Genomic DNA, 57,671 nt, shown 5'->3' on the forward strand with positions numbered 1-57,671 from the left:
CTTGAGATGATCGAAGAGGAGTCAAATATCGATCTTGCTTTCTCGCCACAACAGGTAACTTTGAGCACCTTATTAACCTATATTAGAAAAGGCGATATTGTTCAGGTATACTCTCTTAGATCAGGCGAATCAGAAGCGATGGAGATTATTGCCCACGGTAATGCTGAAACCTCAAAAATCGTCGGTAAATCTTTGGAAGGGATACGTTGGCCCGAAAATGTCGTTGTCGCGGGACTTATCCGAAGAGGGAAAGTGATGAAAATTGAGCCCTCCATGTCTATTGAGCAGAATGATCATCTCATCTTATTTATCACGGACAAAGAGAGTATTCCAGAAGTGGAAGATCTCTTTGAGTTAAGAAAATAGTCAAAAACCCCAAAAGTCGACAGGAGACTATAATGGAAAAAATTAATAAAGTGGTTCTCGCATATTCAGGCGGATTGGACACTTCCGTAATCCTCAAATGGTTACAAGATGAATATAATTGCGAAGTCGTAACATTTACGGCAGATATTGGTCAAGGCGAAGAAGTTGAGCCGGCACGCGATAAAGCTAAAGCGCTTGGCGTTAAAGAGATCTATATCGATGACCTCCGCGAAGAATTTGCTCGCGACTTTATTTTTCCAATGTTCCGTGCAAATGCGATCTATGAAGGCGAATACCTTCTTGGAACCTCGATTGCTCGCCCTTTAATTGCAAAGCGTTTAGTTGAAATTGCAAATGAGACCAATGCAGATGCAATCTCTCACGGAGCAACAGGTAAGGGGAATGACCAAGTTCGTTTCGAATTAGGTGCATATGCGCTTAAACCTGGTGTAAAAGTGATTGCGCCATGGCGTGAGTGGGATCTTATGTCACGTGAGAAATTACTCGACTATGCTGAAAAACACAATATTGAGATCGATCGCGGTGGTAAGAAATCACCCTACTCTATGGATGCAAACTTGCTCCATATCTCCTATGAAGGATTGATGTTAGAAGATCCATGGACAGAGCCAGAAGCTGATATGTGGCGCTGGACAGTCTCTCCTGAAGAAGCTCCTGATAAGCCAACCTATGTAGAGTTAACTTATCGTCACGGCGATATCGTTGCAATCGATGGTGTTGAAACTTCACCGGCAACAGTGATGGAGAAGCTCAACAAACTCGCAGGTGAAAATGGTATCGGTCGTGTTGATATTGTAGAGAACCGCTATGTTGGAATGAAAGCTCGAGGTTGTTATGAAACACCTGCGGGTACAGTGATGTTAAAAGCACATCGCGCGATTGAGTCTATTACTCTTGACCGTGAAGTTGCGCACCTTAAAGATGAGTTGATGCCTCGTTACGCAAGCCTGATCTATAACGGTTACTGGTGGAGTCCTGAGCGTGAACTCTTACAGACAATGATTGATGAGTCACAAAAGTTTGTAAATGGTGTAGTTCGTGTAAAACTCTACAAAGGGAATGTAATTATCGTCGGTCGTAAATCTGACGATTCACTCTTTGATGAGAATATTGCAACATTTGAAGATGATGGTGGTGCATACGATCAGAAAGATGCTGGTGGTTTTATCAAACTCAATGCACTTCGCCTTCGTATCGCAGCGAGCAAAAATCGCCGTTAATCATCTCCTTCATCGATCGTTACCTGCATGCAGAAGTTATGATTGATGATTTAAAATAGTAGATTAAAAGGATCCTATAGTGACTAATCACGCTATAGGATTTTTATTGTTTTGTTTATTACTATTGATTAAATAATGAGACAACAGAAGCTGATGGATTGCCGGATCTCACTATCATATCTTTCTATAAATCACGTGCCGGCAAATGACAATCACTTATCACCAAGGCACCAATCAATGCTAATAGAATCTGTTGAGTTGCCGGAGCTCACTATCATATCTTTCTATAAATTACGTACCGGCAAATGGTAATCGCTTATCATCAATGCATCAATCAATTCGAATAGAATCTCTTGAGTTGCCGGCGCTCTCTATCGTATCTTTCCATAAACCACGCGCCGACAGTTGATGATTCCCTATCGCCGGTAAGTCATTATCAATTTAAAAGTATGATCCCACCATCAGCAATATAACAGCCATCCCAATAGGCGGGCATGAAGTGGTTAAAAGAACAAAATGGTGGCTCTCGCCACTCTACAGATCTTCTTAGTGTTGAAATATAAAAAAACCACTACCGAAGTAGTGGCAAAGTTTTATAAAGGAAATACTTTATAAGATGGATTCTTAAGTGCAATTGACCTCAATATCGATCTTGCATACTATTTCGATTGATACTTATCTATCTAGTACTTATCAATCAATTACTGATCAATTGCTTCAGCAATATCATCAATCATCTGGTTAGTTGATTTGAAGCCACCGCCTGAAAGATACCAAACGTTAGGATCAAGGTAGACAATCTTGCCATTTTTATAAGCATTTGTGTTTTTCACTAGATCATTCTCAACAACCTCTTTAGCCCCAGTATTACCATTGCCGGCAATTACTGCGCTACGATCCACAATAAAGAGATAATCAGGATTAAGATCCATCACATATTCAAATGATGCTGTCTGACCATGACGTGATTGCTTAATTGTGCTATCAGCTGGTTTAATTCCTAAGACATCATGAATAATCCCGAAACGAGAACCTGGACCATATGCACTAATTTTGCCATCATTAACTAAGAGAATCAGACCTGTTTCATCCATCTGATCAGTCTTCTCACGCACTTTTGTGATCTTCTCATTAAGCAGTGCAATCTCTTTCTCTACATCCGCTTCACGACCATAGATTTCACCTAAAACACGAATATTACGCTCTGTAGAACCCATAATATCATTATCATCGACCGAGAGATTGATCGTCGGTGCAATCTCAGAGAACTGCTCATAAAGCGGTGCTTGACGGATTGCAATAATAATTAAATCTGGTTTTGCGGCATGAATTGCTTCAAAATTTGGCTCTTTTAGTGTTCCAAAGTTTTGATATTTATCAGCACTATAATCGTTAAGATAGCTAGGAAGATTCGCTTTTGGCAGACCGATGATATCAATATCTAAAGACTCTAATGTATCTAATGCCCCAAAATCGAAAGCAACCACCTTCTCAGGCGCAAAAGGAACAACCGTTTCACCTGAATCATGTTTAACAGTGATACGCTTCGACTCCGCTGCGGTACTATTTGTCTGCTCTTTAGCAGGAGCTTCTACTGTTTTTGCCGGCGCTGCTTTCTCTTCGCCACAAGCTGCTAACACTAAAGTTAGTGCCGATACTAAAACAACCTTCTTAAACGATTTGGACTTCATTTTTACTCCTTAAATTTGGACTTTTACTATTTCGATTAACTATTAACTGTTTCAATTAACTACTTCGATTGACTATTTCGGTCAATGATCGAATTCACTCAATAAAACTCGATAGAACTCGATAAAATTTAGCTACTATTTTCAAGATATTAGATGATCGTACTCATAAAACAGAAAATAAGATAACCTTCGTATCCTTTTACATTGTCATCTAGCAAAGATTCTTTAATAGGAGCGATTCAACAATATAATTGATAATCATTCACATCATCATACTTTAAAAAAAGAGAATTTGCTCTCTTTATTCTATAATCTCTTCTAAATATCCCGATTAACTCTCTCTTTTGATGATGCCGACAGCAAGATACCGGCCCGATTGATCCTCTTATGGTCCCTTGATAATCATTGTGATCGCTCTACATGTATTATGAGAAATAGACGCAGATGCGCTGATCATTGATCGTTTGAATTGGAATCTCCATATCATAGATCTCACGCAAAATATTGGTATCAATAATCTTCTCTGTGGCCCCTTCATGCACTAATGCCCCACCCTTAAGTGAGATGATGTAATCAGAGTAACAGGAGGCAAAATTGATATCATGAATCACTATCACAATTGTCTTATTTTTCTCTGCAACAAGCTTACGCAATACCTGCATAATCTCTACAGAGTGCTTCATATCAAGATTATTAAGCGGCTCATCTAAGAAGATGATATCGGTATTTTGCGCAATAACCATCGCTATAAATGCACATTGACGCTGCCCACCACTAAGCTCAGAGACATACTTGTTCTCTAGATCTGTTAATCCCATATAGGCAATCGCTTCATCGATCAATGCATCATCTTCTGCAGTCAAGCGCCCTTTGCTATGGGGAAAACGACCAAACGCAACGAGCTCGCGAACCGTGATTCGTAAATTAAGATGATTTGCCTGCTTAAGAATAGAGATCTTTTTCGCTAATTCATCACTCTTCCAATCACTAATAAGACGATCATCAATCTTGATAGAACCCGCATCAGGATCGATCAAGCGACTCATCATTCCAAGAAGTGTACTCTTCCCTGCTCCATTAGGCCCGATCAACGATGTCACCTTATTTTTAGGGATCGTAATAGAGACATCATCTACAACTTTACGCTGTCCAAATAATTTTGAAACACCTTCTACGACAACCATTTATTTGCTCCCCCTTAAAAGTAGATAGATAAAATAGAGCCCACCAATAAAATTGATAATCACACTCAACGTTGTTGAGAATGAGAAGACTCTCTCCACCAACATCTGCCCAAATGCCAGGGCGATAATACTGACTAACACTGTTCCTATCAATAAAACAGAATGACGATAGGTCTTAAAAATCTCATAACTAAGATTGGCAACGAGTAATCCTAAAAAGGTAATCGGGCCAATCAATGCTGTTGAAACAGCAGTCAAAATAGAGACAACAATCAATGTTATCATCACCACTTTGCGATAAGAGATCCCCAAATTAACCGATTGGTCACGCCCTAATGAGAGGACGTCGAGATATTTAATCATCGGCAGATAGAGAATCATCGTTATCCCAATAATTCCTAATGCCCACCAGATTAGCTTCACTTGAACATTATTAAAGCTGGCAAACATCTTATCTTGTACTAAGAAAAACTCATTCGGATCTATCAATACCTGCATAAAAGTGGAAAGACTCTGAAAGAGAGCACCTAAAACAATACCTATAAGGAGCAGGAAGAAGACAGAACGCCCATCTTTACCCAACAAAAGCTTAAATAGAAGCATCGAAAAGGTCACTAAAGCCAATACAGAGAGAAGAAAGAGCCACTCATTGCTAATCATGGCAAAATTTTTTCCCCCTAAGAAGTAGACCAAAACAGTCTGAACTAAAAGATAGAGAGAATCTAACCCCATAATGCTCGGCGTTAAGATGCGATTATGGGTCACTGTCTGAAAGATCACCGTTGAAAATGCAATAGCACTACCGGCGATCACCATTGCTAATAACTTATACCCTCTTCTTGGCAAAACATAGTCCCAATTGACTCCTAATTGATAGAAGAGAAAAAGGGCTGAACTAGCAGCGGCTAAGACCATCAGCAGTACCAATTTCACTCTGATACTCATCGCTTTCCCATTTATCAAACTTAGACTCATGCCTGCCCTACCTTTTTAAAGAGCAGCCAGATAAAGAGAAGGCTTCCTAAAATACCGATTGTGACACTGATTGGGATCTCATAGGGATAGATAACAATTCGCCCTAAAATATCGCAAGCTAATACAATAATAGCCCCTAAAAGGGCAGTGTATGGCAATGTTGCACGGATATTATCTCCTTTATAGAGGGAGATAATATTGGGAACGATCAGACCTAAAAAGGGAATCATTCCTACAGTTAAAATTACAGAAGCGGTTGTCATCGCAACAATCGCTAAGCCAATATTGACGACTTGCTGATACTTTAACCCCAAATTTTTGGAGAAATCTTCCCCTAAGCCGGCAATAGAAAATTGATGCGCATAAAGATAAGCAATAATCATCAACGGAATAGAGATATAGATCAATTCATAACGACCTGACATCACCATGGAGAAATCCCCAAGTAACCAAGAAGCTAGGTTTTGAATAAGGTCATGCTTATAAGCGATAAAGGTGGAGATCGAACCAATAATCCCCCCAAACATCAATCCTACAAGCGGAACAAAGACAACATCTTTATAGCGAATTCGATTGAGAATTTTCATAAAGAGAAAAGTCCCAAGTAACGCAAAAAGAAAGGCCAACCCCATCTTTACAAGAGGGGAAGCACCGGCAAAGAGCAAAATTGCTACCAAAATCCCTAAGCGTGCAGATTCCATTGTGCCGGCAGTTGTCGGAGAGACAAATGCATTCTGGCTCAATTTTTGCATGATAAGACCGCTGATTGAGAGGCTCGCCCCGGCAATCAAAATAGTTATAAGTCTCGGAATACGACTAATTAATATGGTCTGTTTCTGAGCATCTGTTAGATTAAATAGGTCATTCACCGATATATTTATCACCCCTACAAAGAGGGAGATCGCTGATAATACAATGAGAATGAGAACCCAATACTGTATTCTCATATATAAAACAACTTGTCCTTTTACAAATGAATTCTGTTAAACAAACTCTTTCAAATGAAATATGCACTCGAATGATAATGATTACTATTTTACAGTATATTTATACTTTTCATAGCTTCATTAAAGAATTTAAATAGGTTTGTCTAATAATTAGCTAGATCTAAGGACTCACATCAAGAGAGAAGATGAAAGCGAAAAGCTAAAAATGGTAACGATAGAAGATCCCTCCATATAAGAAGACCCTATCATTCATTGATAGGGTCTTCTCAATTGATTATTAGAGAGATTCTACTCTAATAAAGATTCTAACTTCAAAAGGCTTAGTCACAAAGGCTTAGTAGAAACCGGTCAACTTCTCATTAAAGCTGATGTAGATATTTTTCTTCTGTGTATAAGCATCTAAAATCATCTTATGAGTTTCTCGCCCGATACCTGACTTCTTATAACCTCCAAAGGGAGAGTGCGCCGGTAACTCATTATAGGTGTTAACCCACATACGCCCTGTTCGAACCGCTTTCGCAACACGGAAAGCTCTATTAATATCTCGAGTCCAAACGGCACCGCCTAATCCATACTCTGAGTCATTAGCGAGTTTAATCACCTCTTCTTCACTATCAAAAGGAAGAATCGCAACAACCGGACCAAAGACCTCTTCTTTCTCAATGCGCATATTGGGCTTAACATCTACAATCGCTGTTGGGCAGAGAAAAGCTCCCTGCTCAGAAGCACGTTGCCCACCAGTTAAAACACGAGCGCCCTCCTCTTTAGCGATCTCAACATAACCTAAAATCTGCTTGAGCTGCTTCTCATTAATCTGCGCACCCATCTGTGTATTAGGATCGAGAGGGTCGCCCACACGAACACTCTCAAACTTCTCTTTCAATTTCTCAAGGAATTGATCATAGATAGAACGCTGAATAAAGAGACGAGAACCGGCACAGCAGACTTGCCCTTGATTAAAAAGAATTCCCATCAATGCACCATCAATAGCTTTATCAATCTGTGCATCTTCGAAGATAATATTTGCCGACTTTCCGCCAAGCTCTAGTGTTGCCGGGATCAGTTTATCAGCAGCTGCCCGTGCAACGTTGTACCCAACACCTGTTGAACCAGTGAAGGCAAATTTACTAAAACCTTCATGCTCTAAAATATGATTCCCAGTTGTAGAACCGCCACCAGTTAAAATACTAACAACACCCTTAGGTAAGACTTCATTAAGAATACGTCCTAGTTCAAGCACGGTGATTGAAGTATCACTCGAAGGCTTAATAACAATACAGTTTCCGGCAGCTAATGCGGGTGCAATTTTCCACGCGCCCATCAAGAGCGGGAAGTTCCAAGGAATAATCTGCCCGACAACCCCGATCGGTTCACTCAGTACAATACTTAAACTATCTTGATTGATAAGGTTCGCTTCATCACTTTCTGCACGAATAACACCAGCAAAATAGCGGAAATGGTCGATCGCTAATGGGACATCCACATTTAATGTCTCCCGTATCGGCTTACCATTATCGAGCGTTTCTAATGTCGCAAAACGTTCTAACTCAGCCTCTAGACGATCCGCAATCTCTAATAGATATTTAGCTCGTTCTTGAGGCGAGGTTTGACTCCATGTATCAAATGCAGCCCATGCTGCCTTTACAGCACGATCAACATCCTCTTTCTCAGCGACAGCAATCTCTGTCAACTTCTCACCTGTTGCGGGATTGTGACTCTCTAAGGTTTTACCTTGCGCACCATCAACCCACTCACCATCAATTAAGAGCTGGTAAGCACTCTGTGGACGCAAATCACCATTAATATCAGATAACATTTTCATACACTAATCTCCTTAACGAATATTAAGAACGAGCACTACAAAGAGTAGCCTCACCTATCAACATACAATTTTTTGAGAAGATAATCTATTAAAAAGTATAACAAGTTGCGATAAAAATATTATATCTCTTCTCTACCTAAATACTCCGTCCGCAATATCGAAGCACAAAAGGTATAAAAGGTATAAAAAGAATAAGGAGCGTAAGAAGAGGAATGAGAAAAGGAAGGGAAGGAGGAGGAAGCATATAAGAAGTGCGAAAACAGAAAGATGGGATCAAGCAATAAAAAAGGATGCTCTTATAAACACCCTTCTCTTTTAAAGACCCTTTTTAATACGCTTTATACTTTATAACAAGGCATAAAGCATAAAGCATAAGACAACTTCAAATTTTCTTTAATGCAGGACCTAACCATAGACTTACTCATAACTTACTCATAACTTACTCATAAACTTGGTCATAGATTTTACCATGTTATGGAATGATCAAAATTGTCCCCGCAGGAACCCGAAGCTGATTATCAGGAAGACCGTTACGTTGTTTTAATGCTGACTCACTTACCTGATGAGCTCTGGCAATCTCTGCGATAGTATCCCCTCGTTGTACTTTATACTCTTTTAAAGGACGCTCTTTCGAAATTAACTCTATAGGTGGAGCTGATGGTTCCGGAAATTGCACGCCGATAGCAACGGGTGGCGGCTCGATCATTGAAACCTCTATTGGTGGCGCAACAGGTTGAATCGCCGGCTCTACCGATTTTGATTCTAAACGAATCGGAGGAATCGTAATCGATTGCTTTGGAGGTGCCACTACTTTCGCTTGATTTTGAGCAATCCCTTGCACACGACTATTATCTGATCGCTGTACAACCGTACTATAGACAAGCTCCGTTGCCGGGCGCTCCTTATAGTAAGCCTTAATTCCTGCTAAGATATCATTTGCCAAACGATCTTGATGCTTCTTGCTCCGAAGGTTTTGCTCCTCTTTAGGATTGGAGATAAATCCTGTCTCAATCAATACCGAGGGAATATCAGGCGCTTTTAAGACCGCAAATCCTGCACGCTCCACCTGCTTCTTATGAAGATTGGCATGACGACTAAGATTTTTTAAAAGATGATTACCTAAAGCATGAGAAGACTCAATTGTCGCTTCCTGCGATAGATCGAGCAACATTGAAGCGATGGCATCATCTTTATCGGAGATCTTAACACCACCGATCAGGTCAGATTGGTTCTCCGCTCTTGCTAGTAATCTGGCAGCTTCACTTGAAGCGCCACTAGTAGAGAGGATATAGACCGATGCACCATCTGCTTTTGATGATCCGGCATCAGCATGCAGTGAGATAAACATATCGGCTTTATTCCGTCTTGCAATTAAGACGCGCTCCCTAAGCGGGATAAAGGTATCATTACTGCGCGTTAAGATCGCTTTCATATTGGGTTCACGATTAATCTTCTGCTGCAAGACTTTGGCAATTTGTAATACAACATCCTTCTCCCTTGTTCCCGCTTTACCAACCGCTCCAGGATCCTTTCCACCATGACCTGGATCGATAATAATTAGAATATTTTTCTTAGGAACGCGTTTAGCAACCTGGATCTCCTGAGGTTGAGTTACCACCGTTTGCCCTGATGTTGCTAAATCTTCTTTAACACTTCCCACGGAGGCACCAACAGCAATTACCAACTCATACCCTAAGCGCCCTCTGACAACAGCAGCACTTGCCGGCACATTCCCCTGCTTTAGATCAACCACAATACGAAGGTCAGTCCCTTGCTGTGTTCCTAAACGAACCCCGGCAACATATGCAGAGCTGATAGGTAAGGAGCTCGCCTTATGTTGCAACTCTGCGTTAGGAATATCGATCACTAATCGATCTGGATTTTGTAAGCGGAAGCTATTGAACTTAATCTGTTGATTGAGCGGGAAGATAATTAACATCTCTCCTCCCCGATTCTCCATCTTTCCCGTACCAACGACTGTTGCACCCCAGAGAAGATTGCCTAACATAGCGACCATTAAAAACAAAAAGGCAAACTGGATCCGTTTACCTTTTCTAACTTGCTGACTCTCAACTATTCTCATTCGCTAATCCACTCAACATTTTCGATGAGTGCCTCTTTTGCATCTGAGTTTCCAAAGAAGAGATTAAAACGGTGATAGAGATCTTCCGCCTTTTCTCGCTTCCCTATCGCATCTAAGATCACAATATAGTGAGCGATAATTTCAGGATCTTTATTTTGATGATAAGCCTGTACGATATATTTATGAGCTCGCTCTAAATCACCCAACATATAGTAAGCCCAAGCAAGACTATCTTGAATAAAGTCGCGTCCTGGCAACATCAAATTTGCTTTTGAGATAAAAGGCAAGGCAACTTTCGCATTTTTAGGATCGATCTCAATCAAGGAGTAACCTAAAGCATTATAAGCGATAGGATCTTGTGGATTATTGCGGATCTCCTCTTGTAAAATAGCGACCATCTCACCATACTCTTGATGATAAAGCGCACTCATTGAACGTAGAAATGCTAAGTAGGAGCTCTCTACTTCAGGAAGAAGTGCCGCCTCTTCTACTAACACCTGATCAAGAAGATCATACTCATCCATCTCCTGAAGCATCAAAAGGCGCTTTAACAGAAGCGACGGTGCATCAAAGAGCTCTAAATCAGCAATCTTCTCAAAGTAGTGATTAAATTGATCATAATCACCCTCTGCTAATGCCACTTTCGCCTTAATGGTATAGAGCGCCTCGGCATATTCAGCAGTTGGATTCTCAATTTCAGGGAGCACTTTTAGGAGATTTTCACTATTGCCTAACACCTCAGAAAAATAGAAGAGATTTAAAATTGCGCGCGTCAAAATTTCTGGCTGATCGAGTCGAAGCTGTAGCATCTCTTTAATATTGTCATAGTTCCCCATAACATATGCCATGCCAATAAATTTCTCAAAAACAGCAGGATCTTCATTTGTTAAGATCATTAACGGAATAAGGCGCTGATAAGCCTCTTCATACTCAAAATTAGCAATTAATGCATTTGCTAATTCTAATCCTATCTCAGGATCTTGATATTTGTTATACGCCTCTTCCAATAAGAGAATCGACTTTTCCGGCTCCCCCTCATTCCAATAGATATAGGTATAGAGTGCGTAAATTTTAGGATTTGAGGAGTCGAGTTGTAAGGCTCGCTCAAGATAACCTTCTGCCTCATCAAAGCGTAAATTATCAATTAAGAATCCAGCTAATAGCACTAATGGGAAGGTATCATGCTCTTCTAATGCCGCCATCTTCTTAAAAAGCGCTAATTGCTCATCTAACGGAATTTCAAACTCATGGAGTTTCTTTAAAATAGCAAAATAGGGAGATGGCTCAACAACACCATTATTTGTAAGATAGATCATCTCCACTAAGTGGTTATAAGTTCTTGCCGCATACTCAATATCACCAGTTAAGAGATAAGCTTGCGCTAATAAATTGTAATTAGCTAAATTTTGTGGGTTTTGAATCACCAATTTTTGAATAAGAGGGAGTGCATCCGCAATACTTCCTGCCTCTAAATCAAGTCGAATTCTCCGCTCTAAAACTTTTGGATCGCTATTTCGCTCTAGCAGAGCATCATAGTGCTCTTTTGCACTCTCCCAATCTTCCCGCTTAGAGGCGATTTCGGCTGCCAAAAAATCATAAACTTCCGAGATTGCCTGATCTCTATAGAGCGTTGCGGCATCAATCTCATCTACTAAATCGAGTGACTCCCCCCTGCCTTCTCCCACAACTTCAGCGCTTTCAAACCGGGTAGAATCCTCTTCCACCTCTGTTTGAGCATCTGTTTGAGCATATGTGGGCATGTGTGCTACACACACAAAGAGTAACAACAGGTTGAACAATTTCTTCATACCGAGAGGCTCCTTATCGCTTGATCTATCCTTAGTGATATCGCCCACCATCGATGGATCGATATTATCTGTTATGATGAGAGAAGATTGATTCTTCGCCTATTTTAACGTAAAAATCGGGGAAGTGTTAATTATTACCCTCAAACTAAAAGGAGTAACCAAGGTATGAGTAAGAAACATTTTGCTTTAATTCTTTCAGGGTGTGGTCATTTAGATGGTGCAGAGATCACAGAGGCAACAACACTTAATATAGCGCTCTCTAAAGCAGGGATAGAGGTCTCCTTCTATGCACCGGATCGACTTCAAACAGATACTATTAATCACCTCAATGGTGAGATAGAGGGCGATGAGCGCAATATTATGCAAGAAGCAGCTCGCATTGCACGTGGAAAGATCGCTCCGATTGCAAAATTAGATCTTGATTCGGTCGATGGTATCGCTTTAGCCGGCGGCTTTGGTGTTATTAAAAACTTCACTAACTTTATCGATAAAGGAGAAGAAGCTACGCTCTCTGCTGATATTGGTGAAAAGCTAAAAAAAGCTATCGAGATGAGAAAACCAATCATTGCTATCTGTGCTGCACCAATGGCTATTGCAATCGCCCTTAAAGAGCTCGAAATTAAAGATGCATCTATCACTTTCGGGCAAGCTAAAAATGCAGGTGCATTCCTTCCTGCGCTTAAAGCTTGGGGAATTACACATATCGAGACGGCCACTACAGATGCTCATTGTGATAATAACTACCCAATTATCACAGGGGGCGCTTATATGGATGGAGAAGCAACACCTTATGAGATCTATCAAGGAGCATTAGCGACGGTGGATGCTTATCAAAAAGCAGGAGAATAACTCGTCTCAAACCCTAAATATCATCTTAAATACCATTCATTAAATACCATATTAAAAATCGTATTAAGATTCATATGAAGAGTTAATACTAAGAGTTATATTGAGAATCATATTAAGAGTCATATCGAAAACTGCTCTTAAAGCATCTATTAAAAGATTGCGATACCAATCTCTATTCAACTCTTAGAAGGAGCTGCAGTTGAGATCTTTGCTTATTTTATAAACAATTCATAAACAAGGATCTCAACTGTTTTCCACTTTTTAAAAAATCAGGTACACTCTCATTTATACGACTAATTTTAAGTCACAACTAAGGGGGCTATTCCCCAAAATTTCAATCCTTAATGATGAAATCAGAAATAGTAAGAATAGGTGTAGTATCTCTCTCAACAATTGGTTGAGTATTGAGACCTTATACTTCACCTAAAATTAGCAACATTAAAACTCACTCAAAGACTATTTCTGATCTCTCATTGTTATTATTACTCTTTAATCAATTGGAGAAATTTGATCTATCATGGAGCCTCTTAAAGTAGGATTAATTGGTCTTGGTACAGTCGCCTCGGGCGTTGCTGCAGTTTTAACAAAAAATAGTAGGGAGATTACACGCCGAATAACCCGCACCCCTATTATTGAAAAAGTCTTTGTTCGCTCGCTCGAAAGAGATAACCCCTATAATTTAGATCTTACAACCTCTATCGCCGATATTACCGATAATCCTGACATTGATGTTGTCATTGAGCTCATTGGTGGCATTGAGCCTGCATTAACCTATATCAAAACGGCATTAAACAATGGTAAATCTGTCATTACTGCTAATAAGGAGCTCATCGCGCTCCATGGTAATGAATTACTACAGCTTGCTCAAGAGAAAGGTGTTTTTCTCCGTTTTGAGGCCTCAGTGGCGGGCGGTCTCCCGATTCTTAAGCTCTTAAGAGAAGGCCTTGCCGCCAACGAGATCGATACTGTAATGGGCATTATTAACGGAACCTCTAATTACATTTTGACAGAGATGAGTCACAAAGGGGTCAATTTTGATCAATGCCTAAAAGAGGCTCAAGCACATGGGTATGCAGAAGCGGATCCAACCTTTGATATAAAAGGGATTGATGCCGCTCATAAATTGACAATTCTTGCAGCAACAGCCTTTGGTACCCCCCTCAACTTTGAGGATATGCATATTGAAGGAATTGATACTATCACTGCTGAAGATATCGCCATTACCCAAGCTGAAGGATATACCATTAAACATCTCGGTATTGCGCGCAAAAGTAAACAAGGAATTGAGCTTCGTGTTCACCCGACACTCTTAGCTAAAGAGCATCAATTAGCCCAAGTAGATGGTGTTTTAAATGGGGTCTATGTTGTTGGTAATGCGGTTGGAGAGCAATTCTACTCAGGCAGAGGGGCAGGAAGCGAAGCAACGGCATCTGCTGTCATAGCCGATCTTATCGAGATTATTCACAACAATGATTGTCGTCATAGCGCGCCAGCATTAGGCTTCTTAGAGGAGAATCTTCAAAGCATTCCAACGCTTCCAACAAAATCTTTCTCTTCTCGTTACTACCTTGCCTTTAACTATCTAAATGAAATAACTGGCGAATCGATCGCTGAGGCACTTAAAACCGTACTTCTAGAGGCAGGAGTTACAGCTGAAAAAATTAAAGTTTATGATCAATATCAACAAGTTATTCTGTTTTTAGAAAAAACAGTGCAAGAAAATGTAGAAAATATCATTAATAATGCTATGTTAATTAAAGGCATTGAAGATTCTAAGTTTATTCGAGTCGAATAAGTTTCTAAAATAATCCCCATCTAAGACAATATTTTAGATAAAAATATTGAGGTGAGAAGATATTTTAGGCGCGTCGATTAAGAAGATAGAAAAAAGAGAATAGCTCCTGCCACCATTTGACTTAAATAATAACGATACAACTATAAATCTAGATCACATTAATAATTATCTTCCTACTACGCTTACGTTGTGGGGATGAGAGGGTGCCAGTTTATAACCGGAACCCGACAATCAACCTGATAATTATATATTACTAGTGTTTATCCGTTATCTATCTGTTATTTGCAAAGTCTATCTGCAAAGTTATCTGTAAAAGGCGTATCTCGAAGCGGTATCTCTCTAGAGAGAAGAGCTACAAGGCATAAGAGTGCAGCATATTTTTAGGTCATGCGATCTTATACCTGATCTTTAAATACCGAAATTTAGAGTGCTGCTGGTCGTTATCAGATAAATGGAAAGGCAAATCTTATTTTCGCTGACGGTGCTATTGGCTAATTACTATTAACTAATTACTATTGACTAATTAGAGAATAGTCGCTAATAGCAGTGATTGATTAATCGATAGACGATTCAATAGACAGCCTATAAAAAAATGAACAATAAATATTGAAAAGAGAGGAGATCCTGTGAAATTAAGCGGTGCAGAAATCGTCATTCACTCCTTAATGAAGGAGAAGGTAGAGTGTATCTTTGGTTATCCTGGAGGTGCAGTTCTGCCACTTTATGATGAGATTTATAAACAAGACAAAATTGAACATGTCCTTGTCCGCCATGAGCAGGCTGCGACCCATGCTGCCGACGCTTATGCGCGTACAACAGGAAAGCCAGGTGTCGTTCTGGTCACTTCCGGTCCCGGGCTAACCAATGCTGTCACTGGTATTGCAACTGCTTATATGGATTCAATTCCCATGATTGTCTTTTCTGGACAAGTAGCTACAAGCTTAATTGGGAATGATGCGTTCCAAGAAGTAGATACTGTTGGAATTACCCTTCCTTGTGTCAAACATAACTTCTTAGTCAAAGATGTAAAAGATCTCGCAAGCATAATTAAAAAAGCATTTTATATTGCTACAACAGGCCGCCCTGGCCCAGTTGTCATCGACCTTCCAAAAGATATTACGGTCCATGAAGCAGAATTTGTATATCCTGAAAAAATTACAATGCGCTCCTACAACCCTACCGTTAAAGGGCACTCAAAGCAGATCGCACGCGCGTACGATCTCATTATGAAAGCAAAATGCCCCATGGTTTATACCGGCGGTGGTGTCATTATTGGCGAAGCACATAAAGAACTTCGCGAATTTGTAAAAGCGCTTAACCTTCCAATAACAAGTACCCTAATGGGCCTTGGCGCCTATGAAGGAACCGATAAACAGTTCCTTGGTATGTTAGGGATGCATGGGACTTATGAAGCAAACATGGCGATGCATCACTGTGATGTTCTTATTGCTTTAGGCGCTCGTTTTGATGACCGAATTACCGGCACCTTAGAGAGCTTCTGCCCCTATGCAAAAATTATCCATGTAGATGTTGACCCCTCATCGATTGCTAAAAATGTTCCCGTTGATCTTCCTATCGTAGGACAGCTTCAACCTGTTCTTAAGGAACTTAATGCGATCCATAAGGCTAAAAAAGGCAAATTAGATCAGGCCGCTCTTGCAAACTGGTGGGATCAGATCGGCGAGTGGCGAGCCATGGAGTCTTTAAAATATGAGCAATCTGATGTGGTTATTAAACCTCAGTTTGTTATTGAAAAACTTTTTGAGGTCACTGAAGGGAAAGCTATTATTACCTCTGATGTTGGACAGCATCAGATGTGGGCTGCACAATATTATCCTTTTGATGAACCTCGACAATGGCTCAACTCTGGTGGATTAGGAACGATGGGTTTTGGTCTTCCTGCCGCTATGGGCGCGAAAATTGCTCGCCCCGATAGAGAGGTCGCATGTATTACGGGAGATGGCAGTATTCAGATGATGCTTCAAGAGCTCTCTACAATGTTGCAATACTGCTCCCCTGTTAAAATTATTAACCTTAACAATGGTTATTTAGGGATGGTACGTCAATGGCAAGAATTCTTCTTCCAAAAACGTTACTGCATGAGCTATTTTGACTCTCTCCCTGATTTTGTAAAACTTGCCGAGGCATATGGCCATAGCGGTGTTCAAATTCACAAACCAAGTGACGTTGAACCAGCTCTCCGAGAAGCTTTCAAACAGAAAGATAAGACCATCTTCCTCGACTTTATCACCGATCCCAGCGAGAACGTTTACCCAATGATTCCCGCCGGAAAAGGTCATCACGAAATGATCTTAGCGGGTCGCGATAAGATGGAAAATACGCTCAAAGAAGGCTTAAGTCAGGTATAGGAGAGAAAAATGACACTTTTTAATACAGAAACTTCGCGTCATATTATTTCGATCTTAATGGAGAACGAAGCCGGCGCACTATCGAAGGTAGTGAATCTATTTTCCGCTCGTGGTTATAATATTGATAGTCTTTGTGTAGCAGCAACGGATGATCCATCCCTCTCTCGCTTAACACTTGTAACTATTGCCGATCATCATGTTGTTGAACAGATCATCAAACAGCTCAACAAGTTAATTGATGTTGTCAAACTTACAAATCTTTGCGATAGTGCTTATGTTGAGCGTGAAATGATGCTCATTAAGGTGCAAGCAGAAGGACAGAATCGGTCAGAACTCTTCCGCATCAATGAGATGTTTAGAGGTCGTGTTATCGATGTTACCCCACAATCTTACACAATAGAGATGACAGGCACACAAGAGAAGCTTGACGCCTTTATTGTGGCAGTTCAAGAGCTGGGGATTATCGAGATCGTTCGCTCAGGTGCGCTTGGATTAGTTCGAGGAGCAAAAGGGTTAACGCTCTAAACTCACAGCACCTAAAAATAGGTAACCACAAATTTCAGTAAACAGAAATTAAGATAAAAATATTAAATATATTAAAATATTAAGAAAAGAATCGTCTCTTTTACTCTGATCGATAAGATCAGACTAGCAAGATCAGATCGATAGAGTTTTTCTAAACTCATGAATAATGATAGAGGGAAGATAGCTCAGCTGCGCGCTACTATCATCACCCTACTAACAATTAAAGATCTTACAGCGCGTCGAAAAGAGTTTGAGAGATCATAAAACAAAGAAAGGATATTTAAAGATGAATGTTTTTTACGATAAAGATGCCGATATCTCCTTAATCAAAGGTACAACCGTTGCAATTATTGGTTATGGATCACAAGGTCATGCGCATGCACAAAACCTTAAAGATTCAGGTGTAAACGTTATTGTCGGCCTTCGTAAAGGTGGCGCTTCTTGGGACAAGGCTGTTAATGCCGGTCACAATGTTAAAGAGATCGCAGAAGCAACTAAAGAGGCTGATTTCGTGATGGTTCTCCTTCCTGATGAGAATCAACCCGCAGTCTATCGTGATGCGATTGAACCTAATCTTAAAGAGGGTGCGACACTCGCATTTGCTCATGGATTTAATATCCACTATAACCAGATCGTTCCACGTAAAGATCTTGACGTTGTCATGGTTGCCCCCAAAGGCCCGGGACACACCGTTCGCTCTGAATATGTGAAAGGTGGCGGCGTTCCAACCTTGATCGCTGTTTACCAAGATTCTTCAGGTAAAGCACGTGACTTAGCACTCTCCTATGCATCTGCAAATGGTGGTGGTAAAGCGGGTGTTATCGAAACTACTTTCGAAGAAGAGACAGAGACAGATCTCTTTGGTGAGCAAGCAGTTCTTTGTGGCGGTGCGGTAGAGCTTGTTAAAGCAGGTTTTGAAGTCTTAACAGAAGCAGGTTATGCTCCTGAAATGGCATATTTTGAGTGTCTTCATGAGTTAAAATTAATTGTAGACCTCATGTATGAAGGCGGTATCGCAAACATGAACTACTCTATCTCTAATAATGCTGAGTACGGCGAATATGTTACAGGCCCAGAAATTATTACTGAAGAGACAAAAGAAGCGATGCGTTATGCACTCTATCGTATTCAGTCAGGAGAATATGCGAAGATGTTTATTCAAGAAGGGATGACAAACTATCCTTCTATGACTGCCCTTCGCCGCTTAAATGCAGAACATCCTATTGAAAAAACAGGTGCTAAACTCCGCTCTATGATGCCGTGGATTACAGAGAATAGCCTTGTTGATCAATCAAAAAACTAAATTGAATACTCCTCTAACTGAACGGTTAATCTATGTTTAGCTAGAGGTTCCCAATGGGAAGAGAGATACTCTACAATAGTTATACAATGTTCAAAATGCCTTAAGCGGATCACTCTTAAGGCATTTTTTATTAATTGTTTTTTATTAATTGCTTCTTATTAATTGTTGCTAATTAATTTTATACTCGATCGTATGCTACTTTATAGAGTCTCTTTGAGATTATTTAACTATTTAAATTTAAACTATTTATCTATTTGTCTATTTATTCACCTATTTCATTAAAAATTCAAGAGAGGATTATAGGATTATTATGACTCAAATTTGGACGCCCTCGAGCTGGAGAAACTTCCCTGCGGCACAGATGCCCAACTACAAAGATAAAGCTGCCTTGAAAGCAGTTGAAGATCGTTTACGTAAATCACCTCCTCTTGTATTTGCCGGCGAAGCTCGCTCTCTTAAATCACACTTAGCGGAAGCCGTAGATGGAAAAGCATTTCTTCTTCAAGGTGGAGATTGCGCTGAGAGCTTTGCTGATTTTAGCTCCGATAATATCCGTGACACATTCCGTGTATTACTGCAGATGGCAGTTACCCTAACATTCGCAGCAAGTAGCCCTGTGATCAAAGTTGGTCGAATTGCCGGACAATTTGCTAAACCTCGCTCATCTGATACAGAAACCATTGATGGAGTAACTCTACCGAGCTATCGAGGTGATATTGTCAATGGCATTGAATTTACGCCCGAAGCAAGAGAGCCCGATCCTGAAAGATTATGGAAGGCTTATGCGCAATCAGGATTGACCCTCAACCTTCTTCGCGCCTTTGCAAAAGGAGGATATGCCGACCTTCACCGCGTACAACGTTGGACAATGAGCTTCGTTGATAAATCACCCCAAGCAGAGCGCTATATCGATCTCGCAATGCGTATCCAAGATGCTTTAAAATTTATGCAAGCTTGTGGCGTTGATCCCAATAATGCCATTATTCGTGAAACCGAGTACTTCACCTCCCATGAGATGCTTCTTCTAGGATATGAAGAGGCAATGACGCGAACAGACTCTACTACCGGAGATTGGTATAACACCTCTGCACATATGGTCTGGATTGGGGAGAGAACTCGTCAACTCGATGGCGCGCATATTGAATATGCTCGCGGAATTGCCAATCCAATTGGCGTGAAAGTTAGCCAAAAAATGAGCGATGATGAGCTGATTCGCCTTATCGACGCCCTTAATCCTCAAAATGAGCCTGGTCGCTTAACTCTAATTACACGCATGGGAGCTGATAATATTTTAGAGCACCTCCCTCGCCTTCTACGAGCTGTGAAGAGAGAAGGACGAAATGTCGTTTGGAGTTGTGACCCGATGCATGGAAATACGATCACTGAGAATCGCTATAAAACACGTCCTTTCGATCAGATCCTAGCCGAGGTCGTTAACTTCTTTGATGCTCATAATGCAGAAGGAACATATGCCGGTGGGGTTCATTTTGAAATGACAGGAACAGATGTCACTGAGTGCTTAGGTGGTGGACAAAATATCACCTCTAAAGATCTCGAAGATCGCTACCATACACACTGTGACCCTCGATTAAATGCACAACAGAGCTTAGAACTCGCCTTCCAAATCTCATCGAAATTAAAAGAGCATCGCGAAAAGATTCCTGCTCGCGTATAATAGTTTAGCTTACTATTGCCCTAATATATGCTATTTTATATGGCATATCGAATTTCTTAGGAGTATTGTGTTGAATACGAATTACCTCGATTTTGAAGCGCCTATTTATGAGCTTCAAACTAAAATAAATGAGCTCCAAAATTGGGCTCAAGACGCAGATATTGATGTCTCGGATAAAATTGAAGCTTTAGAGAAGAAGAAGAATGCAAAATTAGAGCAGATCTTCTCTAAGCTCTCATCGTGGGAGATCACACAACTCGCACGCCATCCATTGCGCCCTTACACGCTAGATTATATCAATCTTATCTGTGAGGATTTCCAAGAGCTTCACGGTGATCGCGCCTATGCAGATGACGCGGCAATTGTGGGTGGTTTAGCAAGAATCGAAGGCCGCACGGTGATGGTTATTGGCCATCAAAAAGGTCGTGATACCAAGGAGAAAATTAGACGTAACTTCGGTATGCCTCGCCCTGAGGGTTACCGCAAAGCACTTCGTCTTATGAAACTTGCTGAGCGCTTCAATGTTCCGATCATCACCTTTATCGATACGCCGGGAGCATATCCTGGGATTGGTGCCGAAGAACGTGGTCAGAGTGAAGCCATTGCTCGAAACTTATTAGAGATGAGCAAATTGCGTGTTCCAATCATCTGTACCGTAACAGGGGAAGGAGGTTCGGGCGGTGCATTAGCAATTGCAGTAGGTGATAAAGTAATGATGCTTCAATACGCAATCTACTCTGTTATCTCTCCTGAAGGTTGTGCTTCTATTCTTTGGAAAAGTGCTGAAAAGAATAAGGAAGCTGCCGAAGCGATGGGCGTTACAGCAGAGAAGAATCAAGATGCGAAATTAATTGATAAAATTATTGAAGAACCTCAAGGTGGCGCACATCGCAACTATAAAGAGATGAGCGATAACATCAAAAAAGAGATTCTGGAAACACTTGATCAACTATCAGAACTCTCCGTTGAAGAGCTCCTTGAGCAGCGCTATGAAAAGATCATGGCCTACGGTCAATATAAAGAGAAGTAATTCAAAAATAGTGTAAAAAAGAGACGATTTTATGAGACATAAAATCGTCTTTTCTTATGGGTAAAATAAGATACACTTCAGCCCTACATTATAATAATGCGATTATTGATACACTCTGATATAACAAGTAGATCATGACGGTATTATCCCCTCTCATCCCACATCACCTCATCTAATAAAAAATATAAATCTGTATGCATCACCAATCACCAATAGACCGATCTAAAGGAGTATTTTATGGATAGAGTAACCTCATTATTAGAAAAAATTAGTAAAAATATTGATCGATTAGAACCTCTATTTCCTCCCGATCATCAATCTATCGATTTCGATAAAAATGTTGCTTTTCGCTGGGTCAAAAAGAGCTACTCCCCCTTCGGAAGACTCCAACCTATTCAAAATCCTACAACAATCGCTTTTGAGCAACTTGTGGGAATTGAAAAACAGATTAATGAAATTCGCCAAAATACAGAGCAATTTTTAGCTAATCTTCCCGCTAACAACCTTCTTCTAACTGGTGCTCGCGGTACCGGTAAATCCTCTCTTATCAAGGCAACATTGGCTTCTTACCAGCAAAAAGGATTGAAGATGGTTGAGATCGACAGCCAAGATCTTGAAGATCTTCCCGAACTGCTTGCAATTTTAGAGAGAGCCCCCTACTCCTTTATTATCTTCTGCGACGATCTCTCCTTTGAGGCCGGAGACCCAGCTTACAAGCCCTTAAAAGCAATGTTAGATGGCTCTCTCTCCAGCCCGGCGAAAAATATTCTTCTCTACGCAACCTCTAATCGACGTCATCTACTCCCTGAATCGATGCAAGATAATCTCAACCAATATGAGGCGCAAGAAATTCATCCACAAGAAGCAATTGAAGAGAAGATCTCCCTATCAGAGCGATTTGGGCTCTGGATCTCATTCTATCCCCCTTCTCAAAAAGAGTATCTTGCAATGGTAAAGAGCTGGCTCTATCAATTAGCCCCAGATATAACTTATAATGAGGAGATTGAACGCGAAGCACTACAATTTACACAGCGACGTGGCTCACGAAGTGGACGAATCGCCTACCAATTCACCAAAGACTTTGTAGGTCGTTCACAACTTATGACCATAAAAAATACTCAAAAGCATCTAACAACTGATATAGAGTAATCGATCGAAAGATTAAATCGGTATAATAGAAGCTTGTAATCAGTATCAATCCAGACCATCTTAATATGAAGTATAATCTTCATAAGATAATAGATATACCACGCTCTTTGCCAATCGATGATTAGCAGAGAGTATTTACAAAAAGCATTTGCTCAAACTATTGAATAGAGAACTATTAAATAGAGAACAATAAGATAGAGAGCCCTCTATCTGACAAATGTTTAGCAAAATAAGGAATAGACAATGTCCACCTACATGGCTAAAGAGATTTTAGATATCCCCAATGTTATTGAACATCAAAATGAAGCAAATGCTTCAACGTTAATTGCCCTTGCGGAGTATCTTAAGAAGAAGCAACCCCGCCAAATTATTACCTTAGGACGCGGTAGCTCCTACAATGCCTCTATCTATGGCAAATACCTCTTTGAAACAGGCTTAGGTATTCCGGTTTCAGTTGCGGCGCCCTCTTTAGCTACAGTCTATCAACGCCCCCTTAAAACAGATAATGCTATTTTAATTGTCACCTCACAATCGGGGAAAAGCCCTGATCTTATCGCTTTTGCCAAAATGATGCGCGCACAAGGGACAAAGGTGATCGGCATTATTAATGATGAAGAATCTCCACTAGCTAAAGAGTGCGACTTTCTCTTTGGGATTAAAGCGGGCGAAGAGAAGAGCGTCGCAGCAACAAAGAGCTTTGTAGGTAGCCTCTCTATATTTGCTGCAATATTTGCTGCATGGAGTGAAGATGGTGCGCTTGCTGATGCGCTCTTAAATCTTCCTTTGGCCCTCGATGAAGCAGTGAATAGTGAATGGCCAACACTTATCGATCATCTCTCTCATGTAAAGGATCTCTTTATTATCGGACGCGGTGTCGGATTAAGTGCGGCTGTCGAAGCGGCTCTTAAACTTAAAGAGACCTGCCAGATTCATGCTGAAGGAATCTCGGCATCAGAGATATTTCATGGCTCAGTCTCTTTAATTACTCCTCAGTATCCTGTTATTAGCTTTATCGGATCAGATCAATCTCGCGCTTCTTGCCTAGAGATCAATAAAAAATTAGAAGGCTATGGTGCTCAAGTCTTTTCTGTTGCCTCAAAAGCGGGTGATGACTACACTTTAGCCGTTCCAGAAGTACATCCTCTACTTCAACCTTTAGTTCAAATTACTGCTTATTACCGGGTTATTGAGAAACTCTCTAAACATCGTGGTCTCGATCCTGATGTACCACCGAATCTTAAGAAAGTCACTGAAACCCTATAACAGGCGCGCTTAAAGCCTTCTACAAAAAAAGAAAGGGGTGATCAAAATTTTAAATGATCTCCCCTTTTGCCCATTGAAAAAATATTATTGTTGCCCATAAAGGTCCTAGATTAAAATAATCCTCGGTAACAATTATCTTTGCCTCTAAAAATTGAACTGACGATACCCATGAATCAAAATATTGCTCTTGTTGCCCCAACCATCTTTGATGGTGAGCAACTACACCAAGAGTCAGCCATCTTATTAAAAAATGGTCTCGTTGAAGAGATCCTTTCTGCTAACAAAATCCCATCAAATTACAGAGTTAAAGAGTATCATGGCACCCTGCTGCCGGGTTTTATTGATCTCCAAGTTAATGGAGGAGGCGGCCTTCTCTTTAATGATGCACCCCATCTCACAGGTATTCAACAAATTTTAAAGGCTCATAGAACAAGAGGAACAGCAGCACTGCTTCCAACGCTTATTACCGCTACCGATAAGGTTATTAGAGAGGGGTTAGAAGCTGTTGCAGAAGGCCTCAAGCAGGGAGTACCAGGATTGTTAGGGATTCATATTGAGGGTCCGATGATCAATCCTGAACGTAAAGGTATTCATAAAGCTGCCAATATTCGCCTACTCAGTGATGAGATGATCGATTTGATCTGCGACTATCCAAAAATGCCACGACTTATCACCTTAGCACCTGAAATGGTACCGCTCACAATAATAGAAAAACTTACAGAATCGGGGGCTATTATTTTTGCAGGACATACTGAGTGCGCACCAAATCAACTAAATGAGGCTCTTGCTGCAGGCGTTAAAGGTTTTACCCACCTCTATAATGCAATGCCTCAAATGAGCTCTCGGAATCCAGCGACAACGGGTTACGCCCTCCAATCAAAAGAGAGTTACGCTTCTATCATTAATGATACCTTTCATGTTGATCCTTTAATGGTAAAACTTGCCTATCAGAGCAAACCTAAAGGGAAGTTATTTCTTGTTAGCGATGCGATGAGCTCTATCGGCAGTGATCAAAAAGCATTCTACTTAGATGAGCAACAGATCTATGTAGAGCAAGGTCGTCTTACAAATAGCCAAGGAACGCTTGCCGGCGCCCATATCGATATGGCTCGCTCTATCCTCAATGCTATTCAATTACTTGATATCTCTTTATCAGAAGCCCTTGCGATGGGAACGTCGATTCCGGCAAAAGTGCTCCAACAAAGTGCTAAAAATAGTAGTGATCAGGGGAGCAATCGTGGATATGGCTTTCTCCATAAAGGCTCTCCCAGTTATCTCAATCTACTTAGTGATGAGATGATTACACCACTCAATTTCGAATCCCAACATCACCTTGACCCCTCTTAACTTAATCTATCTTGAATCAAGTTTAAGTTTTAAAGGTAGACTTTTAGAAGAAATAGTAGATTACGCAATATTAGCGTAGAGTAATAGAGAGCGCGAGGCAGAAGAGATCTCGCCTTCTACTTATTATTGATAGACTCTCTCTATTGCTCGATTAGATGCGAAAGCTATAACAAGCGGGGCAGCTTTTTATGAATGGAATTATATTAATTTTAACATGCCTTATTATTGGTAAACTCGTTACTCGAACAATCAGCTGTAAAAGTGAATTTATCTATTCACTTAATCGCGTTGCAATCACGGTAGCCTTACCGGCACTAATACTCGATAAGGTTCATTCACAATCTTTCTCTTTAGATGCCCTATTTCCACTACTCTCGCCATGGATTCTCTTTTTAGTCACCATCGTTCTGGTCTATCTTATTAAGATATTTGTACCTATGTCGCGAATAACGACGGGAACATTGATTCTTTTAGCAGGGACGGCAAATACCTCTTTCGTTGGAGTTCCTCTGATTCAAGCCATGATGGGAACAGAGGAGTATCTTGGTATCGCCTTATGGGTCGATCAATCAAACTTTATCCTACTTTTTACCTTAGGCGCATTTATCGCTGATTATTACAGCGGTGAGAAGATCTCTATCAGGAAAAATTTACACGCTTTAATTAAGTATCCCCCCATTATCGCCCTCTTTTTCGCCTTCTTACTCAAACCCTTTATCTACCCATCATTTATCACCTTCACTCTAGAATCACTCGGCAGCCTTATTACTCCGCTCACTATGATCTCTGTTGGTGCTAACTTAACAATACCCCGCAATAGAAAGCTTATTGGCTATCTTACAATTGGCTTGACGATTAAACTGATTATCCTTCCTCTCTTTATACTGGCGACCCTGCTCTTTATCTACGCATCTTCGAATATCTATATCAATCAAATTGTCTTGATGCAAGCAGGAATGGCACCGATGGTTATCGCTGTAATTATTGCGCTCGAGCGGGGACTTGATGGAGAGCTTGCCTCGATTATGACTGCAATTGGAATTCCGATCTCTTTCCTAACAGTGCCGCTCTTCTATTACCTCATTATCTAAATCATCTCACTCTAACACCTCGATTAAGAGGCGTTAAGAAGAGGCCAAAACTGCCCATCGATGCGGAAGTACTAATATAAAATTATAACGATCATCAGAAGATCATTAGATCATTAGATCATTAGATCATTAGATCATTAGATCATTAGATCATTAAGATTGAAACCATTAAGGTTAAGGCTATAAAAGTCCTTAACCTTATTCCTTAACCTTATATTTATAGACTCAGCCCATTCTTAATCTTATTCTTAATCTTATTCTTAATGGAATATGAGTATATTTATGATTTCACATATTCACTATTCGTAGAAAATTCTGCAAAATCAAATAGATTAGCATCACACAATTGGGAGAGACGTATATTTTTAGTAGCTCTAAAGATATTCTCAATTCTTCCTGGTGCCTCTTGCTCCCACTGTTGCAACAATCGCTTCACCTCTTGTCGCTGCAATCCTTCTTGTGAACCACAGAGATTACAAGGAATAATCGGAAACTCTCGCATCGCGGCATAGGTCGCAATATCCGTCTCACTACAGTAGCTTAATGGCCGAATTACAATATTATCGGCATCATCACTACGTAATTTAGGAGGCATTGCTTTCATAGTTCCTCCAAAAAACATATTCATAAAGAGAGTCTCAACAATATCATCACGATGGTGACCTAGAGCAATTTTATTGTAGCCATGCTCCTTAGCAAAGGTATAAAGGGAGCCTCGACGTAAACGGGAACAGAGACTACACATCGTCTTATCAGGGGCGATCTTCTCTGTCACGATAGAATAGGTATCCTGCTCAATAATGTGGTAAGGAACGCCTATACTCTCTAAATATTGGGGTAATATCTCTTCTGGAAAACCGGGTTGTTTCTGATCAAGATTGACCGCTAATATCTCAAAAGAGATAGGCGCATGCTTCTGCAAAATTAAGAGTAGATCTAATAGCGTATAAGAGTCTTTGCCACCTGAAAGGCAAACCATAATACGATCACCCTCTTCAATCATCTTATAATCCATCACAGCTCTTCCTACTTGATGGCGTAGACGCTTCTGTAATTGCTGGAGTGAAAGTGTCTCAGATCTTGTCTGGTCGGATTGAGCCTTATCTGATGCTTTAAGCTCTGTAATAATCCCTATATTTTTAAACTGTTGACTCATCGCTTTCCACTATGCCCTATTTCAATATTCTTCTAGATACACTATATGCTCTATATTCTTTCTAATGCTTCGATGCTCTATCTAACAGAGCGCCCGACAAATAGATCACTATTCTAAAGGAAAAGCACCCTAATGAAAATAGAGCTTACCCCAAATAAAAGAGCTACCCATTTAGGGTAGCTCTTCTTAAAGGTAACTTATTGGCATCATCTTATCGACGCAGACAAATGATATGTATCAATTATCTGAACGATGATTATGCGCTATTATGACATGATATCTACTTTCGGTGGGCCGCTAATATCTAACGAAGCAGGATCTTCATCATGCTTTTTATCTAGACCACGAACAGGACGACCTTCCATGATATCTTCAACTTGATCAGCATCGATTGTTTCAACCTCTAACAATACTTCTGCCATCTTATGAAGCTTGTCGATATCAGTCTCTAAAACTTCAACCGCTCTTGCATAGTTACGATCAATAATCGCTCTTACTTCAAGATCAATTTGACGCGCTGTCTCATCAGAAACTCCTGAAGCATGGCCTGAATGACCTCCTAAGTAGGATTCATTCCCTTCTGAGTAGGAGATAAAGCCCATTTTTTCAGATAAGCCCCACTCTGTTACCATCTTCTTCGCAAGATTAGTCGCATGCTGAATATCACTTGCAGCGCCTGTCGTAACAGCATCATAGCCGAAGATCAACTCTTCTGCGATTCGACCACCAAAGACCATTGCTAATTTATTTTCTAGCCATAATCTTGGAACACTGACATGGTCACGCTCGGGAAGTGTCATCGTTACCCCTAAAGCTCGACCTCTAGGGATAATGGTCACTTTATAGACGGGATCAGACTTCAAGCGATATCCCACTATAGCATGCCCTGCTTCATGGTAAGCTGTCAGCTTTTTATCATCATCTGTCATCTGCATCGAACTTCTAGCAGCACCCATCATAATCTTATCTTTCGCTTCTTCTAGATCATAGAGTGTTACCTGATCCTGATTCTTACGCGCTGCAAAGAGTGCCGCCTCATTCACCAGGTTCGCAAGATCTGCACCGGAGAAGCCAGGAGTTCCGCGCGCAATCTGCTCAATATCGACATCACTGCTTGCCGGAACATTACGTAGATGAACTTTAAGAATCGCAACGCGCCCTTTTACATCAGGAAGTGGAACAACAACTTGTCTATCAAAACGGCCTGGACGAAGCAATGCCGGATCAAGAACATCAGGTCTGTTCGTCGCTGCGATGATAATGACACCTTGGTTATCAGCAAACCCATCCATCTCAACAAGTAGTTGGTTTAGGGTCTGCTCACGCTCATCATGACCGCCGCCCATACCCGATCCACGATGACGCCCAACTGCATCAATCTCATCAATAAAGATAATACAAGGAGCATGCTTCTTCGCTTGTTCAAACATATCGCGAACACGAGAAGCACCCACCCCAACAAACATCTCCATAAAGTCAGAACCAGAGATTGTAAAGAAGGGAACTTTTGCTTCACCGGCAATAGCTTTTGCCAATAGTGTTTTACCTGTTCCTGGAGACCCTACCATCAAGATTCCTCGTGGAATTTTTCCTCCCAACTTCTGGAATCGACCTGGATTTCTTAAGAAGTCAACAATCTCACCAACTTCCTGCTTCGCCTCATCCGCTCCTGCAACATCCGCAAATGTTGTTTTGATCTGATCTTGGGTCAACATTTTTGCTTTCGACTTACCAAAGCTCATAGGCCCACCTTTACCGCCACCACCAGACTGGCGCATCATAAAGAGGAAGAATCCTAGAAGTAGTAAAATCGGCAATAAATTCAAGAAGATTGAGAGAAACAATCCTTGAGTTCTCAATGATTTGCCAGTAAAACGAACACCATGATCGATCAAACTCTGAATCAGAGGGCCATTATTCGTTTCAGGATTATAGGTTGAAAATCGAACGTTGTCTGATGTTACTCCTTCAATATTCGCGCTGGCAGGACCGCTCATACTAACTTCTCGCACCTGCCCATTTTCCACCTGCTTTAAAAATTCTGAATAGGGGATTTCTCGCCCCCCACTGCCGCCAAAGCCTTGAAATAGCATAAATACAAAAATACCTATTCCAAGCCATAAAGCTATATCTCTTCCCTTGTACTTCAAAAGACTAACCTCGATTTTATAGTTGAAATCAATTGATAATATGTAAACAATTCTATTTGACTACTTCTCTATTCTACTACTTCAAATAGCGATAATCTTTAATGATAAAACTTTAAGAGCATCTCTTAAAATTAAATCAATTAATAACGATCATTAAACTTAATGATGAGTTGTTACAAGTTTGATCTTATCAATTAGATACAGTACTTATACTCTCATCATCTTAAGTCTGCCAAACCGACTCCATCTAACTTCAAGATTCGATTATTGCACTTATTCGATTATTGCACTTAGTTATTCCACTTAGATTTGCCTACTCTTTTTACCAAAAAGCAATATAGAAGTCTATCACGCTTTGAGAGTAATTCCTCATAATCTGAGGCCTTTTTTTCTCATTTCAAGCACCCGATAAATACTTCTTTAGTTGTTTCTTTAAATATTTCTTTAAATGTTTCTTTAAATGTTTCTTTAGATACCCTTGAAAAAGGGTAAAAATATTTTAGAACTACTCCAAAATATCACCCCCTCAATTTCGGTATCACTCTATCGGTAGTGGGGATAGAACCAATATTTTCAATCCTCAGCTCTTCCCTTAAATCCTTTTGCTAAAAGATAGATCTCTGCACTTCTTGCTCGGGATGCTTTCGGTTTTCGAGTCACAACTTTTGTAAAGTTTTTCTGCAGATCTTTATAGTATTCTTGGAAACCTTCTCCTTGGAAAATCTTCAAAAGAAAATCCCCCCCGGGCTTTAAGTTACCTTTAACAAAGTCGAGCGCTAATTCGAGTAAGTACATCGTCTTCGGCTGATCCACACCCTTAATACCACTCATATTAGGTGCCATATCTGAGAGAACAACATCCACTAAACGTCCATCTAACACCTCTAGTAGCTCATCGAGGACCTCATCTTCCCGGAAGTCCCCTTGAATAAAGTGAACGCCAGCAAGCGCATCGATCGGAAGGAGGTCAAGTCCAATAACAACCCCATGATCACCTACCCGATGCATTGCATATTGTGACCAGCTTCCAGGAGCTGCACCTAAATCCACCACTGTCATTCCTGGCCGAAAGAGTCGATCTTTCTCATCAATTTCTTGGAGCTTATAGATCGCTCTAGATCTCCAGCCTTCTCGCTTAGAGCGTAATACATACTCATCATCCATATGCTCTTTGAGCCATCTTGTGCTACTTGCGCTTCTCTTTTTAGCCATAATCTCTTTCTTAACTCTTATTGATTCTGATTCATTCTGATTCATTCTGATTCATTCTGATTGATTCTGATTTTGATCGGATCTTCTACTTCTCTACCAATCGTATACCGCAAATATTGTGATATTCTGACAGCCTCTATCTTTCTCTACCGATCTCTATCTGCCTTAGCATATTGAGCCCCATCTATTAAACCTAATCAGGAAGTAGATCACTATTATAACTGATCTACTGCCCTTATCATCGTCAGTTCTCACTACTTCGATGATCTCTTTTCCACTTACTTTCATCCTGCTTCAGCGCTATTTTTTCTGATTCACGCACCCTCTCTGCCTCAATCTTCGCTTCAATCGATTGATATTGCAGCAAGAATGAACGACCTCTTCCAACAAGATAGAGTGCGCCACAAAGACCAAAAAAGAGGAGTAGACCGAGTTCCACTGCCGGCGAAAAATTCATAAATTGAATTCCCACTAACAGAAGAATCCCGGCAAGAAGAAGACTGACCGCTAACACCTTCAAATTTTTTAAAAGATGACTAAGCTGGGCTTGATGTGATACGCTAATCTCTTTATTTCGAGAACTATTTTCATTACTCATGACACAAATTAAACTCACAATTGAACATATCAAATTTCTTAAAGGTAAAGCCCATCATCTTGATCCGGTGCTTATTTTAGGTGATAAAGGCGTTACAGAAAGCTTCATCAAAGAAGCCGATAAAGCGCTTGCACATCACGAACTTATTAAGATTAAACTCGCTGGTCGTGACCGTGAAGAGAGAGAGTCTATCACAGAAGAGATCGTCACGGCACTCAATGCAACACTTATTCAAAAAATAGGAGCAATGATTATTCTCTTTAGACGTAATCATGAAGCGCCGAAAATCTTCTTTAATTTCAAATAAATTTCAAATAAATTTGAAGTGAATTTTGAGAAGATTTTTATAAACAGGTTTTCAAATAAGTTTTTTAATAGATCTTAAGTGATCTCATTCATTGAAAGCTGATATAGCTTTAAAGCTAAATTTAAAACTAGATTTGAAGTTGGATCTGAGATTAGATCTATTAAAGACCTATTTAAATCACTCCTATAAGAGAAGTAGAAAAGGTCATCTTACTATTGAAAGATGACCTTTATTGTATCTACACTATTTTATAGATCTCTTGCATCGATTCGTTTGCGAAGCTCTTTAGGGGGAAGATATCCCGGCAAGATAGCACCATCTTCTAAAATAATTGCCGGCGTTCCCTGCACCCCCATCTCTAGTGCAAGCTGATACTGCTCGGCGATAGGGTTTTTGCAGCTTGTAGCTTTCGGCTTTGCCCCACCACGATTATCAGCAAAAGCAACCGCCTCATCTAACGCCTTATTACGATCATCCGCACACCAGACGGAGACCATCTCTTGATAGCCTTCCGAGTTGAGTCCACGATAAGGGAATCCTACATAACGTACAGTGATTCCTTCCGCTAAATAATCATCAATCTGAGAGTGCAACATGCGACAATAGGGGCAATCTGTTGTTGTGAAAACGGTTACAACATGCTCCTCTTTGGGCGATTGATAAATAACCATATCTGCTGGATCTAACTTTGAGATCTTCTCTTTATTTTGGCGATTGGCGTAACTCTCACTCATATTAATCCCTTTGACGAGATCAATCGCATTTCCTTCTAACATATACTTGCCATCTTTAGAGAGAAAGATCGGATAAGGACTCTCTTTCACAAAAACCTCATAGAGACCCTCAATGACTGATGGTTGAACCTCTTCAATCGTAACGCCTTGAATCAAGTTATTGAAGTGCTGTAAGTTTGCATCTGCATTTGCAACTGTAGATAAACCTAATAGAGTGGCCGAAACCAGGAGTAATTTTTTCATGAATTGCCTCTGTGAATATTTAGTAATTTTATTCTTTTGTGATAAAGCGCCTGCTCTATTTCACGACTCTCTGCTTCTGCTTATATGCTTATATGCTCATATGCTTATAACAGTACACTTTTTCACAATAATGTAGAGAGTGTATCGTATTCACTTACAATGTAAATAGAATATCGTAAAGATCAAGCACTTTTAATGAAGATTCCTTGGCCTATATTTTTGATCTATAACTGATCCGTTATTAGACCTATTACCGATCTAACTTTTCCCCTTTATCCTCTTGGATGATTTAACGCATGCAATTGCTTGAGACGCTCTTTAGCGACATGTGTATAGATCTGTGTCGTCGAGAGACTGCTATGCCCTAACAAAATTTGGACAACCCGAAGATCGGCCCCATTATTTACAAGATGTGTAGCAAAAGCATGCCGTAAAGTATGAGGAGATACCTCTCCTTGAATCCCTACTTCCTGAACATATTTTTTTATCACATACCAAAAGGCTTGACGCGACATCGCGGTACCGCGGTTACTTACAAAGAGCGTATTGCTAGCGCGCCCTTTCAGAAGTTGAGGCCGCGCTTGATCGATATAATCCTTAACCGCCTCTAAGGCGACCTCACCAATCGGAACTAATCGCTCTTTATCTCCCTTTCCAACAACACGTACATAGCCCACTTCAAAATTAATTTGGCTATATTGTAACGAAATTAGCTCTGTTACCCGGAAACCGCAGGAGTAGAGTATCTCTAACATTGCATAATCTCTCAAACCGAGGGCTGTTGAACGATCTGGCGCATTTAAAAGTGCAATCACTTCCTCTTGTGATATTGTCTCAGGGAGCGGTTTATGAAATTTAGGTAACTTAATCTTCTCTGCAGGATTCCCCTCATTGACCTTTTCAAGTTGCAGAAAAGTATAAAAATGCTTATAGCAGGAGAGGTAACGCGCAAGGCTTCTGGGGTTCGCCTCTGCAGCAATAAGATCTTGGAAGTAGTTATTAAGATCCTCCGCCGTCACAGTTACTAAATTTAATTGGCGCTCCTGAAGATAGCGACTCAATTTACTAAGATCTCTAATATAGGAGTCATCTGTCTGATCACTTGCCCCTTTTTCAAAGATCAATGAGTCACGAAATCGCTCAATCACAATAGCATCATCTAACCACTCCATTTTACCCTTTAACACCTCTTCTGACTTCGAGTTATCAATCTACTCAAAATATCATACCGCTTCATAATATTTCTAGATAATATTGGCTTGCTAGGAATCGCAAGATTGGTCTAATAATTTGAGCAATAGATTAACTATACTCCATAAATACTCTATAATAGCCTCTTTCAGATGCTCTTTTCTGAGTAAATCTAATTCAATAAGCTTATTTCATAAGAGAAGAGCCAGAGAGAATTGTGCCTATTTGCAAAATTACAATTAGCTTACGATATATTTACAATATATGCCCATTCTCTAAACGCATCCTACTATTGACTCACTCCCTTAAGAGTCTATCTACTATTCCATCTTTTTTCGTTAATTGATAAGTTGTCCATTGATTAACCAATAGATTATGATTATTTAAGCGAGGCTATGTGGTCAAAAAACTACTCAAAAATATCGGCATCATTGTCATTACTATCCTACTGCTCTACTCCTTCTACCTTAATGGAGATTGGCTTGAGCTTTGTGCTGGACTTGCCTTTTTTCTTTTTGGAATGCAGAGCATGCAAGATGGATTAGAGCAACTTGCAGGGGGGAGGCTGGAACGAATTTTAGCCAAAAGAACAGAGACTCCCTTTAAAAGTCTCCTCTTTGGCATCAGCTCAACGCTGATCCTTCAGTCAACCACTGTTGTCGCCCTTCTTATTATTGCTTTTATTAGCACTGGCTTAATCACATTAACCGCAGGCATCGGTATTATTATCGGCGCTAATGTAGGAGCAAGTGGGGGAATATGGCTTCTAGCACTAGCAGGACAAAATGTGAGTTTAGGGCCCTTTGCATACCCGATGGTTGTCATGGGGATTCTCGCCTCTTTCGCCGGGAAAACAGCTAAAGCTGCCGGTCGTGTTTTAATTGGCGTCGCCTTTATTTTGCTGGCAATTGATCTTATAAAAAATGGATTTTCAAGCTTTACAGAAGACTTTGATATCTTAAGCTATCAGCTCAATGGGTGGATGGGAATTATCATTCTAGTCTTAGTTGGAACAGCATTAACCATCGTTCTCCAATCGAGCCACGCAACAATTATGTTGATCTTAACGATGCTCGCCCTTGCGCAGATAGATGCGCCTCAAGGATATGCGTTAACAATAGGCGCAATTGTTGGCAGTGCCTTAGCAACGGGAATTTTGGGCTTTTTAGGAGGTGATCGCTCCGGCATGCGAGTAGCAGGATCCCATGTGATCTATAATGCCGGAACGGCCCTTGTCGTCCTTATTTTATTAAAACCTATCATCACGTTACTCAATCTCTTTGCAATAAAGTTCGCTTTAGATCCTCTAATTCAAATCGCCGCCTTCTACACTCTGTTTAATATTATAGGCCTTCTTCTATTTTGGCCGTTGAAGGGAAAACTTGCGCTACTTTTAGAGAAGATCATCCCCAACATTCCAGAACCTAAACAGATTGTAGACTTTAGTGGCGATTATAGTGAGACAGAGGTAGAGGTTCAGTATACTCCACCGAAATATCTGCTCGATAATGCCCTCTCTTCAACTCAAACAGCAACTCAGGCGGTTCTTCAAGAGCTCACCTATCTCTCAAAAGTGAGTTTAGAGGTTATTTGCCATATCCTCTTCTTAAAAACAGAAGTCTTATCTGCTAAAGAAGTAACCCCTGAATCGATTAGGCAATATGATGATTTTGACCCTGTCGATGCGGATCTCCTCTATCGCAAACATATTAAAAATCTCTATAGTGAACTCTTAACCTTCATTAGTAAGATTGAATATAATGAGAATGAGCAGAAATATCAGAGCGTTCTCTCTACCTGTCAAATTATCGCTTTTAAATTAGTCTCTGCCGTTAAAAACAGTCACCATTTACAAAAAAATCTTAAATACTATCTCTCGAGAGACCCTAGTATTGCCCAAAATTTCTATATTCGCCTCCGGCAATATATCGTCGATAATTTACGAACCATCTATTCATTGCACTTCTATGGCGAGAATGAGCCCTCATCAAAAGACTCCATAAAAGCTATTGGAGAGGAGCTGGGAAGTCCAAAATCACTACTCTACCCACAACTGCAAGAGATTCCGCTAATAGAGCTCATTGAGAACTCTCGAAAATTTGAGAGTCAATTCCGCTCAGATGTCTACTCTGCTCTAAAAAAGGGGGAGATTGATGGTTTTACCACAAGCTCAATTTTAAATGACTTAAACTATTCTGCCCAAATTGTTGAGAGTCTTTTCAATATTCTCAAGATGATTTCCCTGCAAGATCAGCCTTTTCTCGAAAAGGTTGATGATATCTTGACTATGGAAGAGAGCGAGCTTTAAAGCTTCGAAAGATAATCATTAAGATTTCTAAAGAGCCACTATAAGAGTTACATGCATTATAAAAACTCATGATCGATTAGAGAAGATGTTAGTGATGATCTTGCAATTTTCTATGATATTAAGATCACTTTTATGCAAGAAATTTGCGTTATCCTTAGAAAATAAGCTGATAAAATTGATGATACTTTAAAGAAATTTAAAAAAATTTAGCTATATTTAGTCAATCATTGCTCTCTACAGTTTTTTTTGTAGTGTAAATGCCGTATAATTGGGAGATAAAATATTTTGCTATTTAGCGCTTACCATTTTGATCAAAATATATTTAAAAGTATATTTAAAGATCATTTAAACATTATCATTTTAAAATTATTTAATGCAAATAATCGAAATCGATAACATTTTCACTCTACATAAGGATATTTGACTATATGAAAAATATTACAAAATTACTCTTAATCAGTTCAATTGCATTTGCTGGTCTTGTTGCATGCTCAGATGAAGCAAAAGATCCTAAAGCAGCTGCGGTAAAACAGACTGAAGAGATTGCAAAAAAAGCTGAAAAAGAGGTCAAGAAAGCAGAGAAAGAAGTTGTTGAGCAAGCTAAAAAAGAGAAAGAAGCTACAGAGAAAGCAGCTAAAGAAGCTGAGAAAAAAACAGTAGAGCAAGCTGAAGAGACCAGAAAAGCAGCTGAAGAAGAAGCTAAAAAGGTAGAGAAAGCAGCTATTGAGAAAGCTGAGGCAGAAAAAAAGGCTGCTGAAGAAGCTAAAAAAACAGCTACTAATAGCGCTGAAGAGAAAGTTGATGAAGCTAAAGAAAAATTAGCAGAAGCTGAAGAAAAAGCTGCGAAAAAAGCAGAAGAAGTAGCAGATAAAGCAGCGAAAGAGAGCGAAAAAGCGGTTGATAAAGCTGCTGAATTAAAACGTGAAGCAACCGATAAAGTTGCAGAGCAAACTGAAAAAGCTGAAGAAGCAGCTGCGAAAACAGTTGAAAAATCAGTTGAAACAACAGAAAAAGCTGCAGCTGACGCCGCAAAGAAAGCAGGCGACAACATGGATAAGATAGAAGAAGCTAAAAAGGCTGCTGAAGAGGCTGCTGCTGAAATCGCAGAAGAGATGAAAAAAGCTGCTGAAGATGCGATGAATAAGACAGTAGAAGAGACTAAAAAATCTGTAGGTGATCTTGTAAAATAATGGGCGCTTAAAGCCTAAAACTTAAGTCTCTTAAATAGATATACTTAGGTGTTAAAGAATCATCAACAGCAATAGAATTAATCAAGAGAGCCATCACCCAAAAGTGATGGCTCTCTCTTTTTTACCTCTAAATTCCCTGACCTTTCTCCCCTTCTCTATTTGCATCATTAAAAGCAGAGAAGATTTTAAGTGAGGTGGCCTGCTTTTAACCGCTTAATTAAGCCATCGGTCCCATCAATTTTTAGCATTAGCGCCAATTGCATCAGCTGACCTAGCTTTCCTTTTGGAAAACCTTTATCCGCTCGATTAAACCATAAAAGATACTCTTCTGGAAGATCGATCAAGACCCTTCCTGCATAACGACCAAACGGCATCTTAACTGTTGCGAGTTTCAACAAGTTCTCTTCTGTCAAAAGACTCTCCATCAGGCTTTCCCTCTTATGTTAAGTTTAAAGTTAGGATTAGGATTAGGAGTATTCGTAGCATCACTTGTAAGAGAAGGCATAGTGCCATTTTATACATCAATGATAATGATGATGTTACTTTACGGCATTACGCCACTATTTTTATTACTTGTACTACTTATGGTTCCTTATGGTTGCTTATGACTGCTTGCCATTATTTACCTATACAGAAATTAGAGAAAATCTCCCCTAATAGCGCATCAGAACTAAACTCCCCAGTAATCTCACCAAGAGCAATTTGTGCTAAACGAAGCTCTTCAGCTACAAGCTCAATAGCAACCTCATCCTCAATCAATGCTAATGCTGTAGCGAAGTGCTCTAGAACAGAACGAAGCGCTTGAAGATGTCGTTCTCTTGCGCTAAAGAGCCCCTCCTGAGCCTCAAAGCCGACCTGTTTTAAGATTGCCGCTTTTAATGCCTCTAACCCCTGCCCATCTTTAGCACTAATCGCAATATAATCTCCATGCGCACCAATCTCTCTACCCGAAAGATCTGCCTTATTATGTATCGTGATAATTGGAATATTGAGCGCTGCAATATCAGCATCAATACCTTCAAATGGTGTTCGATCATCATGCATCCAGAGCACTAAATCGGCAGTTGCAGCTTCCTGTTTTGCTCGCTTAATACCCTCCGCCTCGATCTGATCGGTCGTTTCGCGTAACCCCGCTGTATCAATAACATAGAGAGGCATACCATCTAAAATAATCTGTTCACGCAATACATCTCGTGTGGTTCCCTCAATATCAGTGACAATTGCGGTTTCTTCCCCCGATAAAGCATTTAGAAGACTCGATTTTCCGGCATTAGGTCTTCCCGCAATAACAACTCGAATGCCATCCGTTAAAACTTTACCATTGCCGGCTGATTTTAGAAGTTCAGAGACCTGACTATTTAACTCAGTAAGTCCTTTAACTACATTTCCATCCGAAATAAAGTCGATATCTTCTTCACTAAAATCGATCGCTGCCTCAATATAGACACGCATCATGATAAGTGCTTCCAATAGCTCATTCACTCTTTTTGAGAAATTCCCCGTTAAAGAGCTCATCGCCGCTTTTGCTTGTGCTTCACTCTGGCTCACAATAAGATCATGAATCGCTTCAGCTTGTACCAGATCGAGTTTTCCATTCAAAAAGGCTCGTTCAGAAAACTCCCCTCTTCGTGCCATTGTTGCGCCTAGCTCCAATACTCGATTTAAAACACGATTAAGCACAATCACACCACCATGACCCTGAAGCTCAATAACATCTTCTCCCGTAAAGGAGTTGGGTCCTTTATAGTAGAGAACCACCCCTTCATCAATCGTTGTCCCATCACGATCTAGAAAAGGGGAGAAATAGGCATGCCTTGGCTTGAGATCTTTCAGTATTGTCATCTTTTGAGCAATCTCTAATGCTTCACTTCCCGAGATTCTCACAATACCAATACCACCTATCGCGGTACTTGTTGCAATAGCTGCAATTGTTTGATCTTTTAACACTCTTATAGTTCCTCATAAAAAAACAATCCCCATAAAGGGGATTGTAAGTTGTTACTGTCAATAGCTAGTGTAAGTTATCATCAATAATTACCTCTTAAGACTAACTTACCGGTAAGTTGACACACTATTACATTAACTATGTTTCTTAGAGTCCCGCTCAACACGCTTCATAATAATAGTCTGTTGAAGGATTGTTAAGAGGTTGTTTGTAATCCAGTAGAGAACAATACCTGCTGCAAACCACATAAACATAAAGGTAAAGACCACTGGAATCCACTTCATAATCTTCGCCTGCATCGGATCAGTCGGCGCCGGATTGAGGCGTTGCTGGAAGAACATGGTGATTCCCATAATGATCGGCAGGATAAAGTAAGGATCCATCTTCGATAAGTCTTTAATCCATAAGATCCATGGGGCTTGACGTAACTCAACACTCTCCATCAACATCCAGAAGAGAGCAATAAAGACAGGGATCTGAATAATAATTGGCCAGCAACCTCCTAAAGGATTAATCTTCTCTTTACGATAGAGTTTCATCATCTCTTCAGATTGCTTCTGACGATTATCCGCATACTCTTCACGAATCAGAGCAAGCTTCGGACCAACCTTACGCATTCTTGCCATTGAGGTATAACCTTTATTGGCAAAGTAGAAGAGCGCAATTTTAACAGTTAATGTTAAAAGAATAATTGACCAACCCCAGTTTCCTAAGAATGAGTGATAGAACTTCAAGATCCAGAGCATCAATTCAGAGATAGGACTAAACCAACCAAAGTCGAGCGTTAAGTCAAGATACTCTGCCGTCTCTTCTAACTGCTCTTTCAATTTTGGACCAATAAAGTAGCGACCTTCAAAGCTGTGAGATTCACCTGGTTTTACCGTAACAGGTAGCTGATCCATCATACGAATCACATAGGTATTCTGTGATTCATCTTTAAAATTACCATATTGCAAGGTCTGAATAACATTTTGAGTCTGTTTTGTTGCCTCTTTATCTTTACCCGGAATAGAAGCGGCCACAAAATATTGCTCAATCATCGCAACCCAACCACCTTCACCACGAAACTCTTTCGGGCGATGTTGCACAACTTCATGCCCTTCAGCATTGAAGCCACGCTCGGTAGTTGTCATTTTACTATAAGCTAACTTTTCATATTTATAATCATTATTCGGCAGCGAGAAAACACTTCCATCGAAGCTTGATGCACCGATCGCACTTCCTTTAGGTGTTTGAGGTTTCTTTGTAGCAATCTCTCGATACTCTCCACCTACCCAAACTTGATCAGAATTATTCTGCAACTCTTGAGTATAACCGATGGTATAGAGGCCACGCTTAAACTCATAAATTTTATTGACCGTTAAACCGCTTTCAGGATCCACATAAGTTAGAGGTACTGTAATACTCTCCGCTCCTGGTTGAAGTTCATAATGATCCTTCTCACTATTAAAAATAGCATTCGTGTGATTCGGTGTACCTTCATGCGTCTGACTCGATAATCCAGAGCGAGTGACTTGATAGCGCTCACTACTATTATCCATCACTTTAAAGGGTTTATCCTTCTCTTCTAAACTTTCAGGATATTTGAGAAGACCTACTTCAATAATGTCACCGCCCTGCTTGGCAATATTGACTGAATAGACATCAGTAACAACAGTAATATACTCATCGAGAGCAACTGCCGTTTGAACACCTTGATTAGGAGAACCAATCATTGGGACCTGTCCATCACTACTCACACTACCTGTTGTGCCTGGCACAACCTGTTCTACCGGCGTAAGCGGCTTAGGATCGTTATAATCCACCCACTTCGTGTAGAGAAAATAGATGATGACAGCCAAAATCAATAAGAGAAAAAGACGCTGCTGATTATTCTGCATAAATAATTTCTTTAATAAATGTTAAAACAAATTGAGAAGCTCCTAAGGTACAGGATCTTCTCCACCTTTACAAAGTGGCTGACAACGAACAAGTCGTTTTATTGTCAACCAACTTCCTTTGATTGCACCATAACGCGTAATTGCTTCTAAAGCATAGGTTGAACAAGTCGGCTCAAAGCGACATTGATTTCCTACCAGAGGGCTTAAAAAATATTTATAAAACTTAATAAGCCATATCAAGATTGTACGCATATTTTACTGATCTGTTCCCAATGTTTTTCCAGTGAGGCATGAAGTGCTAATGAATTATGCACATCTGTGGTTGCACGACTCATCACAACAATATCAAGCCCCGTTAATAGCGCTTGATGATTTCTAAATGACTCTCGAACTACCCGCTTTACAAGATTTCGATCTACGGCTCTTTTAAAATTCTTTTTTGAAATCGCCAGACCTAATCTCGGCACTCTCAAATCTAAAGTATTCCCCTGCTCTTTTGAGTCAGATCGCTTTACTAGTTTAACTAATATAAGGAAAGAGCGATCTTTAAAACTACGGTTATCTTTAAACACCGCACTATAATCTTGTGCGGTTAATAACCTCTTCTCTCTTCCAAATTGAAAATTATTCATATCGATATATCTGATCTCAATAGATACTAACGCAATAGAGCACATTGCAAAACAAAAAGGCGCCTATTATTCAACGATAACAAGCGCCTTGAATCTTTAGAAATTGATTCTATTTAATTATGCTGATAAACGAGCACGTCCACGAGCACGGCGACGATTGATCACTTTACGACCGTTTTTTGTAGCCATACGTGCACGGAAACCGTGGTTACGTTTTCTTTTGATTAAGCTTGGTTGAAATGTACGTTTCATACCTAAATCCCTTTATTTATATAAGTGACAATACTCGTAGCGGTTACTGTTAGCACTACGAGCATCAAATTCATACTAAGACAACGGAATATTCTAGCTTTTTCCACTGCAATGTCAAGAATAATTGCATCAGAATCGCGAGAGAATGATCCCTTATCTTTTGTAATTAAGACTCTTTAAGACCTGCTTCTTCTCTAAGAATATCTGCCTTATCGGTCTTCTCCCAACTAAACGCTGTTGCCATTGTTGCTGTACCATCTGCAGAGTGATATTCAATCTCATAAGGATGACGACCAAAATGACCATAACTTGCAGTAGGAAGATAGATCGGATGCAGTAGATCGAGCATGGTGATAATGCCATATGGACGAAGATCAAAGTGTTTGCGTACTAATGCTTCAATCTCCGCTTCAGGAATCTTATTAGTTCCAAAAGTGGTAATCGAGATCGATGTAGGTTCTGCAACACCGATTGCATAGGAGACCTGAATCTCACACTTATCTGCCAAGCCGGCAGCAACGATATTCTTTGCCACATAACGACCCGCATACGCCGCTGATCGATCCACTTTCGAAGGATCCTTACCAGAGAACGCGCCGCCACCATGACGTGCCATCCCTCCATAAGTATCCACAATAATTTTACGTCCCGTCAAACCACAGTCACCAACTGGTCCACCGATGGTGAAACTTCCTGTAGGGTTGATGTGGTATTTCGTCTCTTTCGTCAACCACTCAGCAGGTAGAGTCTTCTTAATAATTAACTCCATCACCGCTTCTTCTAAATCTTTCGCTTTCACCTCTTCATCATGTTGTGTCGAGAGGACGACAGCATCAACATGCGAGATCGAGCCATCACTATTATAAGCAAAAGTAACCTGACTCTTCGCATCTGGACGCAACCATGACAATTGGCGACTCTTACGTGCTTCAGATTGACACTCCATCAAACGATGGGCAAATGTAATTGGTGCCGGCATTAAGACATCAGTCTCATTAGAGGCGTAACCAAACATTAATCCTTGGTCTCCAGCTCCCTGCTCTTCGGGGAGTTTACGATCTACCCCTTGTGCAATCTCACTGCTCTGCTTTCCAATGATATTTAATACACCACAGGTTTTACCATCAAAACCTACTTTTGAAGAATCATAACCAATATCTGTAATTACACGTCTTACAAGATCTTCAAGATCGACCCAAGCATTTGTAGTTACTTCACCAGCAACGATCGCCACACCCGTCTTAACAAGTGTCTCACAAGCGACTCGCGCACCCTTATCTTCTTTAATAAGAGCATCAAGGACAGCATCAGAGATCTGATCTGCCACCTTATCTGGATGGCCTTCTGATACTGATTCAGAGGTAAATAAATATGTCATACTTCTCTTCTTTTAATGTTCAATAGTAAAAAAACTCTTCTAAGGCTCTTTTAGCGATATATAAGCTTTAAAAAAGTTTAAAAAGGATTCAATTAGTTCCGGTAATTCTACCATTTTCTCCCATTATATGCCGAATAAAATATCGAGTCTCACTATAAAGAGCGGGCTATCATCGGTACTTCTAATATCACTCAATTAGTGATGGCGATCTTTAAATCATCACGACATCAATGATCTATAAAGCATGTAGAGAGTTTTATCCACCTAAAATATATAAAAGGGTGATACCTTCTATTTAGATTAGATATCACCCTTCAATTTAGAATGTAGACCGTAAATTAGTCCCTAGCCATTTTACCAACTATATGGCACCTTTGATTATGCGTTAAATGTCAGATACTCCTTCGCCAATGCTCTATTTAATGCAGAAATAACGGCTTTGAGCGATGATCGTGAGGTATTAGCATGTGTTGCTGCACCAAAAAGCGTACGATTACCGATCTGCATCTCCACATACGAAACTGCATGGGCTGATGAACCTTTACTTCTTGCATGTTCATTATAATCAACCACATCCACATCCCAACCAAAGAGCGCATTAACACCATTAACAAGCGCGGCGATCGGACCATTTCCTGTCGCTTCCAATGCCTTTTCACCCATAGGCGTTTTTAATGTTAACTTCATTGAGCTATTACCTTCTGCATCCTCTTCTATGTCGATCGGAGTTTTGATCTCTAATAACGGATTGATATTGAAATACTCTCTCTCAAAGATCTCATAAAGGTGATCCGAAGTAAGCTCAACGCCTTCACCATCAGCCACCTCTTGCGCAACTTTACTAAATTCAATCTGGAGACGACGCGGAAGCTCAATACCATGATCCTCTTCTAAAAGATAGGTGACTCCCCCCTTTCCAGATTGGCTATTAACACGAATAACAGCTTCATAAGAGCGACCTAAATCAAATGGGTCAATTGGCAAATAAGGAACTCGCCAATGTTGCTCAGGATTCTCCTTCATATCAGATAATCCTTTTCTGATCGCATCTTGATGTGATCCTGAGAAGGCGGTAAAGACAAGTTCTCCAGCATAAGGATGGCGAGGATGAACCGGTAGATCGGTACAATATTCCACTTCTCTAACCACTGTATTAATCTTGCCAAAATCTAATCCTGGATGAAGTCCTTGCGAGTACATATTAAGCGCAACTGTGACTAAATCCACATTTCCGGTACGTTCGCCATGCCCAAAAAGGCAGCCCTCTACACGATCAGCCCCTGCCATAAGTGCAAGCTCCGTCGCTGCAACCGCACAACCTCTGTCATTATGAACATGCGCACTAATCACCACAGAATCTCGGCAACTAATATGATCACAAAACCACTCAATCTGATCGGCATAGACATTAGGCGTTGACATCTCAACCGTTGCCGGCAAATTTAAAATAATCTTATTCTCTGGAGTCGGTTTGAAGACAGCACAAACAGCTTCACAAACTTCAAGCGAAAAGGGTAATTCTGCATCAGAAAAGATCTCTGGAGAATACTCAAAATGCCACTCAGTTTCAGGATATTTTAGAGACTCAGCAAGAATCATCTCTCCCCCTTTAACTGCCAATGATTTTATCTCAGGCTTTTCCATCTTAAACACAACACGTCTAAATGTTGGCGAGACAGCGTTATAGTAATGAATAATCGCTTTTTTGACCCCTTTTAAGGCTTCAAAAGTCTTAATAATTAGATCTTGACGAGATTGAGTTAACACCTGAATCGTCACATCTTCCGGGATCCGATCCTCCTCAATCAATTTTCGCACAAAATTGAACTCCGTCTCAGATGCGGATGGGAATCCTACTTCAATCTCCTTAAAACCACACTCGATTAAGAGATCAAACATCCGTATCTTCTTCTCAACACTCATCGGCTCAATCAATGATTGATTTCCATCACGTAAATCTGAACTCAACCAACGTGGTACTTTTGTAATCTCTTTATTGGGCCAAGTACGGTTTGTATAGTTGGGGACTTCAAATCGTTGATATTTCTGTTCAGGATTAGGAACCATAATTAAATTCTCCTCTACTTTTATTAGTATTCTATTTCTATTACTGTGCAATTATTCTAGTAATCATATTTAACAATCATATCTAATGATCTATCTAATGATCTATCTAATGATTTAATGGAGGAGGAGATGAAGCTATTGCCGGCAATGCTCTGATCTGTATTGGACTATTGATTAACAATCGACCGCCTGCACTCGATCTCCTCTTCCTCAATTAGAGAGAGCAGATAAGTCGCAAGCTATATGTTAAAACATGCCAACGGACGAAATGATAACGCCCTATCGCGATCTTTATTGAGATATTATTTTCTGAGAGACAAACTAACGGATTCATAATCACACCAAAAAAAACTACGGACTTCTAAAATCTTTAAAATGAGCAGATTTAGGCTGCAACCATTGCGGTTACAGCAGAATAAGTCGTAGTGGTAGTAGTGCGATATTTTTAGTTTTCATAAGAAAAACCATAACCTCTTTTTAAAAAGAGTTCAAGTTTTATTTTAAGTAATCGCTTTTAAGAAATTGCTTTTAAGGAAGCATTCATTGCAATATTTTACTCAACATCCCTCTCTCAATATTTCTATCTCAATATTTTTAAAAAAATGACTATAGAGATAAAAAAAGGATATGAATTGAATTCATATCCTCTCAAAACCACCAACAAATGCGACTAGTGAGTGCTTTCTATCTACACTCTCATCTAGTGATCTTTTCAATCATTATCTGCTATATATCTCTACTATATGCAAGATAGCATCAAACTACTCAGGCTTAAATGCCTCTGGCATATCTGCGCCATCTCCAAAGAAGAAATCGTGCATCTGCTTTTCTAAAAACTCTCTCGACTTAGGGTCAAGCGGATTAATACGATACTCATTGATCAAAATCGTTTGCGCTCTTAACCACTGCTGCCATGCTTCATTAGAGATATTTTCAAAAATCTGCTTCCCCAATTCACCAGGATACATCTGTCTTGGCATTCCATCTGCTTCTTTTTGCAATTTAACACAAAAAACTTTACGTGACATAAACTTCTCCTCAAGTTAATTCATCTGACCTCGCCCGATCTCTTCCGATTTCGGCTGATCTTAATTTATCTGATCTCTAATTTCGATTCTCTATTATATAGAATGCCCAGGCAGATTGCTGAAGAATCTCCCCATCGCAAGAAGATCAGGCAAGAAAAAAGGTATTACTCAAATGAGTAATACCTTTTCAATATGGCTGGGCTACCAGGATTCGAACCTGGGAATGGCGGGATCAAAACCCGCTGCCTTACCGCTTGGCTATAGCCCAATAACTTTTATTCCATTGAGAAGAGTGTACTAACTGATTCTTCTTCATGAATGCGACTAATTGTATTAGCAATCACATCAGCAATTGAGAGAACTCGAATCTTATTACAATTTCTTGCTTCTTCACGGAGGGGTATTGTATCAGTTACAATCATTTCGTCAAGCCCTGAACCTTCAATATTTTCAATTGCCTTACCTGAGAAGATCGGATGAGTGCAATATGCTCTTACTGTCTTCGCTCCACGAGATTTTAAAACCTTCGCAGCAGATGCCAAAGTACCAGCAGTATCAACAATATCATCAACGATAATACAGTTGCGCCCTTCAACTTCTCCGATAATATTCATCACTTCTGCAACATTAGGAGCAGGACGACGTTTATCAATAATCACTAAATCTGCACCAGGAATCTGCTTTGCAACTGAACGAGCGCGAAGAACACCACCAACATCTGGAGAAACTACAGTAATATCTTCAGCACCTTGCGCAATAATATCATTTTGAATAACAGATGATGCATAGATATTATCCACTGGAATCTCAAAGAAACCTTGAATTTGATCCGCATGAAGATCGATTGTCAATACTCGATCACAGCCCACGCTTGTAATCATATTTGCAACAACTTTTGCCGAAATAGGCACTCGCGCTGAACGAGGACGACGATCTTGTCGTGAGTAACCGTAATAAGGAATAACGGCTGTAATTCTACCTGCTGATGCACGACGCAGTGCATCACAAGCAACCAGAAGCTCCATCAAGTTATCATTTGTAGGATAGCAAGTTGGCTGAATAAAAAAGACATCTTTACCACGAACATTTTCATTGATAGAGATCATTACCTCTCCATCTGAGAAACGCCCTACTGTCGCATCCCCTAACTCAAGTCCTAAATGCTCAACTACCTTCTTAGCTAACTCTGGATTGGCGTTGCCGGTAAACACCATCATCTGGTCTTTGCTACTCATTACAAAGAATCCTCTATCAATAAAGAAAATTTTCGAAAATTAAAATAGAAAAAAGGTATTGCAACCATTTGTAATTTACCTCTTGACATAATCAACTCAATTACAGTGCAATACCTTTCATAATATGGCTGGGCTACCAGGATTCGAACCTGGGAATGGCGGGATCAAAACCCGCTGCCTTACCGCTTGGCTATAGCCCATCAGAAGAACAACTATTATAAACATTTATCTTTTGAAGTCTAGTTTTATTTTTGTCTTATTTTCGACCAACTTAACTTCTGTTTATAAGTCGCCTCAAAGTGTAGAATATGACTCTTATTTAGGAGTTTTCTTTCTGCGCTGTGTAACGACGGAAACAATTCTATCAAACTTTTTTTAAAAAACCATGAAAAGATCAAAAATTATCCCTTTTATTTTTCTATCGACAGTAATTACTGCCTGTACAACCCCTAATTATGGGTCTTTAGAGGAATCTGATTACTATAAAGTTTTTGGAAGAACCGCCATCAAGCACCCTACGCAGAGCGGCCAGGTTAGCTTTGCCATTGAAAAAGCCAAAAATGATGCTATCAATATCATTATTCAGGGGCCATTTGCTCAAGGGCGGGCTGATATTCAGATCAACGATCACGAATCAACGATCACAATCGATGAGCAGACCTTTAAAGATCATGGACCTGATCAGCTATTTTATAACTTAACAGGAATTGAATGGCCCGTTTCCGGAACGCAAAACTGGATTAAAGGAAAGCCTTACCATCCTACAACCTCCGTTACCTATGATAAAAATGGAAAAGTGGAGCGTTTTAATGAAGATGGCTGGAGCATTAGCTACCAAGAGTGGACCACTAAGAGCGGTTTAGAGCTTCCTTTAAAAATGACGATCACTCGAGGTGATGATATTCGCTTACGTTTTCTTATTGATAACTGGATTATTCGATAATGCACTACTACCCTTCTCCGGCCAAAATTAACCGGATGCTTCGCGTTATTCGTCGCGAAGCTAATGGTTACCACTATTTACAGACTATCTTTCAATTTACCGACCTCTATGATGAGATCGGCTATCAAATAACCGAGCAGCCTGAGATCACCTTTCTCTATTCACACTCGAGCTTTCCCAAAGAGGAAGATCTAATCTATCGCGCAATTATGGCACTCAAGAAAGCAACTCACTGTCAAAAAGGAGTCGTCATTGATCTGATCAAGAATCTCCCGATGGGTGCCGGCATCGGTGGAGGAAGCTCAAATGCAGCAACAACACTCATTGTCTTAAACAGACTATGGGAGCTTAACCTCTCAATGGCAAAATTGATTGAGATTGGGAGTCAGTTAGGGGCAGATGTGCCTATCTTTATCTATGGAAAAAGTGCATGGGGAGAAGGAATTGGCGAAAAATTAACTCCGCTCTCACTACCTGAAGAGCATTTTTTAATGATCAATCCCGGCATACACATCAGTACAAAAGTGATCTTTGAAAGCCCTTTTCTCCCTAGAGATTCAACACTTATGAGTGAGTATTACTTCGATCAATCTCGCGCAATTAATGATTGCTTGCCGGCAATATATCACCATTATCCCAAAATGGAGCAAATCGTTGAGCAACTAACAGCTCTCGATCTTGACCCTTATATTACCGGAACCGGGTCATGCCTCTATATTAAAGCGCCAATGGGTGGTGAAGCGGACACAGAAAAGTATCAGAAACTTAAAGAACTTGCCACTCAATCTGCATGGCAACTACTTCCCTTCCAAAGCCGCAATCTCTCTCCACTTTATAGTGTTGCGCCGCAACTCATGCCTGATTAGTGATCACAGTCGCTAGGACTCTTTAAACTCTCTTTAGGCACATACTTTAGACTCTATGTTGCCGTTGTCGTTGAGGCAATGCTTCATGGAGTCGCTCATCTTTACCTGCTTTTCGATCTCTCTCAAAGAGCAACTCATCAGGTCTCTCGCCAAGGTATTTAGGCCACCCTTTAATCCCTGTACGCAGAAAATCCTCCCGCATCACATCGCGAACGCTCTCCTCACTATAACCTCTCTCCTCTACAAGATAGAGGTAGATCGCTTTAAAGAGTCGATCTAAAGCAATCCCATAGGCTCGATTAAATGTTTGATAGAGATAGCGCGAAAGCGCCCGAAACTCCTCAAAAGGTTTAGCCCCTAGAATAAATGGTAATGTTGCACGATAACGCCCTGAGTTGGCAATAAGATCCCAAAACTTCGCAAATCGCTCCATCTCCATCACCTCTGGAAATGGTAATTCACGATTTTGTAAGATTGAATAAGGGGGCTCTTGACTAAATCGGTATTGAAACTCATTGGTATGGCGAATAATAGGCACACCTTTGAGGCGCTTTAAAATCCCCACTTGAATCTCTTGAGGCTCCCACGACCAAAGCTCATTAAAACCTACTGCAAAGCTCTCTAGATCCTCATCTGGCAGACCGACAATCAGATCCACGTGAAGATGTACATCTGTATTTTTAGAAAGCCAAGAAATATTCTCTTTTGCCACCGGTAGATTTGTGCGTCGAGAGATAAGATGTTGTGTTGTACTATTGAGCGTCTGAATTCCGATCTCAAACTGCAATGAGCCATCTGGGAACTCTAAAATCTTCTCCTTCAGCTCATCTGAGAGATAATCAGGAACTAACTCAAAGTGAAGAAAGAGCGGCTCATCTGAATTCTCGGCAATTTTTTGTAGAAAAAAATCTAAAATTGCAAGCGTGAAATCTTTCTTTAAGTTAAAAGTTCGATCAACAAACTTATATTGTCGTAATCCTCGCTGGTAAAGATCATCCATCGCCGCTAAAAAGGGCTCTAGAGGAAAACGCCATGCCGTTTTATCAAGACTTGAGAGACAAAATTCACACTTAAAGGGACATCCTCGAGAAGCCTCTATATAGACGGTTCGATGTTTAATATCCTCTTCTGTATAGAGGTAATAGGGTAACTTGATCTCCGAGAGAGGCGGCTCAATCCCCTTAATCACCTTACTTTCCCAAGGCTTTCCTTCAATCAGCAGAGATTTTGCTAACTGATAAAAACTGACATCCCCCCAACCGGTAATAAGGTAATCGATAAGAGGAAAGATCTCGATTTCTTCATACTCATAGGAGACTTCAGGTCCGCCGATCGTAATAATCAACTCCGGCATTAAGGCGCGAAGATCTCGAATAAGAAGCGTCGTCTCCCTAAAATTCCAAATATAAATTCCAAAAGAGACTATTTTAGGTTGGCGATGATAGATCTCTTCTAACATCGCTTCCCTATTCTGCTGAATCGTAAATTCAAGGATCTCTGCTCGCTCTTCTAACTCATAAAGATTCGCCTTTAAGTAACGAAGACCCAGTGATGCATGAGAATAACGCGCATTTAATGTAATTAATAAAATATCCATCTGTCCTTGTCGAGATTCTCTTTTATTAGAATCCTTCTCTAAATACTCCTACGATTCGTGTTTCCAAATTACACTTCAAATGATGTTTCAGATGACGCATAGAAACTACTCTTCAATAAATGAAACCTGTCCACCGGCAAGAGAAGCAACACGCGCGAGAGATTGAACATTAATCCCCTCTTTCTCTAACCTTGCCCGCCCTTCTTGGAAACTCTTCTCAATAATAAAGCCCATTCCTGATAGCGTTGCGCCCGCTTGATCAATTAATGATTTAACGCCCAATGCCGCATTACCATTTGCCAAAAAGTCATCGATAAAGAGAACATTATCTTCTTTAGAGAGATACTCTTCGCTCACACAAACATTGTAGGTGCGATCCTTGGTAAAAGAGTAGACTGTCGAGAGATACATCTTCTCCATTGTTTTTGGAGTTTTCTTCTTAACAAATACAACAGGAAGCTCAAGTAGATAGCCTAACATAATCGCTGGTGCAATACCGCTTGCCTCAATTGTAATAATCTTATTAATCGGAAGCGTTGCAAAACGGCGAACAAACTCTACCGCAATTGATTTCATCAAGATTGGATCCATTTGATGGTTAATAAAGCTATCAACCTTCAAGGTTCCATCATCAAATGCCAAACCATCTTGGATAATTCTTTCGTGAAGCAGTTTCATAAATACCTTTTGTTTCTAACAGAGCACCAGCGGTGAATAGATTAAATAATCTCCTCTCACTAAAATTCCATCCCCTGACAATGGCAATATCACAATATCTAAAAACTGATTAGCTATCAGCCATCACCAACACCGGTCTCATCAACTTGGAATAATCGATCTAATATTCATCGATCTAATATTCGCCAATCTCATTGATCAAAACAGGTGATTAATCCATTCAGATTAAACCATTCAGTCATCATCATTGATCACATAATTGATCAATATACTCCATCAAAAAATGGATGAGAAAATATATTAATATCGGAGAGTAATAGGAAAGAGAGATCAAAAAAATTTGTGCAATATTGTAGCCTAAATCGAGAAAAACTGCCCTACTTTATTCCCCATAGTAGATGTGATCTACCTTAAAACCACAATACTTTACCGCTCAACTCCCCTCTTTAAAGTATAATGAGTCCTCTAAAAGCATCTAAAAAGATCTATCAACAGACATATCCACCTTCCTTGATCGCTTTAACTTTAAAAAACTTTAAAATTTTTAAGAGCATATGATAAAAAAAGTAACAAACTTTCTTAAAGAGGCTATCGCCGTAAACAATCGCCCCTGGCCATGGGAGCGAGCTATTGGGGCAGGAGTTGCGATGACTCTTCCGATCTTAATTGGAATCTGGTTAGGTCAATTGCAATATGGACTGATTGCCGGGCTAGGTGGGTTTACCTATCTTTATGCTTTTCCTATTCCTTATGCACAGCTCTCAAAGCGTCTCCTCTTTGTTGCCCTTACCATTGTTACCTGCTCTTTTCTAGGATCTCTGCTATCACCCTACCCTCTTGCCGTGGCTATCGTCATGGGTCTTATAGCCGGCATTAGCCTCTTTATCTTCAATGCATTGCGCTTTATTGGTCCTTCTGCCATCTTTTTTGTCCTCATCTTTGCCCTGACGGCGGATATGTCAGAAACAGATTTTGCCGGCGCTTTAACACGTGCAGGATTGGTCTCTTTAGGAGCGCTTCTCTCTTGGATTATCGCTATGAGCGGTTTTCTTCTCAATCCTCATCGCCCCGAAATTAGAGCTATTCGTAGAGCATATCAACAATTAATAACGCTTAGCGAAAGTATTGGGACTATTCAATTTCAAGAAGAGAAATATAAGACGATGGGCGTATTTAAAGAGAGCTTTGACACTCTTATTGCCGGCGAACTGCCTTGGCAACCCTCTGAAACTTATCGCCGACTGCTACATCTTGCCATTGAGGGGAATGAGTACTTTCTAACAATACTCAACAATTACTCTGATGAAAGCCGTCCTATCGACCCGGAGGTGATTCGCTACCTCAAAACTATCGAAGCGGGAATCAATCATAAATTCCTCGCCAAAAGAGATAGAAACAACTATAAAAATAAAGGCGCCATGAAAGAGGAGAAGAGAGATTCCTCACTTTTATTACCGATGCTTCCCGCATCAATGACCAAAATAACTTCATATCTAGAGCGGATGGAGCAAGCATTGCACGCTTCTCTGACAGAACTCGAGCCGGTGACGCTAGAGAGTAAAACTAAAGTGAAAGATCTGCTAGTCAACGCCTTTGATCAAAACTCCCTTGTTTTTCTAACCGCTATCCGCTTTAGTATTGTTACAACAATTGCGGCACTTATCGCCTATAGCTTCGACTTTACCCGTTCATATTGGATTCCCCTCTCTTGTGTCGCCGTAATGTCAGGAGAATCGATGATCGCGACATTGCATCGAGCTATTCAGCGCTCTATCGGCACATTTATCGGAATAATTATCGCTAGCTCTATTCTCTATTTTAAGCCTTCCGGCTATCCTGTTGCACTCTTTATCCTCTTTTTTACAGCAATCATTGAGCTCTTTATTGTTCGTAACTACGGCTTAGCGGTTATCTTCATTACACCTAATGCTCTCCTTTTAGCAGAAACAATCACCGGCGGTGAATTCTCCTTTTTCCACTTTTCAGGCGCAAGAATGATTGATGTCGTAATAGGAAGTAGCATCGGAATTATTGGTGTCTTACTGATGGGAAAAAGATCTGCATCGGTACGGATTCCCCGTATTTTAATGCGCACATTACGCAATCAATCTCAGATGATTCTACTCCTCTTCTCACAAAAGAAAGTGAGTACTGAAAAGCAGATTCAGGCGCGCCTGATAAAGATGAGAACCAACTTAAATAATCTCATGGCACTCTACAATGCTGCGATTGGCGAGATTCCCAAAAAGAGAGAGTTACTCGAGTACTATTGGCCTATTATCTACTCGATGGAAAAGTTAGCCTTTCTTCTTGAGCGCGCCACAGAGAGATCATCACGCCCAATACTTAAAGAGCAAGACTTAGCCTCGCTCCTCTTTCTCTTTGAGACGCTAGCAAATGCCGCTCAATACTCAGAAATAGAAGAGATTAAGTCAATTCCAAAAATTGAGGGATTTGATAGTATTCAGCGCGAGATTGATACGCTTCAGCAAGCTTTTGCTTATAAACAACCTCTAGAAAAATCGATAACCCCATAACACTACTCACTCAAGGGAGTGTCGAGGAAAGCACCCCTTTTTATCAACCAACAAGGATATTATGCAAAATACCTCTTTTCAGCCGCTTCTCTCTTATCTTATTCGCAGTAAAATGATGGCTGATAAATTAACAGAGAGATTCACTGAGAGCATTCGCTCAACCGAACAGCTAACAGAAATGATTACAACTCTTCTTAACGAGCAGTTTCATAACCTTAATCAAAACCATCGAGCAAACGCTTCACATAGCACTATCACAATAGAGGAGTTTTCAGAAGAACAAGAGATTAAAACACCCTACCAAATATCCCTTATTGATTATCCTAGCGAAATAAAAGATGTAGCCAAATACCAGAAAGCAGAACACTCGCTACTACTATTTCTCGCAGATCAAGAATCGAAAGAGATGCTCGATGAGTATCTACAGACGCTCGATCAATATGGTGCCCTACTCAAACCTCATACAGTTCCTCTTAAAGAGGGAGCAATGATATTTCAACTTATTGAAAAATATTATGACTTTGGGATAGGAACATATAATGATTATCGGTAGGTTGTTATCCACTTGAATTTAGCCAATTTAGCCATTGAAATTTAACCACTAAAGATACTAAAAAATAATTGAGCGCATGCATATCTCATCCATAAAAAACACCCCAAAAGCTTGCATAACCTTTGGGGTATTCAAAATCAAGACCAACCGCGCAAAACTCTTAGTTAATAATATTCCATCGTATAAATAATAACGCTAGAAAAATCACCAGACTTTATAGGACCTTTACTTGGAGATTGTTGAATTTCTGCATTAAACTTCATGTTTAGAGGCTGACTATTATAATCTGATATAGTGCCGACCCCACTTGCTTGCCCAAATTTAACTTCTCGATTCTTTTCATCTTTCAGTTTTAGAACTAATCCATTTTGTAAATCTACCATAGTATCGTTGTAGAGCGTTCCCGAATTAAAAACGACTCTAGGCATTATAGGTGCTTTACAATTGTTATTCGTTTTTACTACATTAATAGCAAATGGCTCCCGATAAATCTTACCGGCTTCCACTTCATTTTTACTAATGCTACCAAAATTTACCGTAGGTCTATCAACAGTCGCTTTAAAAGCTCCCCGTAAACAAACGTTATCGCGTATAGACCTTAACAGAGCACTAACGGTTAATCTTACCGAAGTAGCTGAACTGTCTTCATCAATCAAAGAAAAAATCATCCCCCCCGTTTCATACTCTTTTCCATTACCTGACATAGCCGAATAGACCATTAATGCAGGAATATGAGCACGAATACGAAAATTCTGACCACCGTAAAAAGTTGTGCTACCTGCATAGCTCGTATGTCTTGTAAAGAAATTTGAAACTGATTGAACCGTTTTATTTTCACGAAGCGGGGTAACTGTTGTTGTGATCGTCCCTTCAACACGTGAGGGATTTAAATCCCGAAACAATATGTTCGTCGCTCGCGTATAATTGGCATTATACCCCCCTATGCTATCCATAGGATAAAAAGTGAGGGTTGCGACTTTACTACAATAAACCATTGCCTCAAGAGTAAAACTAATAGGAAGTGCATTTTGATCAAAATAGAAAACATTATCCATATGATTCGGCAAAGCAGATGAATTCCCATAAGTACTTGTATAAAGACTGGTAACTTTACAAGCCGAAAATGCAGGAGCAGAAACTAAAAGCAATAACCCTAGCAACAGGCCTGCTTTTCTAAAAAGGCCTTTGATTTTTTGATTGAAAAAAAATTTTTTCATATTTAAATATCCGCAATAGAAGTGCCACATTTATTTTAATAGTTGATAACGACTTAAAGCATTCGATGCATAATTCAACAGTCAACAGTTAACTAACTGACAACCATTATTATTGAAACGACAACTCTATTATTCTGCCCTACCAAAACCATTAATAAAATGCATGGTAAAGGTATTCCCTAATGACTAATTAATGATAACTTCTCTAATAATTATTTTTTCAAAATGATGAATCACAAGACTTTACTCATGCAATATGCATGCATCTTTTGACTACTGCTCACAAAAAAGCCCAACAAATGTAATTTGTTGGGCTTTATAGCTTATAATTACTGCCTTACTCTTTAGTTGGTGGGCCTTGCTGGGCTCGAACCAGCGACCGCTCGATTATGAGTCGAGAGCTCTAACCAACTGAGCTAAAGGCCCTTATAGATTTGGTAGGCGTAATTGGATTCGAACCAACGACCTCCACCATGTCAAGGTGGCGCTCTAACCAACTGAGCTATACGCCTGAAGCAAGATGCATATAATGCAATATATTTTGGAGTTTGACAAGCCTTATTTTTGGTTTAGCTAATAATTAGTCAACCCTAACTCCATATCGCTATCTGCTAACAGAGCCTAATGAACCTAATTAAGATTTAGAATAATACCATAAGTAGAGAAAAGAGCAAACTCTAAGATTAACTGATAGAATAACCTTTAAATTTAACCCCCATTTATAGATTCTAAAACAGAATATCAAACTAAGAAGTAGAGATTATGGCTGAAAAGAAAAAAGGTTGGTTTAGTAGATTATTTGGCGGCAAAAAAGAGGAGAACGTTCCCCCTAAAGAGACTCCTATTCAGGAACAATCTCCTATTGAGACGGTCGAGCCTCCTATTACAGATGAAAAGCTGACATCGGTTCAGGAAGAGTCATTCCCTCTCTCCACTGTAGAAGAGATAGTTAAAGAAGTTGCTCATGATATTGCCGATGAATTTAAAGATTCCGTCAAACCTCATGAGAAACATCATTCTCCTAAAGAGTTACCAGCACAGCATCAATTTCTAGAAGAAATTGCTACTGATGCTAAAGAGGCGGTAGAGGAAGCTGCAACTGAAAACTCGATTCCGGAAGATGATCATCAACCACAAAGTGAGATAACTAAAGAGGAATCTGTCGTAACGGAGAGCGCAGTCGAATCACCTTCTGCTAAAACCTCTTCCACTGAATCACTCTCAGAAAACTCCCCTTCTCAAGAGCAAGATGAACCAAAGG

The 57,671-nt window shown here is 40.1% G+C and carries 47 protein-coding genes and 4 tRNA genes (2 of these 51 running past the window's edge); 21 read left to right on the forward strand and 30 right to left on the reverse strand.

Annotated elements, in window-relative coordinates; translation table 11 throughout:
• Both trkA and DC077_RS02700 read left to right on the forward strand, forming a co-directional pair.
• Positions 1-366: the end of a Trk system potassium transporter TrkA gene (trkA, locus tag DC077_RS02695; protein ID WP_109201200.1), read on the forward strand. 1,014 nt of this gene lie to the left of the window's left edge; only the last 366 of its 1,380 coding nucleotides appear in the window; its start codon lies beyond the left edge, outside the window; it ends in the stop codon at positions 364-366.
• Positions 367-398: 32 nt separating this feature from the next.
• Positions 399-1,607, forward strand: a complete 1,209-nt coding sequence (locus DC077_RS02700; RefSeq protein WP_109201201.1) for an argininosuccinate synthase — start codon at positions 399-401, stop codon at positions 1,605-1,607.
• A gap of 701 nt (positions 1,608-2,308) precedes the next feature.
• Here the strand turns inward: DC077_RS02700 and DC077_RS02705 are convergent.
• The 7 genes from DC077_RS02705 to DC077_RS02735 form a co-directional block, all read right to left on the reverse strand.
• Positions 2,309-3,298, reverse strand: a complete 990-nt coding sequence (locus DC077_RS02705) for a siderophore ABC transporter substrate-binding protein (RefSeq protein WP_109201202.1) — start codon at positions 3,296-3,298, stop codon at positions 2,309-2,311.
• A 425-nt stretch (positions 3,299-3,723) separates the two neighbouring features.
• Complete coding sequence (locus tag DC077_RS02710; RefSeq protein WP_109201203.1) at positions 3,724-4,482, reverse strand: iron ABC transporter ATP-binding protein; 759 nt, start codon at positions 4,480-4,482, stop codon at positions 3,724-3,726.
• Positions 4,483-5,427, reverse strand: coding sequence for an iron chelate uptake ABC transporter family permease subunit (locus tag DC077_RS02715; protein ID WP_109201274.1), 945 nt, complete (start codon positions 5,425-5,427; stop codon positions 4,483-4,485).
• 26 nt (positions 5,428-5,453) lie between these two features.
• Positions 5,454-6,404: an ABC transporter permease gene (locus DC077_RS02720; protein WP_109201204.1), complete on the reverse strand. Its 951-nt coding sequence runs from the start codon at positions 6,402-6,404 to the stop codon at positions 5,454-5,456.
• Between the two features lie 334 nt (positions 6,405-6,738).
• Positions 6,739-8,226, reverse strand: a complete 1,488-nt coding sequence (locus DC077_RS02725; RefSeq protein WP_109201205.1) for an aldehyde dehydrogenase family protein — start codon at positions 8,224-8,226, stop codon at positions 6,739-6,741.
• A gap of 472 nt (positions 8,227-8,698) precedes the next feature.
• Complete coding sequence (locus tag DC077_RS02730) at positions 8,699-10,309, reverse strand: N-acetylmuramoyl-L-alanine amidase (RefSeq protein WP_109201206.1); 1,611 nt, start codon at positions 10,307-10,309, stop codon at positions 8,699-8,701.
• Positions 10,306-12,117 carry a tetratricopeptide repeat protein gene (locus tag DC077_RS02735; RefSeq protein WP_157953471.1) on the reverse strand — a complete coding sequence of 604 codons (1,812 nt, stop codon included), beginning with the start codon at positions 12,115-12,117 and terminating at the stop codon, positions 10,306-10,308. Before DC077_RS02735 ends, DC077_RS02730 begins: the two co-directional genes overlap by 4 nt.
• A gap of 165 nt (positions 12,118-12,282) precedes the next feature.
• On the opposite strand from DC077_RS02735, the gene elbB reads away from it, so the two are divergent.
• The 11 genes from elbB to DC077_RS02790 all read left to right on the forward strand — a co-directional run bounded on the left by elbB (position 12,283) and on the right by DC077_RS02790 (position 26,513).
• The gene (gene elbB, locus DC077_RS02740) at positions 12,283-12,966 is read left to right on the forward strand and encodes an isoprenoid biosynthesis glyoxalase ElbB (RefSeq protein WP_109201208.1); all 684 of its coding nucleotides are present in this window, start codon (positions 12,283-12,285) and stop codon (positions 12,964-12,966) included.
• Between the two features lie 517 nt (positions 12,967-13,483).
• A complete protein-coding gene (locus tag DC077_RS02745) occupies positions 13,484-14,761 on the forward strand; it encodes a homoserine dehydrogenase (RefSeq protein ID WP_109201209.1) in 1,278 nt (425 codons plus the stop codon).
• 626 nt (positions 14,762-15,387) lie between these two features.
• Positions 15,388-17,130, forward strand: coding sequence for a biosynthetic-type acetolactate synthase large subunit (ilvB, locus tag DC077_RS02750; RefSeq protein ID WP_109217819.1), 1,743 nt, complete (start codon positions 15,388-15,390; stop codon positions 17,128-17,130).
• Between the two features lie 9 nt (positions 17,131-17,139).
• The gene (gene ilvN, locus DC077_RS02755) at positions 17,140-17,655 is read left to right on the forward strand and encodes an acetolactate synthase small subunit (protein WP_109201211.1); all 516 of its coding nucleotides are present in this window, start codon (positions 17,140-17,142) and stop codon (positions 17,653-17,655) included.
• A gap of 286 nt (positions 17,656-17,941) precedes the next feature.
• A complete protein-coding gene (gene ilvC / locus DC077_RS02760) occupies positions 17,942-18,958 on the forward strand; it encodes a ketol-acid reductoisomerase (protein ID WP_094568233.1) in 1,017 nt (338 codons plus the stop codon).
• Between the two features lie 310 nt (positions 18,959-19,268).
• On the forward strand, positions 19,269-20,633 hold the full coding sequence (locus tag DC077_RS02765) for a class II 3-deoxy-7-phosphoheptulonate synthase (RefSeq protein ID WP_109201212.1): 1,365 nt from the start codon (positions 19,269-19,271) through the stop codon (positions 20,631-20,633).
• A gap of 70 nt (positions 20,634-20,703) precedes the next feature.
• Positions 20,704-21,663, forward strand: coding sequence for an acetyl-CoA carboxylase carboxyl transferase subunit alpha (accA, locus tag DC077_RS02770; RefSeq protein ID WP_109201275.1), 960 nt, complete (start codon positions 20,704-20,706; stop codon positions 21,661-21,663).
• A 237-nt stretch (positions 21,664-21,900) separates the two neighbouring features.
• Positions 21,901-22,812: an ATP-binding protein gene (locus tag DC077_RS02775; RefSeq protein ID WP_109201213.1), complete on the forward strand. Its 912-nt coding sequence runs from the start codon at positions 21,901-21,903 to the stop codon at positions 22,810-22,812.
• A gap of 243 nt (positions 22,813-23,055) precedes the next feature.
• On the forward strand, positions 23,056-24,075 hold the full coding sequence (locus DC077_RS02780; RefSeq protein ID WP_109201214.1) for an SIS domain-containing protein: 1,020 nt from the start codon (positions 23,056-23,058) through the stop codon (positions 24,073-24,075).
• 168 nt (positions 24,076-24,243) lie between these two features.
• On the forward strand, positions 24,244-25,422 hold the full coding sequence (gene nagA / locus DC077_RS02785; protein WP_109217820.1) for an N-acetylglucosamine-6-phosphate deacetylase: 1,179 nt from the start codon (positions 24,244-24,246) through the stop codon (positions 25,420-25,422).
• A 188-nt stretch (positions 25,423-25,610) separates the two neighbouring features.
• Positions 25,611-26,513 carry an AEC family transporter gene (locus DC077_RS02790; protein ID WP_109201216.1) on the forward strand — a complete coding sequence of 301 codons (903 nt, stop codon included), beginning with the start codon at positions 25,611-25,613 and terminating at the stop codon, positions 26,511-26,513.
• Between the two features lie 280 nt (positions 26,514-26,793).
• Here DC077_RS02790 and ttcA read toward each other — a convergent pair whose 3' ends face one another.
• The 4 genes from ttcA to DC077_RS02810 all read right to left on the reverse strand — a co-directional run bounded on the left by ttcA (position 26,794) and on the right by DC077_RS02810 (position 31,629).
• Entirely contained in the window at positions 26,794-27,669 is an 876-nt protein-coding gene (ttcA, locus tag DC077_RS02795) for a tRNA 2-thiocytidine(32) synthetase TtcA (protein WP_109201217.1), read from the reverse strand.
• Positions 27,670-27,935: 266 nt separating this feature from the next.
• Positions 27,936-29,819, reverse strand: a complete 1,884-nt coding sequence (gene ftsH / locus DC077_RS02800) for an ATP-dependent zinc metalloprotease FtsH (protein WP_275663866.1) — start codon at positions 29,817-29,819, stop codon at positions 27,936-27,938.
• A gap of 573 nt (positions 29,820-30,392) precedes the next feature.
• Positions 30,393-31,031 carry a 23S rRNA (uridine(2552)-2'-O)-methyltransferase RlmE gene (gene rlmE / locus DC077_RS02805; RefSeq protein WP_109201276.1) on the reverse strand — a complete coding sequence of 213 codons (639 nt, stop codon included), beginning with the start codon at positions 31,029-31,031 and terminating at the stop codon, positions 30,393-30,395.
• Between the two features lie 244 nt (positions 31,032-31,275).
• A complete protein-coding gene (locus DC077_RS02810; protein WP_109201219.1) occupies positions 31,276-31,629 on the reverse strand; it encodes a hypothetical protein in 354 nt (117 codons plus the stop codon).
• On the opposite strand from DC077_RS02810, the gene yhbY reads away from it, so the two are divergent.
• Positions 31,628-31,936, forward strand: coding sequence for a ribosome assembly RNA-binding protein YhbY (yhbY, locus tag DC077_RS02815; protein ID WP_094568243.1), 309 nt, complete (start codon positions 31,628-31,630; stop codon positions 31,934-31,936). The genes DC077_RS02810 and yhbY overlap by 2 nt on opposite strands.
• A 248-nt stretch (positions 31,937-32,184) precedes the next feature.
• Here yhbY and DC077_RS02820 read toward each other — a convergent pair whose 3' ends face one another.
• Together DC077_RS02820 and xerD are read right to left on the reverse strand one after the other, a co-directional pair.
• Positions 32,185-32,913, reverse strand: coding sequence for a thioredoxin fold domain-containing protein (locus DC077_RS02820; RefSeq protein WP_109201220.1), 729 nt, complete (start codon positions 32,911-32,913; stop codon positions 32,185-32,187).
• Positions 32,914-33,185: 272 nt separating this feature from the next.
• On the reverse strand, positions 33,186-34,085 hold the full coding sequence (xerD, locus tag DC077_RS02825; RefSeq protein WP_109201221.1) for a site-specific tyrosine recombinase XerD: 900 nt from the start codon (positions 34,083-34,085) through the stop codon (positions 33,186-33,188).
• A 416-nt stretch (positions 34,086-34,501) separates the two neighbouring features.
• Here xerD and DC077_RS02830 point away from each other — a divergent pair, with 416 nt between their 5' ends.
• Both DC077_RS02830 and DC077_RS02835 read left to right on the forward strand, forming a co-directional pair.
• Complete coding sequence (locus DC077_RS02830) at positions 34,502-36,412, forward strand: Na/Pi cotransporter family protein (protein ID WP_109201222.1); 1,911 nt, start codon at positions 34,502-34,504, stop codon at positions 36,410-36,412.
• A gap of 428 nt (positions 36,413-36,840) precedes the next feature.
• Positions 36,841-37,602 carry a hypothetical protein gene (locus tag DC077_RS02835; RefSeq protein WP_109201223.1) on the forward strand — a complete coding sequence of 254 codons (762 nt, stop codon included), beginning with the start codon at positions 36,841-36,843 and terminating at the stop codon, positions 37,600-37,602.
• 185 nt (positions 37,603-37,787) lie between these two features.
• Here the strand turns inward: DC077_RS02835 and DC077_RS02840 are convergent, their stop codons facing one another.
• The 12 genes from DC077_RS02840 to DC077_RS02895 form a co-directional block, all read right to left on the reverse strand.
• Positions 37,788-38,027, reverse strand: a complete 240-nt coding sequence (locus DC077_RS02840) for a DUF3820 family protein (RefSeq protein WP_109201224.1) — start codon at positions 38,025-38,027, stop codon at positions 37,788-37,790.
• Positions 38,028-38,220: 193 nt separating this feature from the next.
• Positions 38,221-39,549, reverse strand: coding sequence for a tRNA uridine-5-carboxymethylaminomethyl(34) synthesis GTPase MnmE (mnmE, locus tag DC077_RS02845; protein WP_109201225.1), 1,329 nt, complete (start codon positions 39,547-39,549; stop codon positions 38,221-38,223).
• A gap of 132 nt (positions 39,550-39,681) precedes the next feature.
• Positions 39,682-41,427, reverse strand: a complete 1,746-nt coding sequence (gene yidC / locus DC077_RS02850) for a membrane protein insertase YidC (protein ID WP_109201226.1) — start codon at positions 41,425-41,427, stop codon at positions 39,682-39,684.
• A gap of 42 nt (positions 41,428-41,469) precedes the next feature.
• The gene (gene yidD / locus DC077_RS02855) at positions 41,470-41,679 is read right to left on the reverse strand and encodes a membrane protein insertion efficiency factor YidD (RefSeq protein WP_094568251.1); all 210 of its coding nucleotides are present in this window, start codon (positions 41,677-41,679) and stop codon (positions 41,470-41,472) included.
• Entirely contained in the window at positions 41,664-42,059 is a 396-nt protein-coding gene (gene rnpA, locus DC077_RS02860) for a ribonuclease P protein component (RefSeq protein WP_109201277.1), read from the reverse strand. The genes yidD and rnpA overlap by 16 nt, the downstream gene beginning before the upstream one ends.
• Before the next feature lie 117 nt (positions 42,060-42,176).
• Positions 42,177-42,311: a 50S ribosomal protein L34 gene (gene rpmH / locus DC077_RS02865; RefSeq protein ID WP_026878661.1), complete on the reverse strand. Its 135-nt coding sequence runs from the start codon at positions 42,309-42,311 to the stop codon at positions 42,177-42,179.
• A gap of 166 nt (positions 42,312-42,477) precedes the next feature.
• Positions 42,478-43,689, reverse strand: a complete 1,212-nt coding sequence (gene metK, locus DC077_RS02870) for a methionine adenosyltransferase (protein WP_109201227.1) — start codon at positions 43,687-43,689, stop codon at positions 42,478-42,480.
• Positions 43,690-44,067: 378 nt separating this feature from the next.
• Positions 44,068-45,756 carry a 2-isopropylmalate synthase gene (gene leuA, locus DC077_RS02875; RefSeq protein ID WP_109201228.1) on the reverse strand — a complete coding sequence of 563 codons (1,689 nt, stop codon included), beginning with the start codon at positions 45,754-45,756 and terminating at the stop codon, positions 44,068-44,070.
• Positions 45,757-46,517: 761 nt separating this feature from the next.
• The gene (locus tag DC077_RS02880; RefSeq protein WP_109201229.1) at positions 46,518-46,784 is read right to left on the reverse strand and encodes an oxidative damage protection protein; all 267 of its coding nucleotides are present in this window, start codon (positions 46,782-46,784) and stop codon (positions 46,518-46,520) included.
• A 193-nt stretch (positions 46,785-46,977) separates the two neighbouring features.
• A tRNA-Gln gene (locus DC077_RS02885) sits at positions 46,978-47,052 on the reverse strand.
• 7 nt (positions 47,053-47,059) lie between these two features.
• Positions 47,060-48,019, reverse strand: coding sequence for a ribose-phosphate pyrophosphokinase (locus DC077_RS02890; protein ID WP_109201230.1), 960 nt, complete (start codon positions 48,017-48,019; stop codon positions 47,060-47,062).
• A gap of 125 nt (positions 48,020-48,144) precedes the next feature.
• Positions 48,145-48,219 (reverse strand) — tRNA-Gln (locus DC077_RS02895).
• A gap of 185 nt (positions 48,220-48,404) precedes the next feature.
• Between DC077_RS02895 and lolB the strand changes: the two genes are divergently transcribed.
• Together lolB and ispE are read left to right on the forward strand one after the other, a co-directional pair.
• Positions 48,405-48,962 (forward strand): lipoprotein insertase outer membrane protein LolB, encoded by a 558-nt coding sequence (gene lolB / locus DC077_RS02900; RefSeq protein ID WP_109201231.1) that lies wholly within the window; start codon positions 48,405-48,407, stop codon positions 48,960-48,962.
• Positions 48,962-49,828: a 4-(cytidine 5'-diphospho)-2-C-methyl-D-erythritol kinase gene (gene ispE, locus DC077_RS02905; protein WP_109201232.1), complete on the forward strand. Its 867-nt coding sequence runs from the start codon at positions 48,962-48,964 to the stop codon at positions 49,826-49,828. The genes lolB and ispE overlap by 1 nt, the downstream gene beginning before the upstream one ends.
• A gap of 46 nt (positions 49,829-49,874) precedes the next feature.
• Here the strand turns inward: ispE and DC077_RS02910 are convergent, their stop codons facing one another.
• A complete protein-coding gene (locus DC077_RS02910; RefSeq protein WP_109201233.1) occupies positions 49,875-51,425 on the reverse strand; it encodes a B12-binding domain-containing radical SAM protein in 1,551 nt (516 codons plus the stop codon).
• A gap of 105 nt (positions 51,426-51,530) precedes the next feature.
• On the reverse strand, positions 51,531-52,103 hold the full coding sequence (gene xpt / locus DC077_RS02915) for a xanthine phosphoribosyltransferase (RefSeq protein ID WP_094568259.1): 573 nt from the start codon (positions 52,101-52,103) through the stop codon (positions 51,531-51,533).
• Positions 52,104-52,657: 554 nt separating this feature from the next.
• Here xpt and DC077_RS02920 point away from each other — a divergent pair.
• Both DC077_RS02920 and DC077_RS02925 read left to right on the forward strand, forming a co-directional pair.
• Positions 52,658-54,640: an FUSC family protein gene (locus DC077_RS02920; RefSeq protein ID WP_109201234.1), complete on the forward strand. Its 1,983-nt coding sequence runs from the start codon at positions 52,658-52,660 to the stop codon at positions 54,638-54,640.
• 61 nt (positions 54,641-54,701) lie between these two features.
• Positions 54,702-55,193, forward strand: coding sequence for a hypothetical protein (locus DC077_RS02925; protein ID WP_109201235.1), 492 nt, complete (start codon positions 54,702-54,704; stop codon positions 55,191-55,193).
• 164 nt (positions 55,194-55,357) lie between these two features.
• On the opposite strand, the gene DC077_RS02930 is transcribed toward DC077_RS02925, so the two are convergent.
• From DC077_RS02930 to DC077_RS02940, 3 genes are all read right to left on the reverse strand, one after another.
• On the reverse strand, positions 55,358-56,410 hold the full coding sequence (locus tag DC077_RS02930; protein WP_109201236.1) for a fimbrial protein: 1,053 nt from the start codon (positions 56,408-56,410) through the stop codon (positions 55,358-55,360).
• Between the two features lie 349 nt (positions 56,411-56,759).
• Positions 56,760-56,836, reverse strand: a tRNA-Ile gene (locus tag DC077_RS02935).
• Positions 56,837-56,845: 9 nt separating this feature from the next.
• A tRNA-Val gene (locus DC077_RS02940) sits at positions 56,846-56,922 on the reverse strand.
• A 250-nt stretch (positions 56,923-57,172) separates the two neighbouring features.
• Here DC077_RS02940 and ftsY point away from each other — a divergent pair.
• Positions 57,173-57,671, forward strand: the start of a protein-coding gene (gene ftsY, locus DC077_RS02945; RefSeq protein WP_109201237.1) for a signal recognition particle-docking protein FtsY. Its footprint extends 1,100 nt past the window's final position; 499 of the gene's 1,599 nt are visible here — the first part of the coding sequence; it begins with the start codon at positions 57,173-57,175; the stop codon falls past the right edge of the window.

It is taken from the genome of Ignatzschineria cameli (assembly GCF_003121895.1).
In the GTDB taxonomy this organism is placed as follows: domain Bacteria; phylum Pseudomonadota; class Gammaproteobacteria; order Cardiobacteriales; family Wohlfahrtiimonadaceae; genus Ignatzschineria; species Ignatzschineria cameli.

Excerpts from the sequence above, each read along its gene's own strand:
- DC077_RS02700 (WP_109201201.1), top strand. The coding sequence starts at position 399 with ATGGAAAAAATTAATAAAGTGGTTCTCGCATATTCAGGCGGATTGGAC.
- DC077_RS02705 (WP_109201202.1), bottom strand. The coding sequence starts at position 3,298 with ATGAAGTCCAAATCGTTTAAGAAGGTTGTTTTAGTATCGGCACTAACT.
- DC077_RS02710 (WP_109201203.1), bottom strand. The coding sequence starts at position 4,482 with ATGGTTGTCGTAGAAGGTGTTTCAAAATTATTTGGACAGCGTAAAGTT.
- DC077_RS02715 (WP_109201274.1), bottom strand. The coding sequence starts at position 5,427 with ATGAGTATCAGAGTGAAATTGGTACTGCTGATGGTCTTAGCCGCTGCT.
- DC077_RS02720 (WP_109201204.1), bottom strand. The coding sequence starts at position 6,404 with ATGAGAATACAGTATTGGGTTCTCATTCTCATTGTATTATCAGCGATC.
- DC077_RS02725 (WP_109201205.1), bottom strand. The coding sequence starts at position 8,226 with ATGAAAATGTTATCTGATATTAATGGTGATTTGCGTCCACAGAGTGCT.
- DC077_RS02730 (WP_109201206.1), bottom strand. The coding sequence starts at position 10,309 with ATGAGAATAGTTGAGAGTCAGCAAGTTAGAAAAGGTAAACGGATCCAG.
- DC077_RS02735 (WP_157953471.1), bottom strand. The coding sequence starts at position 12,117 with ATGAAGAAATTGTTCAACCTGTTGTTACTCTTTGTGTGTGTAGCACAC.
- elbB (WP_109201208.1), top strand. The coding sequence starts at position 12,283 with ATGAGTAAGAAACATTTTGCTTTAATTCTTTCAGGGTGTGGTCATTTA.
- DC077_RS02745 (WP_109201209.1), top strand. The coding sequence starts at position 13,484 with ATGGAGCCTCTTAAAGTAGGATTAATTGGTCTTGGTACAGTCGCCTCG.
- ilvN (WP_109201211.1), top strand. The coding sequence starts at position 17,140 with ATGACACTTTTTAATACAGAAACTTCGCGTCATATTATTTCGATCTTA.
- ilvC (WP_094568233.1), top strand. The coding sequence starts at position 17,942 with ATGAATGTTTTTTACGATAAAGATGCCGATATCTCCTTAATCAAAGGT.
- DC077_RS02765 (WP_109201212.1), top strand. The coding sequence starts at position 19,269 with ATGACTCAAATTTGGACGCCCTCGAGCTGGAGAAACTTCCCTGCGGCA.
- DC077_RS02775 (WP_109201213.1), top strand. The coding sequence starts at position 21,901 with ATGGATAGAGTAACCTCATTATTAGAAAAAATTAGTAAAAATATTGAT.
- DC077_RS02780 (WP_109201214.1), top strand. The coding sequence starts at position 23,056 with ATGTCCACCTACATGGCTAAAGAGATTTTAGATATCCCCAATGTTATT.
- nagA (WP_109217820.1), top strand. The coding sequence starts at position 24,244 with ATGAATCAAAATATTGCTCTTGTTGCCCCAACCATCTTTGATGGTGAG.
- DC077_RS02790 (WP_109201216.1), top strand. The coding sequence starts at position 25,611 with ATGAATGGAATTATATTAATTTTAACATGCCTTATTATTGGTAAACTC.
- ttcA (WP_109201217.1), bottom strand. The coding sequence starts at position 27,669 with ATGAGTCAACAGTTTAAAAATATAGGGATTATTACAGAGCTTAAAGCA.
- rlmE (WP_109201276.1), bottom strand. The coding sequence starts at position 31,031 with ATGGCTAAAAAGAGAAGCGCAAGTAGCACAAGATGGCTCAAAGAGCAT.
- yhbY (WP_094568243.1), top strand. The coding sequence starts at position 31,628 with ATGACACAAATTAAACTCACAATTGAACATATCAAATTTCTTAAAGGT.
- DC077_RS02810 (WP_109201219.1), bottom strand. The coding sequence starts at position 31,629 with ATGAGTAATGAAAATAGTTCTCGAAATAAAGAGATTAGCGTATCACAT.
- DC077_RS02820 (WP_109201220.1), bottom strand. The coding sequence starts at position 32,913 with ATGAAAAAATTACTCCTGGTTTCGGCCACTCTATTAGGTTTATCTACA.
- xerD (WP_109201221.1), bottom strand. The coding sequence starts at position 34,085 with ATGGAGTGGTTAGATGATGCTATTGTGATTGAGCGATTTCGTGACTCA.
- DC077_RS02835 (WP_109201223.1), top strand. The coding sequence starts at position 36,841 with ATGAAAAATATTACAAAATTACTCTTAATCAGTTCAATTGCATTTGCT.
- DC077_RS02840 (WP_109201224.1), bottom strand. The coding sequence starts at position 38,027 with ATGGAGAGTCTTTTGACAGAAGAGAACTTGTTGAAACTCGCAACAGTT.
- yidC (WP_109201226.1), bottom strand. The coding sequence starts at position 41,427 with ATGCAGAATAATCAGCAGCGTCTTTTTCTCTTATTGATTTTGGCTGTC.
- yidD (WP_094568251.1), bottom strand. The coding sequence starts at position 41,679 with ATGCGTACAATCTTGATATGGCTTATTAAGTTTTATAAATATTTTTTA.
- rnpA (WP_109201277.1), bottom strand. The coding sequence starts at position 42,059 with ATGAATAATTTTCAATTTGGAAGAGAGAAGAGGTTATTAACCGCACAA.
- rpmH (WP_026878661.1), bottom strand. The coding sequence starts at position 42,311 with ATGAAACGTACATTTCAACCAAGCTTAATCAAAAGAAAACGTAACCAC.
- metK (WP_109201227.1), bottom strand. The coding sequence starts at position 43,689 with ATGACATATTTATTTACCTCTGAATCAGTATCAGAAGGCCATCCAGAT.
- leuA (WP_109201228.1), bottom strand. The coding sequence starts at position 45,756 with ATGGTTCCTAATCCTGAACAGAAATATCAACGATTTGAAGTCCCCAAC.
- DC077_RS02880 (WP_109201229.1), bottom strand. The coding sequence starts at position 46,784 with ATGTCACGTAAAGTTTTTTGTGTTAAATTGCAAAAAGAAGCAGATGGA.
- DC077_RS02890 (WP_109201230.1), bottom strand. The coding sequence starts at position 48,019 with ATGAGTAGCAAAGACCAGATGATGGTGTTTACCGGCAACGCCAATCCA.
- lolB (WP_109201231.1), top strand. The coding sequence starts at position 48,405 with ATGAAAAGATCAAAAATTATCCCTTTTATTTTTCTATCGACAGTAATT.
- ispE (WP_109201232.1), top strand. The coding sequence starts at position 48,962 with ATGCACTACTACCCTTCTCCGGCCAAAATTAACCGGATGCTTCGCGTT.
- DC077_RS02910 (WP_109201233.1), bottom strand. The coding sequence starts at position 51,425 with ATGGATATTTTATTAATTACATTAAATGCGCGTTATTCTCATGCATCA.
- xpt (WP_094568259.1), bottom strand. The coding sequence starts at position 52,103 with ATGAAACTGCTTCACGAAAGAATTATCCAAGATGGTTTGGCATTTGAT.
- DC077_RS02920 (WP_109201234.1), top strand. The coding sequence starts at position 52,658 with ATGATAAAAAAAGTAACAAACTTTCTTAAAGAGGCTATCGCCGTAAAC.
- DC077_RS02925 (WP_109201235.1), top strand. The coding sequence starts at position 54,702 with ATGCAAAATACCTCTTTTCAGCCGCTTCTCTCTTATCTTATTCGCAGT.
- DC077_RS02930 (WP_109201236.1), bottom strand. The coding sequence starts at position 56,410 with ATGAAAAAATTTTTTTTCAATCAAAAAATCAAAGGCCTTTTTAGAAAA.